Origin of the sequence: Pseudomonas sp. URMO17WK12:I7, assembly GCF_003269045.1 — a bacterium.
GTDB lineage: Bacteria > Pseudomonadota > Gammaproteobacteria > Pseudomonadales > Pseudomonadaceae > Aquipseudomonas > Aquipseudomonas putida_J.
Map to the genome: position 1 here is coordinate 221,559 of NZ_QLTL01000001.1, position 50,888 is coordinate 272,446.

At 64.3% G+C, this 50,888-nt stretch carries 38 protein-coding genes (1 of these 38 only partly in view); 24 read left to right on the plus strand and 14 right to left on the minus strand.

The window, feature by feature from the left end:
- Both nudC and H040_RS01210 read right to left on the minus strand, forming a co-directional pair.
- A protein-coding gene (nudC, locus tag H040_RS01205; protein ID WP_027919711.1) for an NAD(+) diphosphatase crosses the window boundary here: on the minus strand, positions 1 to 195 show its 5' portion. 636 nt of this gene lie to the left of the window's left edge; 195 of the gene's 831 nt are visible here — the first part of the coding sequence; the start codon lies at positions 193 to 195; its stop codon lies off the left edge, out of view.
- Positions 196 to 231: 36 nt separating this feature from the next.
- The gene (locus tag H040_RS01210) at positions 232 to 1,044 is read right to left on the minus strand and encodes a crotonase/enoyl-CoA hydratase family protein (protein ID WP_027919710.1); all 813 of its coding nucleotides are present in this window, start codon (positions 1,042 to 1,044) and stop codon (positions 232 to 234) included.
- Between the two features lie 161 nt (positions 1,045 to 1,205).
- Between H040_RS01210 and H040_RS01215 the strand changes: the two genes are divergently transcribed.
- The 3 genes from H040_RS01215 (at position 1,206) to H040_RS01225 (ending at position 3,785) form a co-directional block, all read left to right on the plus strand.
- Positions 1,206 to 1,841, plus strand: coding sequence for a dihydrofolate reductase family protein (locus H040_RS01215; protein WP_027919709.1), 636 nt, complete (start codon positions 1,206 to 1,208; stop codon positions 1,839 to 1,841).
- 357 nt (positions 1,842 to 2,198) lie between these two features.
- Positions 2,199 to 2,762 carry a lipocalin family protein gene (locus H040_RS01220; RefSeq protein ID WP_027919708.1) on the plus strand — a complete coding sequence of 188 codons (564 nt, stop codon included), beginning with the start codon at positions 2,199 to 2,201 and terminating at the stop codon, positions 2,760 to 2,762.
- A 60-nt stretch (positions 2,763 to 2,822) separates the two neighbouring features.
- Positions 2,823 to 3,785: an MBL fold metallo-hydrolase gene (locus tag H040_RS01225; protein WP_027919707.1), complete on the plus strand. Its 963-nt coding sequence runs from the start codon at positions 2,823 to 2,825 to the stop codon at positions 3,783 to 3,785.
- A gap of 168 nt (positions 3,786 to 3,953) precedes the next feature.
- Here the strand turns inward: H040_RS01225 and H040_RS01230 are convergent, their stop codons facing one another.
- Together H040_RS01230 and H040_RS01235 are read right to left on the minus strand one after the other, a co-directional pair.
- Positions 3,954 to 5,237 (minus strand): Zn-dependent hydrolase, encoded by a 1,284-nt coding sequence (locus H040_RS01230; protein ID WP_027919706.1) that lies wholly within the window; start codon positions 5,235 to 5,237, stop codon positions 3,954 to 3,956.
- 11 nt (positions 5,238 to 5,248) lie between these two features.
- Positions 5,249 to 6,748, minus strand: a complete 1,500-nt coding sequence (locus tag H040_RS01235; RefSeq protein ID WP_027919705.1) for an NCS1 family nucleobase:cation symporter-1 — start codon at positions 6,746 to 6,748, stop codon at positions 5,249 to 5,251.
- A 618-nt stretch (positions 6,749 to 7,366) separates the two neighbouring features.
- Between H040_RS01235 and hydA the strand changes: the two genes are divergently transcribed.
- The 3 genes from hydA to preA all read left to right on the plus strand — a co-directional run bounded on the left by hydA (position 7,367) and on the right by preA (position 11,542).
- The gene (gene hydA / locus H040_RS01240; protein ID WP_027919704.1) at positions 7,367 to 8,806 is read left to right on the plus strand and encodes a dihydropyrimidinase; all 1,440 of its coding nucleotides are present in this window, start codon (positions 7,367 to 7,369) and stop codon (positions 8,804 to 8,806) included.
- Positions 8,807 to 8,899: 93 nt separating this feature from the next.
- Positions 8,900 to 10,267: an NAD(P)-dependent oxidoreductase gene (locus tag H040_RS01245; protein ID WP_027919703.1), complete on the plus strand. Its 1,368-nt coding sequence runs from the start codon at positions 8,900 to 8,902 to the stop codon at positions 10,265 to 10,267.
- On the plus strand, positions 10,268 to 11,542 hold the full coding sequence (gene preA, locus H040_RS01250) for an NAD-dependent dihydropyrimidine dehydrogenase subunit PreA (protein WP_027919702.1): 1,275 nt from the start codon (positions 10,268 to 10,270) through the stop codon (positions 11,540 to 11,542).
- Between the two features lie 58 nt (positions 11,543 to 11,600).
- Here the strand turns inward: preA and H040_RS01255 are convergent, their stop codons facing one another.
- The 5 genes from H040_RS01255 to gnd all read right to left on the minus strand — a co-directional run bounded on the left by H040_RS01255 (position 11,601) and on the right by gnd (position 17,129).
- Entirely contained in the window at positions 11,601 to 12,221 is a 621-nt protein-coding gene (locus H040_RS01255; protein ID WP_027919701.1) for a TetR/AcrR family transcriptional regulator, read from the minus strand.
- The gene (locus H040_RS01260) at positions 12,221 to 12,577 is read right to left on the minus strand and encodes a VOC family protein (protein ID WP_027919700.1); all 357 of its coding nucleotides are present in this window, start codon (positions 12,575 to 12,577) and stop codon (positions 12,221 to 12,223) included. Before H040_RS01260 ends, H040_RS01255 begins: the two co-directional genes overlap by 1 nt.
- A 75-nt stretch (positions 12,578 to 12,652) precedes the next feature.
- Positions 12,653 to 14,449 carry a glycoside hydrolase family 15 protein gene (locus H040_RS01265; protein ID WP_027919699.1) on the minus strand — a complete coding sequence of 599 codons (1,797 nt, stop codon included), beginning with the start codon at positions 14,447 to 14,449 and terminating at the stop codon, positions 12,653 to 12,655.
- A gap of 194 nt (positions 14,450 to 14,643) precedes the next feature.
- Complete coding sequence (gene zwf / locus H040_RS01270; RefSeq protein ID WP_027919698.1) at positions 14,644 to 16,149, minus strand: glucose-6-phosphate dehydrogenase; 1,506 nt, start codon at positions 16,147 to 16,149, stop codon at positions 14,644 to 14,646.
- Positions 16,149 to 17,129, minus strand: a complete 981-nt coding sequence (gnd, locus tag H040_RS01275; protein WP_027919697.1) for a phosphogluconate dehydrogenase (NAD(+)-dependent, decarboxylating) — start codon at positions 17,127 to 17,129, stop codon at positions 16,149 to 16,151. Before gnd ends, zwf begins: the two co-directional genes overlap by 1 nt.
- Before the next feature lie 204 nt (positions 17,130 to 17,333).
- Between gnd and H040_RS27430 the strand changes: the two genes are divergently transcribed.
- The 10 genes from H040_RS27430 to H040_RS01320 all read left to right on the plus strand — a co-directional run bounded on the left by H040_RS27430 (position 17,334) and on the right by H040_RS01320 (position 31,656).
- Positions 17,334 to 17,501, plus strand: a complete 168-nt coding sequence (locus H040_RS27430; RefSeq protein ID WP_178092352.1) for a DUF6026 family protein — start codon at positions 17,334 to 17,336, stop codon at positions 17,499 to 17,501.
- 169 nt (positions 17,502 to 17,670) lie between these two features.
- Positions 17,671 to 18,129: an SgcJ/EcaC family oxidoreductase gene (locus H040_RS01280; protein ID WP_027919696.1), complete on the plus strand. Its 459-nt coding sequence runs from the start codon at positions 17,671 to 17,673 to the stop codon at positions 18,127 to 18,129.
- A gap of 490 nt (positions 18,130 to 18,619) precedes the next feature.
- The gene (glgA, locus tag H040_RS01285) at positions 18,620 to 20,176 is read left to right on the plus strand and encodes a glycogen synthase GlgA (RefSeq protein ID WP_027919695.1); all 1,557 of its coding nucleotides are present in this window, start codon (positions 18,620 to 18,622) and stop codon (positions 20,174 to 20,176) included.
- A 14-nt stretch (positions 20,177 to 20,190) separates the two neighbouring features.
- The gene (gene treZ / locus H040_RS01290) at positions 20,191 to 21,933 is read left to right on the plus strand and encodes a malto-oligosyltrehalose trehalohydrolase (protein ID WP_027919694.1); all 1,743 of its coding nucleotides are present in this window, start codon (positions 20,191 to 20,193) and stop codon (positions 21,931 to 21,933) included.
- A complete protein-coding gene (gene malQ / locus H040_RS01295) occupies positions 21,930 to 23,999 on the plus strand; it encodes a 4-alpha-glucanotransferase (protein WP_027919693.1) in 2,070 nt (689 codons plus the stop codon). The genes treZ and malQ overlap by 4 nt, the downstream gene beginning before the upstream one ends.
- Positions 23,996 to 26,770, plus strand: a complete 2,775-nt coding sequence (locus H040_RS01300; RefSeq protein ID WP_027919692.1) for a malto-oligosyltrehalose synthase — start codon at positions 23,996 to 23,998, stop codon at positions 26,768 to 26,770. The genes malQ and H040_RS01300 overlap by 4 nt, the downstream gene beginning before the upstream one ends.
- A gap of 14 nt (positions 26,771 to 26,784) precedes the next feature.
- Positions 26,785 to 27,054 (plus strand): DUF2934 domain-containing protein, encoded by a 270-nt coding sequence (locus H040_RS01305; protein WP_027919691.1) that lies wholly within the window; start codon positions 26,785 to 26,787, stop codon positions 27,052 to 27,054.
- A 152-nt stretch (positions 27,055 to 27,206) separates the two neighbouring features.
- On the plus strand, positions 27,207 to 29,360 hold the full coding sequence (gene glgX, locus H040_RS01310) for a glycogen debranching protein GlgX (RefSeq protein ID WP_027919690.1): 2,154 nt from the start codon (positions 27,207 to 27,209) through the stop codon (positions 29,358 to 29,360).
- A 103-nt stretch (positions 29,361 to 29,463) separates the two neighbouring features.
- Entirely contained in the window at positions 29,464 to 30,273 is an 810-nt protein-coding gene (locus H040_RS01315; RefSeq protein ID WP_027919689.1) for an endonuclease/exonuclease/phosphatase family protein, read from the plus strand.
- Positions 30,274 to 30,576: 303 nt separating this feature from the next.
- On the plus strand, positions 30,577 to 31,656 hold the full coding sequence (locus H040_RS01320; protein ID WP_027919688.1) for an autotransporter domain-containing protein: 1,080 nt from the start codon (positions 30,577 to 30,579) through the stop codon (positions 31,654 to 31,656).
- Between the two features lie 99 nt (positions 31,657 to 31,755).
- On the opposite strand, the gene glgB is transcribed toward H040_RS01320, so the two are convergent.
- From glgB to H040_RS01335, 3 genes are all read right to left on the minus strand, one after another.
- Positions 31,756 to 33,966, minus strand: a complete 2,211-nt coding sequence (glgB, locus tag H040_RS01325; RefSeq protein ID WP_027919687.1) for a 1,4-alpha-glucan branching protein GlgB — start codon at positions 33,964 to 33,966, stop codon at positions 31,756 to 31,758.
- Entirely contained in the window at positions 33,967 to 37,284 is a 3,318-nt protein-coding gene (treS, locus tag H040_RS01330) for a maltose alpha-D-glucosyltransferase (protein WP_027919686.1), read from the minus strand.
- 70 nt (positions 37,285 to 37,354) lie between these two features.
- Positions 37,355 to 39,373: an alpha-1,4-glucan--maltose-1-phosphate maltosyltransferase gene (locus H040_RS01335; RefSeq protein ID WP_027919685.1), complete on the minus strand. Its 2,019-nt coding sequence runs from the start codon at positions 39,371 to 39,373 to the stop codon at positions 37,355 to 37,357.
- A 144-nt stretch (positions 39,374 to 39,517) separates the two neighbouring features.
- Between H040_RS01335 and H040_RS27435 the strand changes: the two genes are divergently transcribed.
- The gene (locus H040_RS27435; RefSeq protein WP_177326710.1) at positions 39,518 to 39,679 is read left to right on the plus strand and encodes a hypothetical protein; all 162 of its coding nucleotides are present in this window, start codon (positions 39,518 to 39,520) and stop codon (positions 39,677 to 39,679) included.
- 143 nt (positions 39,680 to 39,822) lie between these two features.
- Here the strand turns inward: H040_RS27435 and H040_RS01340 are convergent, their stop codons facing one another.
- Positions 39,823 to 41,502: an AMP-binding protein gene (locus tag H040_RS01340; RefSeq protein WP_027919684.1), complete on the minus strand. Its 1,680-nt coding sequence runs from the start codon at positions 41,500 to 41,502 to the stop codon at positions 39,823 to 39,825.
- Between the two features lie 322 nt (positions 41,503 to 41,824).
- Here H040_RS01340 and H040_RS01345 point away from each other — a divergent pair, with 322 nt between their 5' ends.
- The 4 genes from H040_RS01345 to H040_RS01360 are packed head-to-tail and all read left to right on the plus strand — an operon-like array spanning position 41,825 to position 47,383.
- Complete coding sequence (locus H040_RS01345) at positions 41,825 to 42,988, plus strand: isovaleryl-CoA dehydrogenase (protein ID WP_027919683.1); 1,164 nt, start codon at positions 41,825 to 41,827, stop codon at positions 42,986 to 42,988.
- A gap of 19 nt (positions 42,989 to 43,007) precedes the next feature.
- Positions 43,008 to 44,615 (plus strand): carboxyl transferase domain-containing protein, encoded by a 1,608-nt coding sequence (locus H040_RS01350; protein WP_027919682.1) that lies wholly within the window; start codon positions 43,008 to 43,010, stop codon positions 44,613 to 44,615.
- 3 nt (positions 44,616 to 44,618) lie between these two features.
- A complete protein-coding gene (locus H040_RS01355; protein WP_027919681.1) occupies positions 44,619 to 45,434 on the plus strand; it encodes a gamma-carboxygeranoyl-CoA hydratase in 816 nt (271 codons plus the stop codon).
- Positions 45,431 to 47,383: an acetyl/propionyl/methylcrotonyl-CoA carboxylase subunit alpha gene (locus H040_RS01360; RefSeq protein ID WP_027919680.1), complete on the plus strand. Its 1,953-nt coding sequence runs from the start codon at positions 45,431 to 45,433 to the stop codon at positions 47,381 to 47,383. The genes H040_RS01355 and H040_RS01360 overlap by 4 nt, the downstream gene beginning before the upstream one ends.
- A gap of 118 nt (positions 47,384 to 47,501) precedes the next feature.
- Here the strand turns inward: H040_RS01360 and H040_RS01365 are convergent, their stop codons facing one another.
- Positions 47,502 to 48,209, minus strand: a complete 708-nt coding sequence (locus tag H040_RS01365; RefSeq protein ID WP_033696371.1) for a LexA family transcriptional regulator — start codon at positions 48,207 to 48,209, stop codon at positions 47,502 to 47,504.
- 88 nt (positions 48,210 to 48,297) lie between these two features.
- Between H040_RS01365 and H040_RS01370 the strand changes: the two genes are divergently transcribed.
- The 3 genes from H040_RS01370 (at position 48,298) to H040_RS01380 (ending at position 50,786) form a co-directional block, all read left to right on the plus strand.
- Entirely contained in the window at positions 48,298 to 48,609 is a 312-nt protein-coding gene (locus H040_RS01370) for a DUF6124 family protein (protein WP_027919678.1), read from the plus strand.
- Positions 48,610 to 49,042: 433 nt separating this feature from the next.
- On the plus strand, positions 49,043 to 49,558 hold the full coding sequence (locus tag H040_RS01375) for a DUF4880 domain-containing protein (RefSeq protein WP_027919677.1): 516 nt from the start codon (positions 49,043 to 49,045) through the stop codon (positions 49,556 to 49,558).
- Positions 49,559 to 49,637: 79 nt separating this feature from the next.
- Entirely contained in the window at positions 49,638 to 50,786 is a 1,149-nt protein-coding gene (locus H040_RS01380) for a M14 family metallopeptidase (RefSeq protein WP_027919676.1), read from the plus strand.
- Positions 50,787 to 50,888 lie beyond the last annotated feature (102 nt).

Here is a 50,888-nt window from a genome sequence, read left to right on the forward strand (position 1 = left end):
AAGCAGGAAGACAGGCTCGCCGTCGAAGTGACCGATGCCGTGTTCACACAACACATCCAGGTCCTGGCGCTTGAGCCAGTCGCGGGGGAACAGCGCGCCGTTGGCGTCCACCAGGAACCCTTCCGGGCTGCGGGCCACTGCCAGCCCCCCGGTGATCTGCGGGTCGAGTACTGCGGTTGTCCAGCGAGCTGACATGTCGGGGGTTCCTTTACTGCGCGCCCCCCGACCGGGTCAGTCGGCGAACGACGGTTTCTGTTTGCTCATGTGCGCCGCCACGGCCACGCGCAGGTCTTCGGACTGCAGCATCGCGGCATTCCAGGTGGCGATGTAATCCAGGCCATCGTCGATGCGATGGTCACGCATGTAGCTGAGCATTTCCTTGGTGCCGGCCACGGCGATCGGCGATTTTGCGGCAATCTCGCGGGCAATGGCAAAGACCCCGTCGAGCAGCGCGGCCTGATCATCATAGACCCGGTTGACCAGGCCGATGCGCAGCGCCTCGTCGGCTTCCACATTGCGCCCGGTGAAGGCCAGCTCACGCATGATGCCGTCGCCGATGATACGTGGCAAACGTTGCAAGGTGCCGACATCGGCTGCCATGCCCATGTCGATTTCCTTGATCGAGAACTGCGCATCGCGGCTGCAGTAGCGCATGTCGCAGGCGGAGATCAGGTCGATGGCACCGCCGATGCAGTAACCCTGCACCGCCGCCAGCACCGGCTTGCGGCAATTGTCCACGGCATTGAAGGAAGCCTGCAGGCGCTGGATGGTCTTGCGCAGCAAGCGTGCATTGCGGCCGACATCCTTGCCCATCTGCCCGGCCAGCGACGCCAGCATCATCAGGTCTATACCGGCGGAAAAGTGCTTGCCAGCGCCGCTTATCACCACCGCACGCACGGCATCGGTATCGTCGATCCACTGGAAGATATCGACGATCTCCTCCCAGAAGGCCGCGTTCATCGCGTTGATCTTTTCCGGGCGGTTGATCTGCACATGGGCGATGTTGTCGGTCAGTTCGACCTTGAACGCGGTGTACTCGGTCACGGGCGGCACTCCTGTGGAGAAAGGGATCACAGCGTGGATGGTAACCCAGGCAGGTGACCGTGCTTGTGCCAAAAACGGGACTGCATGCCCTGTCGAAATCGCCGTGCGCCGTTCGACCATAGATGAATCATCAACCCCGGCCTGCCTTCAGGAGAGCACCCATGCGCAAACTCATCGTAGCCGCCTTCGTCAGCCTCGACGGCGTCATGCAGGCCCCCGGCGGCCCTCAGGAAGACACCAGCGGCGGTTTCACCTTTGGCGGCTGGCTCGTGCCCCATGCCGAGGAAGTATTCGGCCAGGCCATGCAGGCACTGTTCAGCCAGCCTTTCGAACTGCTGCTGGGTCGGCGCACCTACGATATCTTTGCTGGCTACTGGCCGAAGGTGAAGGACGACACCGAGGAATTTTCCATCGCCAATCTGTTCAACAGCGTGGCCAAGCACGTTGCCACCCATGACCCCGACAGCCTCGAATGGCATAACAGCCATGCACTGGGCGCGGATATCGTCGCGGCGGTACGTGCCCTCAAGCAGCAGAACGGCGCCGACCTGCTGACCCAAGGCAGTGCCGACCTGGTGCAACAACTGTTGGCTGCCGGCCTTGTCGATGAGCTCCAGTTGCTCATTCACCCTGTGTTACTAGGCCATGGCAAGCGCCTGTTCGGCGACGATGCTGCGCCTGGGGCCTTCCACCTGAAACATTCCCAGGTGACGCCCAAGGGCGTGATCATCGCCCGCTATGTGCGCACGGGTGAAGTTGAGACGGGATCATTCGATTTACCGCAGGAGAATGGGTGAGCCCGGTTGGCTCGCCTCGGCATGTTCAGCGCCTGTGAGACCGAGCGCCGCCCGCGCGGCGCATCGCGGATGAATCCGCTCCTACAGTTTGTTGCGACGTGGCCATGCCTGGGGGGCCATGGTTGTCAGCCTTGTGTACAATGCTCGAGTCATGCGCCCGAGCAGGCGACCATGGCGTAAGAGGTTCGGCACGTTGCAACAAACTGTAGGAGCGGATTCATCCGCGATGCGCCGCGCGGGCGGCGCTCGGTCTCACAGGCGCCAGAAAACTCAAGCCAGGAAGAGCCGATACAACTTTTGCGCCGTGCCCGCATCCAAACCAAGGTGAGCCCCACATTCGCTGACAGGAGATTTGCCATGGCGATGCGCACGGCCCTGATGCTTTCCTGCATGACCCTGGCCCTGATGGGCTGCGTCGGTTCCAACGACGACCACCACACCCCACCCACCACACAGCAGGTCGACCTGCAACGCTACCAGGGCACCTGGTACGAACTGGCGCGCCTGCCGATGTTCTTCCAGCGCAATTGCGTGCAGTCCGAGGCGCACTATGGTTTGCGCGAGGATGGCCGGATCGACGTGACCAACCGCTGCAAGGAAAAAGACGGCCAATGGAACGAAGCCCGCGGCGTTGCAGAAGCCCAGGTGCCGGGCAGGACCGACAAGCTCTGGGTGCGCTTCGACAACTGGTTCAGCCGCCTGGCGCCGGACCTGACCAAGGGTGAGTACTGGGTGCTGTACCACGACAAGGACTACCGCGTGGCGCTGGTCGGCCACCCCAACCGCGAGTACCTGTGGCTGCTGTCGCGCACACCGGCAATCACCGATCAGACGCGTGACCAGTTGCTGGCCATTGCTCAGAAGCAGGGCTACGACACCAGCAAGCTGATCTGGCGCCAGGACGACCCTGCCGCGCCCTGAGCATCGACGCGACGCGGCATTGCGTCTAAGGTGAGGCTCCACCACGCATGGAGCGAAACATTGGACCTGCAGTTTCTGGGCACCTCCTCCGGGGTGCCCACCAAAGCCCGTAACGTCAGCGCCACTGCGGTCATCGAAGCCAGCGGCAAGCACTGGTACCTGGTCGATTGCGGCGAAGGCACCCAGCATCAGTTGCTGCGCAGCTCGCTGTCGGTGCGCGACCTGCGTGCCCTTTTCATCACCCATGTGCATGGCGACCATTGCTTCGGCCTGCCGGGGTTGCTGGCCAGTGCCGGGATGGGGGGGCGCAGCGAGCCGCTCGACCTGATCCTGCCAGCCGCGCTGCAGGATTGGGTGCGCATGAGCCTGGCGGCCAGTGAAACCTACCTGCCGTTTGAACTGCGCCTGTTGCCCGTCGAGAGCCTGGGGCAATGGCAGAGCGATAACGTCCAGGTCAGTACCGTGCAACTGTCGCATCGGGTACCGAGCGTTGGCTTCGTGTTCACCGAGCTGAACCTGGAACCCCGCCTGGATGTTCAGCGGCTGGAGGTCGAAGCAATCCCGCGCGGGCCGTTGTGGGGTGACTTGGCCAAGGGGCTGGTGGTCGAGCATGACGGGCAGCAGCTTGAACCACGTGATTACCTGAAACCCTCGCGACCACCGCGGCGAGTGATCGTCTGTGGCGACAACGACAACCCGGCTTTGCTCGCCGAAATCGCCAAGGACGTGGATGTGCTGGTGCATGAGGCGACCTATACCCAGCCTATCGTCGAGCGCAGCGGCAATACGTTCGGCCACAGCACGGCGGCGGCGGTGGCGCGGTTCGCTGAAGCGGCGGGGGTGCGCAATCTGGTGCTGACGCATTTCAGTGCGCGCTACCAGGGGGATCCGCAACGCAGCCCATGCATTGATGATGTGCGGGGTGAGGCATTGGCCCATTACACCGGGCACCTGACCTTGGCGCAGGACCTGCAGCGCTACCACCTCGGGCGCGATGGGTTGCTGGTGGCCGTCTCGGCTTGAGATTGCCTTGGCCGCTTTGCGGCCCATTCGCGGGCAAGCCGGGGCGCCGAACCGCCGCTCCCACCAGTAGCGCACAGGCCTTGGGCGCGACGCGGTTCCTGTGGAAGCGGCGGTTCGGCGCCCCGACTTGCCCGCGAAGGGCTGCGCAGCAGCCCCTACAGCGCGTCGTTATGCCGCCAGGCGCCCGCTGGCGATCGCCTCCGACGCCGCCAGCATGGCCCGCAGCAACACTGCGCAACCCGCCGCCAGATCCTCCGGCGTGGCGTTCTCGATCTCGTTGTGGCTGATGCCATTTTCGCAAGGCACGAAGATCATCCCCGCCGGCCCCAGTTCGGCGAGGAAGATCGCGTCATGCCCTGCCCCGCTGACAATGTCCATGTGCGGCAGGCCCAGCGCCTGTGCCGACTCGCGCACGGCATCGACGCAACCGCGGTCGAAGTACAGCGCCGGGAAGTCCGCCGTGGGCACCAGTTCATGGCTCAGGCCATGCTTGGCGCACGTCGCCTCGATCACCGCGCGCACCTCGGCGATCATCGCCTCCAGCTGATCGCCTTCCAGGTGACGGAAGTCCAGGGTCATGCGCACCTCGCCCGGGATCACGTTGCGCGAACCGGGGTAGGCCTGCAGGCAACCGACCGTGCCACAGGCATGGGGTTGGTGCGCGTGGGCGGTGCGGTTGACCGCTTCGACCACGGCAGCGGCACCCACCAGGGCGTCCTTGCGCAGGTGCATCGGGGTCGGGCCGGCGTGGGCTTCGACACCGCGCAGGGTCAGGTCGAACCACTTCTGCCCCAGTGCACCAAGGACTACACCGATGGTCTTGGCCTGATCCTCCAGGATCGGCCCCTGTTCGATATGCGCTTCAAAATAGGCACCGACCGGGTGGCCAAGCACCGCTCGCTGCCCAGCGTAGCCGATGGCGTTCAGCGCCTCGCCAACCGACACGCCCTGGGCATCACGCTTGGCCAGGGTTTCTTCCAGGGTGAACTTGCCGGCGAATACACCTGAACCCATCATGCAGGGGGCAAAACGCGACCCTTCTTCGTTGGTCCACACCACCACTTCCAGCGGTGCCTCGGTCTCGATGCCCAGGTCATTGAGAGTACGCAGCACCTCCAGCCCGGCCATGACCCCGAAACAGCCATCGAACTTGCCGCCAGTGGGCTGGGTGTCGATATGGCTGCCGGTCATCACCGGTGGTAGTTTGGGGTTACGCCCAGGGCGACGGGCGAAGATATTGCCCACTGCATCGATGCTGACGCTGCAACCGGCAGCCTCGCACCATTCGACGAACAGGTCGCGGGCCTGGCGGTCGAGGTCGGTCAACGCCAGCCGACAGACGCCCCCTTTGGCCGTGGCGCCCAGGCGGGCAAGCTCCATCAGCGATTGCCAAAGGCGTGCGCTGTCGACGTGGCGCTCGGTGGATTTCAGCACATGCTGGGTTGGGCTCATGGTGTTTCTCCTCAGGCATTTTTATTGGTTTGTACTGGCGCGATTGCCGGCCCGCGCACCGCCACGCCACCCAGGGCGTAGTACAGCGCCCCACCCAGCAGCGACCCGGTGAACCAGCCATAGTCGTAGAACCAGCTGAAACTGCTGTTGCCGATGGCCAGCACGGTCAGCGCCACCGGCAAGGCGAAGGCGGCAAAGCCCGCCAGGTTCCACGCCGGGTACACGTCATCGCGGTACAGGCCGGCCAGGTCCAGCTGCTGGCGGCGGATCAGGAAGTAGTCCACCACCATGATCCCGGCGATCGGCCCGAGCAGGCTGGAGTAGCCCAGCAACCAGTTGGAATAGACGCTCTCCAGGCTCAGGTCGGAAACGATCCAGCCAAGCTTCTTCAGCAGTTCGTGGCCCATCAGTGCAAGGCCGATCAAACCAGTCAGCCACACCGCGCGGGTGCGCCCGATCAGGCGCGGGGCGATGTTCTGGAAGTCGTTGGTCGGCGAGACGATATTGGCCGCGGTATTGGTCGACAGCGTGGCGATCACGATCAGCGCCATGGCCAGCGCCACCCAGCCTGGGCTGTGGATCTTGCCGATCAGGCTGACCGGGTCCGACACTGTCTCGCCCACCAGCGAGGCGGAAGCTGCGGTCATGATCACGCCCAGCGAAGCGAACAGGAACATGGTCAGCGGCAGGCCGAAAACCTGCCCGAGGATCTGGTCCTTCTGGCTCTTGGCATAGCGGCTGAAGTCGGGAATGTTCAGCGACAAGGTGGCCCAGAAACCCACCATGGCCGTGAGACCTGCGCAGAAGTAACCGACCACGCTGGCACCTTCCGGGCGCTTGGGTGGCTGCGCCAGCAACTCGGTCATCGACATGTGCGGCAAGGCCCAGAACAACAGGCCGAAGCCGACCGCGACCAGCAGCGGGGCCGACAGTGTCTCCAGCCATTTGATCGACTCGGCACCGCGCAGCACCACCCACAGGTTCAGTGCCCAGAAGATCATGAAACCGATCACCTCGCCGGTCCCTCCCAGCGATTTCCAGCCCTCGAAAATCGAGCCGAGGAACAGGTGGATGGCCAGGCCGCCGAACATGGTCTGGATGCCGAACCAGCCACAGGCCACCACCGCACGGATCAGGCAGGGCACGTTGGAACCCAGGATGCCGAACGACGAGCGCAGCAGCACGGGGAACGGGATGCCGTACTTGGTGCCGGGGAAGGCGTTGAGGGTCAGCGGGATGAGCACGATGAGGTTGGCCAGCAGAATCGCCAGCAGGGCCTCACCCACGCTCAGGCCAAAGTAGGCCGTGAGCACGCCGCCCAGGGTGTAAGTGGGCACGCAGATGGACATGCCCACCCACAGCGCGGTGATGTGCCATTTGTTCCAGGTGCGCTGGTGCACTTGGGTCGGCGCGATGTCGTGGTTGTAGCGCGGGCTGTCGAGGACGTCACTGCCTGCGGACAGCTCGAACAGGCCTGCCTGCTCGATCACTTCCGATCTGCTCTGTTGCATGGGGCCTTCTCCAGATTTCTTCTAGTTGTTTGCTCATCGGGCTAACGCGATGGCCGGAGTACACACACCACCAGTACTGCTCCTCCGGTCCGGCCTGGCGGTTGTGGCCGTACTCAAAATGCGTGCCGGGTCGGCTTGCGCCCACCCGGCCGGCCGCCGCCGACCGGAGGTAATCAACTGATCTGCAAAGCATTGTTGCGCGGCAGGCGCGGGCACGGTTATTCCCTCGCCTGCCGCTTGCGCCACCTTGGGCCGGCCCTGGCCCCTGCAACAGGTTTCAAACTGGTGCAGCCTGGTTTTTCATCGGCGCGGCCTGCGCCTCGAAGCCAGGAATCAAGCAGCTGATTTTGCATGGAAAATCTTGACCAATTTGGCTTCTTGTCAAGTGCGTCAAAATGGTGAAAGGCCTCACCATTTTGGTGATCACGTCAATTATTCGTTATATATCAACAATTTAGTAAACGAATAAACCTGTAAATTATTTTCTTGAACAATCCCGAATCTGCATCTAGATTCCATTCTTGTCAGGTCTGACAGGATTAACACCCGTCCTCCAGCCACTGGCACATAACAATTTCAAGAACCGGCGCAGACCGGTCAGCCTGCGAGGAAGACGGCATGTCCCTGTTGATCCGTGGCGCCACCGTGGTTACCCATGAAGAGAGCTATCCCGCCGATGTCCTGTGTGTCGATGGCCAGATCCGCGCCATCGGCAAAGACCTCGAAGCCCCTACCGATTGCCAGATCCTCGATGGTAGCGGCCAGTACCTGATGCCCGGCGGCATCGACCCACACACCCACATGCAGCTGCCCTTCATGGGCACGGTCGCCAGCGAAGACTTCTTCAGCGGCACTGCAGCAGGACTGGCCGGTGGCACTACCTCGATCATCGACTTCGTCATCCCCAACCCGCAGCAGTCGCTGCTGGACGCCTTCCACACCTGGCGCGGCTGGGCACAGAAGAGCGCGTCCGACTACGGCTTCCACGTCGCCATCACCTGGTGGAGCGAACAGGTCGCCGAGGAAATGGGCGAGCTGGTGAACCAGCATGGGGTCAACAGCTTCAAGCACTTCATGGCCTACAAGAACGCCATCATGGCGGCCGACGACACCTTGGTGGCCAGCTTCGAGCGCTGCCTGCAACTGGGTGCGGTGCCCACCGTGCATGCCGAGAACGGCGAGCTGGTCTACCACCTGCAACAGAAACTGTTGGCCCAGGGCCTGACAGGGCCGGAGGCGCACCCGCTGTCGCGCCCGTCACAAGTCGAAGGCGAAGCCGCCAGCCGCGCCATCCGCATTGCCGAAACCATCGGCACCCCGCTGTACGTGGTGCATATCTCCAGCCGTGAGGCGCTGGACGAAATCACCTACGCCCGGGCCAAGGGCCAGCCGGTGTATGGCGAAGTGCTGCCGGGCCATCTGCTGATCGACGACAGCGTCTACCGCAACCCGGACTGGGCGACTGCCGCGGGCTACGTGATGAGCCCGCCGTTCCGCCCGCGCGAGCACCAGGAAGCACTGTGGCGCGGCCTGCAATCGGGCAACCTGCACACCACCGCCACCGACCACTGCTGCTTCTGCGCCGAGCAGAAAGCCATGGGCCGTAACGACTTCAGCCGCATCCCCAACGGCACCGCAGGCATCGAGGACCGCATGGCGGTGCTGTGGGACGCCGGGGTCAACAGCGGGCGCCTGTCGATGCACGAGTTCGTTGCGCTGACCTCGACCAACACCGCGAAGATCTTCAACCTGTTCCCGCGCAAAGGCGCCATCCGCGTCGGCGCCGATGCCGACCTGGTGCTGTGGGACCCGCAGGGCACACGCACCATTTCCGCCCAGACCCACCACCAGCGGGTCGACTTCAACATCTTCGAAGGCCGCACCGTGCGCGGCATCCCCAGCCACACCATCAGCCAGGGCAAGGTGCTCTGGGCCGATGGCGACCTACGTGCCGAGCCTGGCGCCGGTCGTTACGTGGAGCGGCCAGCCTACCCCTCGGTGTACGAGGTATTGGGCCGGCGCGCCGAGCAACAGCGCCCGACACCCGTTCAGCGCTGACCTGTCCCGCATTGCCGTACCGGCCCTCAGAGGCCGGGCGGCGCCGTATTGCCGTTGACTGCCACAACCAAAAAGAAAAGAGAGGCTACAACCGTGATCGATGCCCTGAACCATTTGCCGCGCCCTCGCGCCGGCAGCGACCAATTGGCCGAGCGTTTCACCGACCTGGCCCCGCCGCTCACCGCCCGCCAGGCCGCCGTCGAAAGCGCCCGCTGCCTGTATTGCTACGACGCCCCGTGCGTGAATGCCTGCCCGAGCGAAATCGACATTCCGTCGTTCATCCACCGCATCAGCGACGAGAACCTGCAAGGCGCCGCCGAGCGCATTCTGTCGGCCAACATCCTCGGCGGCAGCTGCGCCCGAGTGTGCCCTACCGAGATTCTCTGCCAGCAAGCGTGCGTGCGTAACAACGCCCAGGAATGCGCCCCCGTGCTGATCGGTCAGCTGCAGCGCTACGCCCTGGACAATGCCGATTTCAGCGAGCACCCGTTCAAGCGCTCGCCCGCCACCGGCAAGCGCATCGCCGTGGTCGGCGCCGGCCCGGCCGGGCTGTCCTGTGCCCATCGTCTGGCCATGCACGGCCATGATGTGGTGGTGTTCGAAGCCTGCGACAAAGCTGGCGGCCTCAACGAGTACGGTATCGCCCGCTACAAGCTGGTGGACGACTATGCCCAGCGCGAAGTGCAATTCCTGCTCGGCATCGGTGGCATCGAGATACGTCATGGCCAGCGCCTGGGCACCAACCTGAGCCTGGGCGAGTTGCGCGACCAGTACGACGCAGTGTTCCTCGGCCTGGGCCTGAACGCCGTGCGCCAACTCGGCCTGGCCGATGAAGAAGCCCCTGGCCTGCTCGCCGCCACCGCGTACATCCGCGAACTGCGCCAGGCCGATGACCTTGCGCAACTGCCCCTGGCCGACCGCTGCCTGGTGATCGGCGCTGGCAACACCGCCATCGACATGGCCGTGCAGATGAGCCGCCTGGGCGCCCGCGACGTCAACCTGGTGTATCGCCGCGGCCATGCCGACATGGGAGCCACCGGCCACGAGCAGGACATCGCCAAGGCCAACCAGGTGCGCCTGCACACCTGGGCCCGCCCCGACGCCGTGCTGCTCGATGACGACGGCCGCGTACGTGGCATGCGCTTCATGCGTACGGAACTGGCCGACGGCCGCCTGCGTGACACCGGTGAAACCTACGAGCTGGCCGCCGACGCCATTTTCAAAGCCATCGGCCAACGCTTCGACGACACCAGCCTCGGCGACCCAGTCGCCGCGCAACTGGCGCGCGACGGCGAACGTATCCGCGTCGACGACAACATGCGCACCAGCCTGGCGGGCGTCTATGCCGGCGGCGACTGCACCGCGCTGGGCCAGGACCTCACCGTCCAGGCCGTGCAACATGGCAAGCTGGCCGCCGAAGCCATCCATGCCCAACTCATGCTCAATGTGGAGGCAGCATAAATGGCCGACCTGTCCATCGAATTTGCCGGCATCAAGGCACCCAACCCCTTCTGGCTGGCCTCTGCGCCACCGACCGACAAGGCCTACAACGTGGTCCGCGCCTTCGAGGCCGGCTGGGGCGGTGTGGTCTGGAAGACCCTGGGCGAGGACCCGGCGGCGGTCAACGTGTCTTCACGTTACTCCGCGCACTTTGGCCCCAACCGCCAGGTACAGGGCATCAACAACATCGAGCTGATCACTGACCGTTCGCTGGAGATCAACCTGCGGGAAATCACCCAGGTGAAGAAGGACTGGCCGGACCGCGCACTGATCGTGTCGCTGATGGTGCCGTGCGTGGAGGCGTCGTGGAAGTTCATCCTGCCGCTGGTGGAAGCCACCGGGGCTGATGGCATCGAACTGAACTTCGGCTGCCCGCACGGCATGCCCGAGCGCGGCATGGGCGCGGCGGTTGGCCAGGTGCCGGAATACGTGGAGATGGTTACCCGCTGGTGCAAGACGCATTGCTCGCTGCCGGTGATCGTCAAGCTCACACCGAACATCACCGACATCCGCCAGTCGGCCCGTGCGGCCCATCGCGGCGGAGCGGATGCGGTGTCGCTGATCAATACCATCAACTCGATCACCAGCGTCGACCTGGACCGCATGGTCGCCCATCCTATCGTTGGCGATCAGAGCACCCACGGGGGTTACTGCGGCTCAGCGGTCAAGCCGATTGCCTTGAACATGGTCGCCGAAATCGCCCGCGACCCGGAAACCCGCGGGCTGCCGATCTGCGGCATTGGCGGTATCGGCAACTGGCGCGATGCCGCCGAGTTCATCGCGCTGGGCAGCGGTGCGGTGCAGGTTTGCACGGCGGCGATGTTGCATGGCTTCCGCATCGTCGAGGACATGAAGGATGGCCTGGCGCGCTGGATGGACCAGCACGGGCAACGCAACCTCGAGGCGTTCCGCGGGCAAGCGGTGGGGCACACGACCGACTGGAAGTACCTGGATATCAACTACAAGTCGGTGGCGCATATCGACCAGGAGGCGTGCATTGGTTGTGGGCGTTGCCACATTGCCTGCGAAGACACCTCGCACCAGGCGATTGCCAGCACGCTGAAAGCTGACGGGACGCATGCCTACAGCGTGATCGAGGACGAATGCGTGGGCTGCAACCTGTGCCAGATCACCTGCCCGGTGGAGAACTGCATCGAGATGGTCGCGCAGGATACCGGCAAGCCTTACCTGAACTGGACCCAGGACCCTCGCAACCCCTACCGCGAGGCCAGCTGAAGCACCTGGCCCGCCTGACGCGGCCCCTTGTAGGAGCGCGTCAACCTGCGACGCCGCTTCATGGCTCCAGCCCGATCCCGCGCAGGATCACACTGGTCACTGTCTGCACGGCGCTCTCGAACGCCCTGTCGGACAGTGGCTGACCTTCGTTCAGTAACGTTACCTGGTAGCCAAAGTCGGCATAGTGCTGTGTCGACGCCCAGATCATGTAAAGCAGTGCCGAAGGCTCCACCGGCAGAATGCGCCCCTGCGCCACCCAGCGGCGGATCTTGTCTTCCTTGAGCTTTGCCCAGGGCACCAGGCTCTCGGCCAGGTTCACGCCCAGCACCGGCGCCCCATGCAGCATTTCCTCGGCCCAGATCTTCGAGCCCAGCGGCCGTGAACGCGAGTGGCCCATCTTGGCGCGGATGTAGCTGGTCAGCACCACCCGCGGGTCGTCGAAGTTTTCGAAGCACAGCGCGTCCTGCTTCCACACATCCAGCAGGTCCTGCAACACGGCGCGGAACAGTTCGTCCTTGGTGCTGAAGTAGTAATGAAGGTTGGAACGTGGCAGTTCGGCCTGTTCGGCGATGTCGCCCATGGACGTGGCGCCATAGCCCTTTTCGGCAAAGACCTTTTCGGCGGCGACCAGGATCTTCTCGATATTGCGACGGCGGATTTCGATCTTGTGGTTGGCCATCAGGCTTGGGCCGTCCATACAGCCAGCTCATACCCGTCCGGGTCGATGAATTGGAAGCGCCGGCCACCCGGGAAGGCAAAAGTCGCCCGGCTGATTGTTGCCCCGGCCGCTTCGAGCCGCTGTTGCGTGCCCTCCAGGTCGTCGGCATACAGGATGACCAATGGCCCACCCGGCCGTACCGCCTCGCCGGTGGTGAAGCCGCCGGTCAAGCGATCATCGCTGAACTCGGTGTAGGTCGGCCCGTAGTCGGTGAAGCGCCAGCCGAACACGCTGCCGTAGAACGCCTTGCTCCGTGCGATGTCGCTGACGTTGAACTCGATATTGTCGATCTGCCGATCATGGCCACGAACGCTCATGCGTGCTCCTTGCCGAATGGGATTGAGCTAGTCTACTCCGACAATGTCGGCGAAAGGGCCGTCTCGGTTGGAGGCTCACCCACACCTTGCCCTGTCGCGCACCGGGCACTGTGCCCGGTGCAGGTTCAGCGCGGTATTGATGATGCCGATATGGCTGAACGCCTGGGGGAAATTGCCGAGCATGCGCTTGCCGGCAGGGTCGTACTGCTCGGCCAGCAGGCCGACGTCATTGCACAGGCCGGTGAGCTGTTGGTACAGCGCCTGCGCCTCGGCCTCGCGCCCCAGCAGCACATACACATCAGCCAGCCAGAACGAGCACACCAGGAAGGTGCCCTCCCCCGGCGTCAGCCCGTCGCTGCAGCTGTCGCTGTCGTAGCGCATCAGCAGGCCGTTCTTCAGCAGGCGTTGCTCGATCTGTGCCAGGGTGCGCTGAAAACGCGGATCCTCTGCCGGCAGGAAGCCGGTCAGGGCGATCTGCAACAGGCTGGCGTCCATCTCGGCCGAGCCATAGGCCTGGACGAAGTGTTGGCCGCTGGCATCGAGCCCGCGCGCACAGACCTCCCGATGAATCTCGTCGGCGACCTGCCGATAGTGGCGGCCATGCTCGCGGCCTTCCTCTGTGGTGTCAGCCAGCCCCGCCGCGCGGTCGAAGGCGACCCAGGCCATGACCTTGGAATGGACGAAATGCTGACGGCCCCCGCGCACTTCCCACAGCCCTTCGTCAGGCTCGCGCCAGATACGCTCGACGTAGGGCAGGATCAACCGGGAGATCGCCGCACTGCGCGGGTGGCGCGGCAGGCCGCCCTTGATCGCCTGGCTCATGGCGTCAGCCAGTTCGCCGTAGATATCCAGCTGCACTTGTCCGGCAGCCGCATTGCCGACCCGCACTGGCTGCGAGTGTTCGTAGCCGGCCAGCCACGGCAAGGTGTATTCCTGCAAGTCACGCTCGCCGGCCAGGCCGTACATGATCTGCATCTGTTCGGGGTTGCCGGCCACCGAGCGCAATAGCCATTCACGCCAGGCCTGGGCTTCATCGAAGTAGCCGAGGTTCATGAAGGCCAGCAAGGTCATGGTGGCGTCGCGCAGCCAGCAGAAGCGGTAATCCCAGTTGCGTTCGTGGCCAATGCGTTCGGGCAGCGAGGTGGTGACCGCTGCGACGATGCCACCCGTGGGCGCGTAGGTCATGGCCTTGAGGGTGAGCAGCGAGCGGCGCACCAGGCCGGTATTAGGGCCGACGTCCGGGCAACGGTCGGCAAACGCCTGCCAGTGCGTGAGTGTGTGTTGCAGTGCCTGGTCGATATCGCAGTCGGGCTGCACCGGCACGTGCGAGGGCTGGTGTCGCAAGCTGAAGATCTGCCGCTCGCCGGCACCCACGCGAAAACGTGCGACGGTGTGGTGGTCGAGGCCGTGAGGCTCCACGCTGCTGCACAGGATCAGGCGGTCAGGGCCGGCGACCGCGCTGAGCGTCAACGGGTCGATCATCTCGACCCAGGGGACGCTGCGACCGTAGTCGAAGCGCAGCACCAGGTCCATTTCGAAGTGAGTCTCGCCGGACAACCCCTCGACGATGCGCACCACCGAGTTGACCTCGTCCAGCGGCATGAAGTCGAGCACGCGGGCGCGGCCACTGACAGTGACCCAGGTGGTTTCCAGCACCAGGGTGTCGCCCAGGTACTGGCGGCGGGTGTGCTCGACGGGGTCGCTGGGCGCCAGGCGCCAGCGGCCGTTCTCTTCGTTGCCCAGCAGCGCGGCGAACACCGCCGGGGCGTCGAAACGCGGCATGCACAACCAGTCGATCGAGCCGTCGCGGCTGACCAGGGCGGCGCTGCGGCAGTTGCCGAGCAGCGCGTAGTCTTCGATGTGGGCGGGCATTGCACCTCCTTTTCAAAGGCTGCCTGCTCGGGCCTCTTCGCGGGTAAACCCGCTCCCACAGGGATATCACTTTCTCAGGTCAGTGATGTACCTGTGGAACCCGCTCCCACAGGGATATCACTTTCTCAGGTCAGTGATGTACCTGTGGGAGCGGGTTTACCCGCGAAGAGGCCCGAGCAGGCAACACAGCACTGTCATCCAAGCTTGTGCCACTCGCGCTTGTCGCGGGTCAGCAATTCATTGCCCGCTTCAGGGCCATCCTCGCCCGCCGGGTACTCATGCACCTCGCCCCCCTGGGCCCAGGCATCGAGAAACGGCTGCACCGCGCGCCAGCCGTTCTCGATGTTGTCGGCCCGTTGGAACAGGGTCTGGTCGCCGGTCAGGCAGTCATAGATCAGCGTTTCGTAGCCGGTGGCCGGGGTCATCTTGAAGAAGTCCTTGTAGGCAAAGCCCAGCTCGACGTTCTCCATCACCAGCTCCGGCCCCGGCCGCTTGGCCTGCAGGTCGAACCACATGCCTTCGTTTGGCTGGATCTGGATCTTCAGGTAGTTGGGCTTGGGCCGCTCCAGCTCCGATTCGCGAAACTGCGCGTACGGCGCCGGCTTGAAGCAGATGGCGATCTCGGTATCGCGCACGCTCATGCGCTTGCCGGTACGCAGGTAGAACGGCACCCCGGCCCAGCGCCAGTTGTCGATCATCACCTTGAGCGCCACATAGGTTTCGGTCTGGCTGTCGGCTGCGACGTTGTTTTCCTGGCGATACCCCGGCAGGCGCTTGCGGCCCTGATGGCCAGCCGTGTACTGGCCACGCACGGAATTCTTCAGGGCCATTTTCGCCGACCAGGGGCGGATGGCACCGATCACCTTGGCCTTCTCGCCCCGCACGGCATCGGCGCCGAACGCCGCCGGCGGCTCCATGGCGACCATCGCCAGCAGCTGGAACAAGTGGTTGGGCACCATGTCGCGCAGCGCGCCGGTGTTGTCGTAGAACGCACCGCGGGTTTCCACGCCAACCGTCTCGGCGGCAGTGATCTGCACATGGTCGATGTAGTGGTTGTTCCAGAACGACTCGAACAGACCGTTGGAGAAGCGGCTGACCAGAATGTTCTGCACCGTTTCCTTACCCAGGTAATGGTCGATGCGGTAGATCTGCCGTTCGCTCATCACTTTGAGCAGGCAGGCGTTGAGCGCCTCGGCACTGGCCAGGTCGGTGCCGAAGGGCTTTTCCACCACCACCCGGCGAAAGCCACCGGCAGACTCGTCGAGCAGGCCGGCCTCGCCCAGGCGCTGGGCCACTTCCGGGAAGAAGCGTGGTGAGGTGGCCAGGTAGAAGATGGCGTTACCGTGGCTCGTCTTGTCGATACGCTTGGCCAGCGCCGCATAGGTGGCAGGGTCGAGGAAGTCGCCAGTCTGGTAGTCCAGGCGTTTGGCCAGACGCGCCCAGAGCTTTTCATCCAGGCACTTGGCAGCGCCCTCACCGCCCTTGTCACGTTCCTGCATGAAGTCATGCAGGCGCTCGGCAAATTCATCGGCCGTGGCCGCGTTGTGGTCGACGCCGACGATGCGCAGGTTGCGGTCCAGCAAGCCGTCGCGGCTGAGGTTGTAAAGCGCCGGCATCAGCAGGCGCTTGACCAGGTCACCGTTGGCGCCAAACAGGAACAGCGTGCAGGGCGGAGCAGCAGGAATGGTCTGTTTGCTCATCAGTCTTTTTTCTCGACGTGACCACCGAAGCCCAGGCGCATGGCCGAAAGGATCTTGTCGCCGTAGGTGCCCTGCTGCTGACGCGAGCGGAAGCGGGCGAACAGTGCGCTGGACAGCACAGGTACCGGCACTGCCTGCTCGACAGCGGCATCGATGGTCCAGCGGCCTTCGCCACTGTCGGACACCGAGCCACTGAACTGCGCCAGCTGTGGGTCAGCCACCAGCGCATCGGCAGTGAGGTCGAGCAGCCACGAGGTGACCACGCTGCCGCGGCGCCACACTTCGGCAATCTCGGCGACGTTGAGGTCGAAGCGCTGGTCTTCCGGCAGCTCGTTGCCACCTTTGCTGCGCAGCAGGTCGAAGCCTTCGGCATAGGCCTGCATCAGGCCGTATTCGATGCCGTTGTGCACCATTTTCACGTAGTGCCCGGCGCCAGGTGGGCCGGCATGGATATAACCGTGCTCGGCGCGCTCATGCTCACCGCTGCGGCCGTGGGTGCGCGGAATCTCGCCCACGCCCGGCGCCAGTGCCTTGAACAGCGGCTCCAGGCGCTCGAACACATCCTTCTCGCCGCCGATCATCATGCAGTAGCCACGGTCCAGGCCCCAGACACCACCAGAGGTGCCGACATCCAGGTAATGCAGCCCGCGCCTGGCCAGTTCGGCGGCGCGGCGCATGTCGTCCTTGTAGAAGGTATTGCCGCCATCGATGATCGCATCACCCGGCTCCAGCAGCTCGGCCAGCTGGGCGATGGTCTGCTCGGTAGGCTCGCCGGCTGGCAGCATCACCCACACCGCGCGCGGCGCCTTGAGCTTCTGCACCAGCGCGCCGAGGTCGTGGGCACCTTGGGCGCCCTCGCCCTCCAGCCCAACGATGGCATCACGGTTACGGTCATGGACCACGGTGCGGTGGCCGGCGCGCATCAGCCGCCTTGCGATATTGCCGCCCATGCGGCCCAGCCCGACGATTCCCAATTGCATGAGCCGATGCTCCCCTTTCGAAATGGATGACAAACACAGTTCAACTTTTCAGATTAGTCCAGCACGACGCACGAGGGTTCAGCGACGAACGGCGCGACAACGTTAAACAAAAAAGTTCCCATGGGCGGCGAAAGAATTCAGAATGCGCGCCGCGTGAAGCGTCTACGCTTTAACTGTCACCAGCCAAAACCGCGAGGTGTGCTCATGGGTACCTTGATGCCTGCTACTCCAACCCAGACCCTCTATGTCTCCGTGCGCCGCGATGAACTGCGCAAGTTGAAAGACGAACGTGACCAGTTGCGCCAACAGGTCGCACAGTTGCACATGCTGCTGGAACAGGCACGTAGCGACGGTAAAAACGTCAGCCTCTGATTCATCCCTCCCTCGGTGGGAGCTTCATGGCTCCCACGCGGCCCGTCAGCCGATCTCTCGAATTTCACCGGGCAACATAAAGCATTTCCTATGGTTCAGCGCCTGGGTGCCTTATAGGGTGCACAACGCCACGGCCTCATCCTGGGGCCTGCCTGCCGCGGACCTCAGCATGAAAATCGCGTATTACTGCCTGCCTCTGGCCCTCTTCAGCATTACTACCCTGCCCCTGCAAGCCGCTGCGCAAAGTTGCCAGCAAGCCACCAAGCAACAGGCACTTGACCTGTTCGAACAGTGGAACGACAGCCTCAAGAGCGGCGACCCTCAACAGGTTGCCCGCCTCTACCAGGAAGATGCCCTGCTTCTGCCCACCGTTTCGAAAAAGCCGCGCCTCACCGAACAAGAGCGCGTCGACTATTTCAGCCAGTTCCTCGCCGACAAGCCGAGCGGCAAGCTCGATACCCATTACTTCGACGCCGCCTGCAATACGGCGACACTGGCCGGTCTCTACACGTTTGACTTTGCCGCTACCGGCAAGCAGGTGGCCGCACGCTACAGCTTTACCTACCGCTGGGACGGCCAGCAATGGCTGATCAGCCATCATCACTCCTCACTACTGCCTTCAGGTTGAGTTCAACACCGTGGGGCACGCGCCCCACAACGGTGCACAAAGGCCCATCCCATGCTGCACATTGATGCCCACCAGCGCCTTCCGATTCATCTCTACGATGCCCCAACACATTCAGTGACACTCGCCAACGTTTGCGTCTAGCTCAGGTCATAACGAAAGTGACCAGCGGGTCACCTTTTTATCGCCGGCTCTCCTACACTCAGGTTTCGGCCCGCCATTTGCTCAGAGGAAGAGCAACGTAAAAAAGTCGAACTTTTGGAAATGGTGGCGGGTCATCAAGTAAGTAGGCCAGACGCAAAAGGACTTCCTTCGCACGGCCGCCTACCCCAACCAGTCCAATCGCCTTCGGCCGGAATGCTGATCGCATTGTGCCTGTGCGCACGACTTCGGGGCATGGATAGCTTCACGCAACTAAAGAAACAGAGAGAACCAGCACGAGATATAGCAACGGGTGCCAGCACCCGGCCAACACATAGGGACGGAAAGAAGTATGATCAGTGCCGCTGTCGAGCCTCACGTAGATTCATTCAAACCGGACAACCGCGAGCCGCTCACCCCGGACTTCGCCAAGACAGGCACGGCACCCGGCGCCCAGCGCCAGCACAACCCGAACAAGCGCAAGATCCTGTTCGTCACATCCGAGATAGCCGACCTGGTCAAGACCGGTGGCCTGGGTGACGTTTCGGCGGCACTCCCACGCGCCTTGGCGCACCTGCACGATGTACGGGTGCTGATCCCTGGCTACCGCCAGGTCATGGAAAGCGACAACCCCATTCATATCGTCGGCGAGCTCGGCGGCCATGCCGCCCTGCCACCGTGCAAGATCGGCCGCATGGACATGGTCGATGGCCTGGTCATCTATGTACTGATCTGCCCGGAGCTGTACCAGCGCGACGGCACTCCCTATGGTGCCAACAACGGTCGCGACTGGCCGGACAACCACATTCGTTTCGCCCGCCTGGGCCTGGCCGCAGCCGAGATCGCTGCTGGCGAAGGCAAGATCCACTGGCAGCCCGAAGTGGTGCACGCCCACGACTGGCCCGCAGGCCTGGCACCGGCCTACATGCACTGGCGCGGGCTGAACACGCCGACCCTGTTCACCATCCACAACCTGGCCTATCAGGGCGTCTACAGCCGCGGCTGCAGCCCAGAGTTGGCGATTCCCGACCATGCCATGCAACAGGAAGGCATGGAGTTCTACGGCAAACTGTCGTTCCTCAAGGCAGGCCTTGCCTACTCCAGCCACATCACCACCGTCAGCGCCACCTACGCCCAGGAAATCACCACCCCTGAGTTCGGCTGCGGACTCGACGGCTTCCTTGCCAGCAAGGCCCAGCAGGGCCTGCTCGGCGGCATCCCCAACGGCATCGACGAGAGCTGGGACTCGGCCACCGACAAGCACCTGCAGCACAATTTCAGCATCAACGACTGGGACGGCAAGGCACGCAATACCGCCGAAGTGCGCAAACTGTTCGAACTGGAGCCGTCCGAAGGGCCGCTGTTCGCTGTGGTCTCGCGGCTGGTCTATCAGAAGGGCCTGGACCTGACCTTGGGCGTTGCCGACTACATCGTCGAACAAGGTGGGCAAATCGCGATCATCGGCCGCGGCGAGCCAGAAGAAGAGCAGGCCATGCGCGAGCTGGCGTTGCGTCACCCGGGGCAGATCGGGGTGCGTATCGGCTTCAACGAAACCGACGCCCGGCGCATGTTCGCTGGCAGCGACTTCCTGCTGATGCCCTCGCGCTACGAGCCTTGCGGCCTGAGCCAGATGTACGCGCAGCGCTTCGGCTCGCTGCCGGTGGCGCGCAATACAGGCGGCTTGGCCGACACCATCGAGAACGGCGTCACCGGCTTCCTGTTCGATGAGTCGACCGTCGAGAGCTACAGCGAAGCGCTGAGCCGTGCTTTCTATATCTACCGCAAGAAGGACCTGCTCAATGCCATGCGCTGCCTGTCGATGACCCAGCCGTTCAACTGGTGCCAGGCGGTGGAACCCTATGCGCGCCTCTATGAGGACCTGGTCAAGCAGGCACAACTGAGCTACTGAACGGGGGTTTGAAGATGCACAGGCATGGCGCACACCTTCTGGACGCCACGTCGGCGCGCTTCGCCCTGTGGGCGCCCGATGCGCGCAGCGTGAGCGTGGAACTGGAGCAGCAGCCCGCCATCGAGCTGCTCCCCGAGGACGACGGCTGGTACACGGGGGTTGCCCCGTGCCAGGCCGGCGACCGCTATCACTACCGCATCGACGGCAAGCTGCAGGTCGCCGACCCGGCGTCGCGGTACCAGCCCGAGGGCGTGCACGGGCCGAGCCAGGTGGTGGATACCGGCGCCTACGCCTGGCAGCATCCCTGGCAAGGCCGGCCTTGGCACGAAGCTGTGATCCAGGAGCTGCATGTCGGGGTGCTCGATGGCTACCAGGGCGTAGCCCGGCATCTGCCGAGGCTGGCGGAGCTTGGCATCAGTGCCATCGAGCTGATGCCGCTGGGCCAGTTCCCCGGCGAACGCAACTGGGGCTACGACGGCGTACTGCCCTATGCGCCGCAGCATAGCTACGGCAGCCCCGAGCAGCTTTGCGCCCTGGTCGACCACGCCCACGGCCACGGCCTGATGGTGATGATCGATGTGGTCTACAACCACTTCGGCCCGGACGGTAATTACCTGCATCAATACGCCAGCCCGTTCTTCCGCCAGGACCGCCAGACGCCCTGGGGTGCGGCCATCGATTTTCGCCGCAGCGAGGTACGCGAGTACTTCATCCAGAACGCCCTGATGTGGCTGTGCGACTACCGCTGCGATGGCCTGCGCCTGGATGCCGTGCACGCTATCGACCAGCCCGACTTCCTCGTCGAGCTGGCGCAACGGGTACGCGCCGCTGTCGAGCCTGGCCGGCATGTATGGCTGGTGCTGGAGAACGAGCATAACCAGGCTTCGTTGCTCGAACAGGGCTTCGATGCCCAGTGGAACGACGATGGCCACAACGCCTTGCACGTGCTGCTGACCGGGGAAACCGAGGGCTACTACGCCGACTACCAGGAAAAACCCATCGCCAAGCTGGCACGCTGCCTGGCCGAAGGTTTCGTGTTCCAGGGCCAGGCCAACCGCCACGGCACGCCACGCGGCGAAGCCAGCGGGCACCTGGAGCCCAGCGCGTTCGTGCTGTTCCTGCAGAACCATGACCAGATCGGCAACCGCGCCCTGGGCGAGCGGCTGACCCGCCTGTGCCCGCCGGCAGCCTTGCGTGCGGCCACCGGCCTGTTGTTGCTGGCACCGATGATCCCGTTGCTGTTCATGGGCGATGACGATGGCAGCTGCCGGCCGTTCCTGTTCTTCACCGATTTCCATGACCAACTGGCCGATGCCGTGCGCGAGGGCCGGCGCGGCGAGTTCGCCCACTTCAAGGCATTCGCCGACCCCGAGCAGCGCGAACACATACCCGACCCCAATGCCGAACAGACCTTCGAGGCTTCGCGGCCGCAGAACAAGGAGGTCATCGCCGGCTGGCACGGGCTTTATCACCAACTGCTCGACCTGCGCCAACGCCACGTCATCCCCAACCTGCCCGGCAGCCGTGCACTGGGCGCCGAGGTGCTGGGCGACCACGCTCTGACGGCGCGCTGGCGCCTGGGTGACGGCAGCACCCTGCGCATCGACCTGAACCTGGGCACCACGCCCCAGGCGGTCGAACTGCCCGCCGCCGAACAGCGCCTGTTCGACAGCAGCGACACCACCCACCCCGATACCGCGCTGGCCGCCCACAGCTGTGTGGTCAGCCTGCTAGCCCCCGGCCAGGAGAGCCCATGAGCGAAACCGCTTTGCACCGACTGGCCGCCCGTGTGGGGCTGGCCCGCGACTGGATCGACGCCAACAACAGGCCGCAGCAAGTGAGCGACGAGGTACTGCGCAAGGTCCTCGACGGCCTGGGCCACCCCGCCAGCGACGAGCCGGCCATCCAGGCCAGCCTGCGCGCCGTGGAAGCCGCCGAAGACGCTGAGCACCTGCCCCCGCTGATCACCGCCGACCTTGACCAGCCGCTGCCCCTGAAGCGCTACTTCCCGCCCGGCAGTGCAGTGCGCTGCACCCTGGAAAGCAACCGCCTGCAATACCTGACCCTCGATGCCCAAGGCAACCTGCCCGGCGGCCTGCCGGTCGGCTATCACCTGCTGCAGATCAACGACCGCAGTTTCACCCTGGCCGTGGCTCCGCCGCGTTGCCACAGCCTGACTGACGCCGTCGATGAACCCCCGCCACGCTGCTGGGGCCTGGCCGTGCAGCTCTACAGCCTGCGCCGCCCCGGTGATGGCGGTTTTGGCGACTGCCTGGCGCTGGAACAGCTGGCACGCAACGCCGCCGAACGCGGCGCCGATGCCCTGGCGATCAGCCCGATCCATGCCCTGTCTGCCATCGACCAGCAACACTACAGCCCTTACTCACCGTCCAGCCGCCTGCTGCTCAACACCCTGTACGCCAGCCCCGCCGCGCTGCTCGGCGAGCGCGCCGTGCGCCTGGCGATCGAGGCGTGTGGCCTGGAGCAGGTGCTCGAAGACCTTGAGCAGTGCCCGCTGGTGGACTGGCCCCGCGCCGCCGACGCCCGCCTGCGCCTGCTCGAAGCGCTGTACCAGGATTTCAGCCAGGCCGACCACCCGCTGCGCAAGGACTTCGACAGCTTCCGTGAGGCCCGCGGCCAGGCCCTGGAACATCACTGCCGCTTTGAAGTACTACAGGCACAAGCCGTCGAACATGGCTTGGGCGCCGACTGGCGCAACTGGCCCAGCGCCTGGCACGACCCGTACCACCCGGAAGTCGAGGCCTTCGCCAACGCCTACCCGGCCAAGGTCGAGTTCCACGCGTTCTGCCAGTGGCTGGCCGAACGCAGCCTGCAACGTGCCCAGCACGCCGCGCGCAGCAACGGCATGGCGGTCGGCCTGATCGCCGACCTGGCAGTGGGCGCCGATGGCGCCGGTAGCCAGGCCTGGAGCCGCCAGGACGAGCTGCTGGCCAACCTCAAGGTCGGCGCACCGCCCGACATCCTCAACCGCTCGGGGCAGGACTGGGGCATCTGCGCCTTTTCCCCCGAGGGGCTCAAGCGCAACGGCTACCGTGCCTTCATCGAGATGCTGCGGGCCAACCTGGCCCATGCCGGCGGCCTGCGCATCGACCATGTGATGGGCCTGCGCCGCTTGTGGCTGATCCCGCGGGGCTGCACGCCCGCCGAAGGCGCCTATCTGAACTACCCGCTCGAGGACCTGCTGCGCCTGCTGGCCCTGGAGTCGGTGCGCCACCAGGCGATCATCCTCGGCGAAGACCTCGGCACCGTACCCGAAGGCCTGCGCGAGCAGCTGGCTGCCAAGGCCGTGCTGGGCATGCGCGTGCTGCCCTTCGAGCAAACCCAGCCCGGCCACTTCACACCGATCCTCGACTGGCCTGACAACGCCTTGGCTACCACCGGCACCCACGACCTGGCGCCTTTGGCCGGCTGGCTGCAAAGCCGCGACATCGACTGGAGCCACCGCCTGCAACTGCTCGACACCGCCACCGAACTGCACTGGCGCCACGAACGGCAGAAGGAACGCGAAGGCCTGCGCCGCACCCTGGAAGCCAACTATGGTGCACAAGCAGACGACGACGCGCTGATCGATGCCGCCATCCGCTACGTTGGCCATACCCGCGCCCCCTTGGTGCTGATCCCGCTGGAAGACCTGCTCGGCAGCGACGAACAACCCAACCTGCCTGGCACCACCAGCGGTCACCCCAACTGGCGCCGGCGCTTCGCCGCGCCGGTGCGCGAGCTGCTGGATGACGAAGACGCCGCACGGCGCCTTGAACTGCTGGCGCAGGCCCGCGAACAAGCCTGGGAGCGTGACCGATGAAGCCGTTAACCGCGACACTGCGCCTGCAGTTTCACCACGAGTTCAGCCTCGATGACGCCGTACCGCTGGTGCCGTATTTCGCCCAACTGGGCATCAGCCACCTGTATGCCTCGCCGATCCTCAAGGCCCGCGCCGGCTCGCGACATGGTTACGACGTGGTCGATCCGACCTGCGTCAATCCCGAGCTGGGCGGCGAGGCGGCACTGCAGCGGCTGGTGGCCGCGCTGCGCCAGCATGGCATGGGCCTGATTCTCGACACCGTGTCCAACCACATGGCTGTGGGCGGCGCCGACAACCCCTGGTGGCAGAGCCTGCTGGCCTGGGGCCGGCGCAGCCCGTATGCGGAGTTCTTCGACATCCAGTGGCACTCCAGCGACCCGTTGCTGGCCGGCCAGTTGCTGTTGCCGTTCCTCGGCAGCGACTATGGCGCGGCGCTGAAGCATGGCGAAGTCCCGCTGCAATTCGACCAGCAATCGGGTTTGCTGCAAGTCGCCCACCATGAGCACCGCTTCCCGATCTGCCCGCTGGACTATGGCTGGATTCTTGCGCAAAGCCCCGAGCCTGCACTCAAGGCCCTGGCGGAGCATTTCACCGCCTTGCGCGACGCCGCCGAGCCCTTGGCCGATGCCCTGCCCCTGCACGCTGAACTGGCGCGCCTGGTGCGTGAAGGCGCGGACCTGCAATCGGCACTGGCCGCCTTCGACAGCCGCAGCGAAAGCGGCTTCAAGCGCCTGCACCTGCTGCTGGAACGCCAGACCTACCGCCTGGCCAGCTGGCGCACCGCCGCCGATGACATCAACTGGCGGCGCTTCTTCGACATCAACGAACTCGGCGGCCTGCGGGTGGAGCGTGCCGTGGTGTTCGAGGCGACCCACGCCAAGCTGTTCGAGCTGATCGAACGCGGCCTGGTGGACGGCCTGCGCATCGACCATATCGATGGGCTGGCCGACCCGCGCGGCTACTGCCGCAAGCTGCGTCGCCGGGTCGACAGCCTGCTTGCCAAGCGCCCGTTGCATGCAGCCCTGGAACACTTCCCGATCTATGTGGAAAAGATCCTCGGCGCCGACGAACACCTGCACCGCGACTGGCTGACCGACGGCACCACCGGCTACGAATTCATGAACCAGGTCTCGCTGCTGCAGCACGACCCGGCTGGCGAAGCACCTTTGACCGAGTTGTGGGCGATGGTCAGCGAGCGCCCCGACTTCCCCGAGGAAGTGCGCCTGGCGCGCCACCTGGTGCTCAACGCCAGCCTGGCCGGCGACTGCGAATCGGTGGCCCAGGCGCTGTTGCAGGTGGCCCGCGACGACCTGATGACCCGCGACCTGACCCTGGGCGCGATCCGCCGCGCATTGCAGGCACTGGTCGCGCATTACCCGGTGTACCGCACCTACTTCAACGCCTGCGGGCGCCCGGCCGAGGATGAGCAGTTCTTCCAACAGGCCCTGGCCCATGCCCGCCAGGACCTGGGCGAAGCCGACTGGCCGCTGCTCGACCAGCTCGAGCGATGGCTCGGTGGCAAGCCCTGGCGGCAGTTGCCCCCGGGCCGGCCACGCAGGCACCTGCGCCATGCCTGCGTGCGCTTCCAGCAGCTCACCGCCCCCAGCGCCGCCAAGGCCGTGGAGGACACCGCGTTCTACCGGTCGGCACGGCTGCTGTCGCGCAATGACGTCGGCTTCGAGGCCGAGCGGTTCAGCGCCGACACCGAACATTTCCACAACGAAGCCCAGCGCCGCCTGCGCGACTTCCCCGACAACCTGCTGGCCACCGCCACCCACGACCACAAGCGTGGCGAAGACAGCCGCGCACGCCTGGCCGTGTTGAGTGAACGCGGGCCGTGGTTTGCCAGCCGTGTGGAGCACTGGCGCGAGCTGGCTGCACCGCTGCGCAAACAGCTGGACGACGGGGTGGCACCAAGCCCTGGCGACGAGCTGCTGCTGCTGCAGACGCTGCTGGGCAGCTGGCCACTGACCCTCGACCTGCACGACGACAATGCGCTGCGCCAGTACGCCGAACGCATCCGCCAATGGCAGCAGAAGGCCCTGCGCGAAGCCAAGTTGCGCAGCAGCTGGAGCGCGCCGAACGAAGCCTATGAAGCAGCCTGCGCGGCCTATGTCGACGGCCTGCTGCTGCAGCGGGAAAACCAGCAGCTGCGCCAGTCGCTGGCCGATGCCGCGCAGTTGATCGCCTGCCCCGGCGCCCTCAACGGGTTGGTCCAGAGCCTGCTGCGCATGACCGTGCCTGGCGTGCCCGACCTGTACCAGGGTAACGAATACTGGGACTTCAGCCTGGTCGACCCGGACAACCGCCGCGCCGTGGACTACGCTTGCAGGCGCCGCACCCTGGACGATGCCAGCGCGCCCGGCGAGCTGCTGGCGCACTGGCGCGACGGCCGCATCAAGCAGGCCCTGATCGCACGGGTGCTGGACTGCCGCCAGGCCCACGCTGAGCTGTTTCGCCGGGGTGCCTACCTGCCATTGAACGTGCAGGGTCGGCATGCCGATCAGGTCATCGCCTTCGCCCGCCTGGGTGACGGCGAACGCGCCATTGTCGTCGCCCCGCGCCTGGCCAGCGGCCTGCTCGGCGGCGCCACTACACCGTTGATCCCGGCGCAGAACTGGGACGACACCCGGGTGATCCTGCCGTTTGCCTTGTCGCCTGCCAACTCGACTGGACTTTTCTCCAGCGCTGCGGTCAGCCCTTCTAGGGAGCTCCTGTTGAGCGCTTTGCTGGCGGAGTTTCCGGTCAACCTGCTGATACAACAATCTTGAGCATCAGGAGCGTCATGATGAGTGTCGATGAAAAACGAATCCGCGAATTCGCTTACCAGATCTGGGAATCCGAAGGAAAGCCCGCCGGCCAGGAAGACCGCCACTGGGAGATGGCCCGCAAGCTCGCCGAAGCCGAGGCGCTGGCACCCAAGGCGGCACCTCGCAAACGGGCGCCGGCCAAGCCCAAGGCAGCGGCCGAGCCGAAGGCGGCTGCCTTGCCTGGGGCCAGCAAGCCGGTAGCTGCCAAGAAGCCTCGGGCAGTGAAAAAGCCTACGGCTGGGTAAGCCTGCACCGGCCCCTTCGCGGGTAAACCCGCTCCTACAAGGATCGCACCCACCTCACCACAGGAGCAGTGCCTGTGGGAGCGGGTTTACCCGCCAAGAGGCTGGTGCAGGTCCCACGATTTCCCCCCGCAACGGCCATTTCGAGGATAGCCATGAGTCCGCGCACGCCCAAGAAAACCCGCTCCGTCGCCCCGTCGCGCATTCGCGAGGGCATGCCCTTCCCCCTGGGTGCCACCTGGGACGGCCTGGGGGTCAATTTCGCCCTGTTCTCGGCCAACGCCACCAAGGTCGAACTGTGCCTGTTCGACTCTACTGGCGAGCAGGAAATCGAACGCATCGAACTGCCCGAGTACACCGATGAGATCTACCACGGCTACCTGCCCGATGCTCATCCCGGGCTGGTCTATGGCTACCGTGTATATGGGCCATACGAGCCGGAAAACGGGCACCGCTTCAACCCCAACAAACTGCTGATCGACCCCTATGCCAAGCAGCTGGTCGGCAGCTTGAAATGGTCCGAGGCGCTGTTCGGCTACACCATCGGCCACCCCGACGGCGACCTGTCGTTCGATGAGCGCGACAGCGCGCCCTTCGTGCCCAAATGCAAGGTCATCGACCCGGCCTTCACCTGGGGCCGCGACCAGCGTGTGCTGATCCCCTGGGAACGCACGATCATCTACGAAGCCCACACCCGCGGCATCAGCATGCGCCACCCGGCGGTGCCGGAAGCGCTGCGCGGCACCTTCGCCGGCCTTGCCAACGACGAGCTGCTCAAGCACATCAAGGACCTGGGTGTATCGAGCATCGAGCTGTTGCCCATCCATGCCTTCGTCAACGACCAGCACCTGCTGGACAAGGGTTTGAACAACTACTGGGGCTACAACAGCATCGCCTTCTTCGCGCCGCACCCGCGCTACCTCGCCAGCGGCAAGATCGCCGAGTTCAAGGAAATGGTCGCGCACCTGCACGACGCAGGCCTTGAGGTGATCCTCGACGTGGTCTACAACCACACCGCCGAAGGCAATGAGCGCGGCCCAACCCTGTCGATGCGCGGCATCGACAACGCCTCGTACTACCGCCTCATGCCCGATGACAAACGCTACTACATCAACGATTCCGGCACCGGCAACACCCTCGACCTCAGCCACCCGTGCGTGCTGCAGCTGGTCACCGACTCGCTGCGCTACTGGGCCGGCGAAATGCACGTCGATGGCTTCCGCTTCGACCTGGCGACCATCCTGGGGCGTTACCACGACGGCTACAGCGAGCGCCACGGCTTCCTCGTCGCCTGCCGCCAGGACCCGATGCTCAGCCAGGTCAAGCTGATTGCCGAGCCCTGGGACTGCGGCCCAGGCGGCTACCAGGTGGGCAACTTCGCGCCAGGCTGGGCCGAGTGGAACGACCGCTTCCGCGATACCGCACGGGCCTTCTGGAAAGGCGACGAGGGCCAGTTGGCCGACTTTGCCGCACGCATGACCGCCTCAGGCGACATGTTCAACAACCGCGGGCGCCGGCCGTATTCCTCGGTCAATTTCATCACCGCCCACGATGGCTTCACCCTGCGCGACCTGGTTTCGTACAACAGCAAGCACAACGAAGACAACGACGAGAACAACCAGGACGGCACCGACAACAACCTGTCGTGGAACTGCGGCGTGGAAGGCCCTACGGACGACCCGCAGATCAACGCCCTGCGCATGCGCCAGATGCGCAACTATTTCGCCACGCTGCTGCTGGCCCAGGGCACACCGATGATCGTTGCCGGTGACGAATTCAGCCGCACCCAGCATGGCAACAACAACGCCTACTGCCAGGACAGCGAGATCGGCTGGGTCAACTGGGACCTGGACCAGGACGGCAAAGACCTGCTGGCGTTCGTCAAGCGCCTGACCCGCCTGCGCCTGGCCTACCCGGTGCTGCGCCGTTCGCGTTTTCTGGTCGGCGACTATAACGAGGCGATCGGCGTCAAGGACGTGACCTGGTTGGCGCCAGATGGCAACGAGATGAGCGTCGAGCAGTGGGAAGACCCGCATGGGCGCTGCCTGGGCATGCTGATCGATGGCCGCGCCCAGGTCAGTGGCATCGCGCGGCCGGGTTCAGAGGCCACGGTGCTGCTGATCGTCAATGCTCACCATGACATTGTGCCGTTCAAATTGCCGACCGTACCTGAAGGCGAGTACTGGAGTTGCCTGGTCGACACCGACCGACCGGAGCTGCGCAAAGGGCAGCATCTGCAATTTGACACGACCTTCGAGGTGAAGGGGCGCTCGATGCTGTTGATGGTGCTACAGCACGAGGAAGAGTGAACCCGGTTGGCCATGCTCTGTCCCAACAGATAGCGCTTGCCTGGGCTTGCCGGCGATGTGGCCAGCCTAGGCAATACACGTTCAGCACCCATGAGGAGCCACCGTGAACCCCGAAGCCGGCAGTCCGGGTTTCGCCAGCACCGGTCACGCCCTAGCTGTGAAACGCCTGCGGGTACTGACGGTAAACACCCACAAAGGTTTCACTGCCTTCAACCGGCGCTTCATCCTGCCTGAGCTGCGCGAAGCGGTGCGCAGCACCCAGGCCGATATCGTCTTCCTCCAGGAAGTGCTCGGCAGCCATGACCGCCATGCCGCGCGCTACCCGGGCTGGCCGCAGACCTCGCAATACGAATTTCTTGCCGACAGCATGTGGAGCGATTTTGCCTACGGCCGCAATGCGGTCTACCCCGACGGCCACCACGGCAATGCGCTGCTGTCCAAATACCCGATCATCGAGCACCGCAACCTGGACGTGTCGATCACCGGCCCCGAGCGGCGCGGCCTGTTGCACTGCATCCTCGACGTCCCCGGCCAGCACAAGGTGCATGCGATCTGCGTGCATCTGTCGCTGCTGGAAAGCCACCGGCAGAAACAGCTGCTACTGCTGCGCCAGCTGCTCGATGCGCTGCCTGCCGATGCGCCAGTGATCATTGCCGGCGACTTCAATGACTGGCAACAGCATGGCAACCGTACCTTGCACCTGCAGCGCGACCTGCACGAGGCCTTCGAGCGCCACCACGGTCTGCTCGCCCGCACCTACCCGGGCCGCCTGCCCCTGCTGCGCCTGGACCGCATCTACCTGCGCAATGCCGACAGCCATGCGCCGCAGATTCTGGGGCACAAACCTTGGACGCACCTTTCCGACCACTTGCCACTGGCTGTAGAGGTACGCTTTAACAATGATTCGGCATAGCCCGTGCCGCAGAAATAGCGATCCTCGCTATGCCCGACCAAATAGCTCGGTTAAACAAAGGGTTAACCCCTGTCACGGCATTTGAACGCAGGTTTCACGCTTTCTTGACGCAAGCGCCGGTCTCTCCTTAGCTGAACAATATCACTAGACGTAAAAACTCGCGCCGGGCCTCTAGCTCGCGCCTTTGTGCGCGCTTGCGAAAGCTGGCGTGCTGGTTTGGGTCGCCCTCTGTTTTTGCCGTACAGCTCGTGACAACAGGCCAGGTCCTTGGGCTTTACAACAATAAAACAGAGGAGATCCGCCATGAAAAGAACCTCGAACCCCTTGCGCTTCGATCATATTTTCTGCGCGGTTTCCACGTCGATGCTTCTGGCAACCCCGGTGGAAACGTTCGCGTTCGAAATGCAGGAAGACCCAATCTCCCCCCGCTACCTGCAGCAAACGACGGTGCCGACGTTGTCGCTCGACCCGGTCAGCGCCAGCGGCCTGAACCTGGGTACGTTGAGCGCCTTCAGCGAGAAGATGGGCGAACGGCACAACTCCATAGCGCCCGACCTGGCGGGCAACCAATGGGCACAGTTCTTCCCTGGCGTCACACCCCAGCCTGGCACACGCGCACCAGACCAGCTGGAAGCCCCCAGCCAGCAGCTGATGATCGGCCCGGACCTGTTCGTGCGTGAAACCGCCGGTGGCAACGTGCACCGGGCGGGGATCTTCGTAGGGCACAACAACCTGCAGAGCAGCTTCAACGGCGTGCGGCCGTTGCTGGGGGACAAGCAGCGCAACGCGGTAAACCTCAGCGGCGAGAGCCTGGGGGTGTACTGGAGCATGACCCATGAACAAGGCTGGCACCTGGATGCCGTGGCCATGGGTTCGCGCATCGAGGTGATGGGCCGTGGCGACAGTGGCCAGCGCCTGGATGACAGTGGCCATGCGATGACCTTTTCGCTGGAGGGCGGTTACCCGATTGGGCTGGGCGGGGGCTGGGTGATCGAACCCCAGGCGCAGTTGATCAACCAGCAGTTCTTCCCGGGCAGCCAGGTGCAGGAGGAGACCTTGCAGGCCTTTGACAGCCAGCCCAGCTGGAGCGGCCGGGTCGGTGCCAAGTTGTCCGGGCGCTATGAGGTGAAAGGCATGCCGATCGAGCCCTATGTGCGGACCAACGTGTGGTACGACTTCAACGACAGCAGCGAGGTGAAGCTGGACCAGGTCGACAAGATTTCCAGCTCGCGCTATTCGACCACGGTGGAGTTGGGCTTGGGGTTGGTGGCGCGGGTGACACCTTCGGTGGCGCTGTTTGTCAGTGCCGATTACAGCAGCGATGTGGATGGCAACGACATCAACGGACTGATTGGCAGCCTTGGGGTGCGGATGCGGTGGTAGGCAGGTCTGGCCCTATCGCGGATAAATCCGCTCCTACAAGGGGCATGCGATCCCTGTAGGAGCGGATGTATCCGCGAAGAGGCCCGCACAGGCGATGAATCAGGCCGGTTTCATTACCAGAACCCCAAGCGGCGGCAGGTTCAGCGCCAGTGACAGTGGCTGCCCATGGCTGGCCACCTCATCACTCTCCACCGCCCCCAGGTTGCCCACGTTCGAGCCGGCATACAGCTCGGCATCGCTGTTCAGCAGCTCCTGCCAACGCTCACCGAACGGCACGCCAATCCGGTAGCCCTCACGTGGCACCGGGGTGAAGTTGGCCACCACCAGCAGCGGCTCGCCCTGGCTGCTCCAGCGCAACCAGGCGTACACGCTGTTGTGCGCGTCATCGCCGATCAGCCACTGGAAGCCCTGGGGCTGGCAGTCCTGTTCGTGCAGCGCCGGTAGTTCGCGGTACAGGCGGTTGAGGTCGCCCACCAGGCGCTGCACACCCTGGTGCTCGGGGTACTGCAGCAGGTACCAGTCCAGCTGGTGGTCGTGGTTCCACTCGCGCCACTGGCCGAACTCGCAGCCCATGAACAACAACTTCTTGCCCGGGTGGGTCCACATGAAGGTCAGGTAGGCGCGCAGGTTGGCGAACTTCTGCCAGCGGTCGCCGGGCATCTTGTCGATCAACGAATGCTTGCCGTGCACCACCTCATCATGGGAGATCGGCAGGATGAAATGCTCGGAGTAGGCGTAGATCAGGCCGAAGCTCATCTCGTTGTGATGATAGGTGCGGTGCACCGGATCGTTCTGGATGTAATGCAGGGTGTCGTGCATCCAGCCCATGTTCCACTTGTAGGCAAAGCCCAGGCCGCCTTGCTGGGTCGGCTGGCTGACCCCCGGCCAGGCCGTCGACTCCTCGGCGATGATCAGTGCACCCGGCGCCTCGTGGGCGGCAATGCCGTTGAGGTGGCGGATGAAATCGATGGACTCGAGGTTCTCGCGCCCGCCATGGCGGTTGGGCACCCACTCGCCGGCTTTGCGCGAGTAATCGCGGTACAGCATCGAAGCAACCGCATCGACGCGCAGGCCGTCGACATGGAAGTGCTTGAGCCAGTGCAACGCCGAGGCCAGCATGAAACCGCGCACCTCGTTGCGCCCGAGGTTGTAGATCAGCGTGTTCCAGTCCTGGTGGAAGCCTTCCAGCGGGTTGTCGTACTCGTAAAGCGCGGTGCCGTCGAAACGCGCCAGGCCATGTTCGTCAGTGGGGAAATGCGCTGGCACCCAGTCGAGGATCACACCGATACCGCCCTGGTGGCAGGCATCGACGAAGAACGCGAAGTCCTCGGCGCTGCCATAGCGCGACGTTGGGGCGAACAACGACAGCGGCTGATAGCCCCAGGAGCCGCCAAACGGGTGCTCCATGATCGGCAGCAGCTCGATGTGGGTGAAGCCCAGTTGCTGCACATAAGGCACCAGGCGCTCGGCCAGCTCGCGCCAGTTGTAGTAGCGCGACACTTCGCCCAGCTCGTCGAGCTCACATTGCCATGAACCCGGGTGCAGCTCGTAGATCGACAAGGGTGCGCTGTAGGCATGGCGCTGGGCGCGATGCTCCATCCAGTCATGGTCCTGCCAGTCGTGGCTCAGCTCACCGGCGACCTTCGACGCGGTACTCGGCGGCAATTCGGTGGCACGGGCCAGCGGGTCAGCCTTCAGTGGCAGGATGCCGTCCTTGCCAAGCACTTCGAACTTGTAGGTTTCGCCCACGCCCAGGCGCGGTACGAACAGTTCCCAGACCCCGGCACTGTGGCGCAGGCGCATGGGGTGGCGGCGGCCGTCCCAGTTGTTGAAGTCACCCACCACCGACACCCGGCGCGCATTCGGCGCCCATACCGAGAAGCACACGCCATCGACACCGTCGACCTGGGTCGGCTGGGCGCCGAAACGCCCGGACAGGTCCCGGTGGTTGCCTTCGGCGAACAGGTAGAGGTCCATGTCACCCAGTTGCGGGCCGAAGCTGTAGGGGTCTTCGGTCACCTGCTCGCCACCGGCCCAGCCGACCTGCAGCAGGTAGGGCTGCGCCTGATCGAGGTGCGCGCTGAACAGGCCAGGCAGGCTGCCCTGCACCATTTCGGCGAGGACGCGCCCATCATGGCGCGCCAGCACCCGCACGCTCAGTGCATTGGGCAGGTAGGCACGCACCAGCACACCGCCCTGCCCGTCTGCATGCGGGCCCAGCACGGCAAATGGATCGGCGTGCTCGGCGCGGGCCAGGGCATCCAGGTCCCGTTGCCGAAGGCCGCCGTTTTCACGCGTGGTTGCATTCATCTATGACTCTCCCCAGGTACTGATCAGTCCATGCAAGCCATGCAAGGGCACGGCCAGCCAACTCGGACGGTTCTCGGCTTCGTATGTGATTTCGTAGGCGGCTTTTTCCAGGCAGAACAACTCCAGTGCAGCGCGCTCGCCTTCGGCCTGTTGCCAGGCGTGAGGCATGGCGGCGGTGGCCAGGCCATAGGCTTCGACGAAGGCATGCCGCGACTGGTGCAGGTACTGCCGGGCAACACGTTGCCGGGCTTGGCGCGCCGGGCCGGAAAGGTCGACCGCAGACGCGCTGCGCAGGATCATCGCAGCAGCATAGTCGAAGGATCGCAACACGCCGCTGACATCCTTGTACGGGCTGTGTTTGGCCCGGCGTTCATCCAGTGGACGGGATGGCTCGCCCTCGAAATCGATCAGGTAGGCATCGCCCTGCACCACCAGGATCTGCCCCAGATGCAAGTCGCCATGCACACGCATCAGCAGGCCACCCTGGGCCTGTTCGGCGAGCCTGGCGATGTGCTGGGCAAGGCCGTCACGCTGCTGTTGCAGGTCGTCTACCAAGGCCTGGCTGTCAGGGTCGAGGTGTTCGCGGTGCTGTGCCAGCAGGTCCAGGGCGTGGTTCAGTTCGGCACTGATCTGCGCGCTCCAGCGTTGGCTGTCATTGGCGTCGCTGGGGCGTGGCTGGAAGGCTTCATCGTTGCTCGGTGCCGCCAGCAGCAGGTGCATCTCGCCCAGGCGCTGGCCGAGCAAGGCCGCGAAGCCGTTGAGTTCGGCCAGCGCGTCGGTGTGCGCTTCGGCGTCTATGTGGGTCGGCTCCATCTCGTCACGAATGGCCCGCTCCAGGGTGTTCTGGGTCCAGGCCCAGGCATCGCCCTGGTTGCTCAGGTAACCCTGGGCGATCATCAGCAGGTGCGGCGCGCCCCGCTCGTCTACGCGGCTGACCCAGGCCAGCAACGGCGAGATGTTGGCGAACCCGGCGGCAGTGAGGTACGCACTCATTTCCAGCTCTGGGTGTATGCCCGGGTTGACCCGGCGAATGAGTTTGAGCACTACGCGGTCGCCAATGACTACCGAGCTGTTCGACTGTTCGGCGCTGAGGTAGCGCACTTCGCTTTCCTCGTTCAGTTCAAGGCCGGCCAGTTGGGCTGTGCAGGCAAAATGCAGCTCGCCCTGGCCATTGCCGCAAGGCAGATGCCTATCTTCCTGGCAGGCGCGCAGCACCGCACGGATGAACGGTTCGAGGACGAAGGCATCGGTGATCAGCCCCACCTGACTGCCACGACGTACCCGTGACAGCGCCAGTTGCTGCGGCAGTGCGGTATTGATCTGATCTTCCGGCAGCAGGCCGAACGGCAGCTGGTACTGGTTGGCCACGCCGTCGCTGAGCACTTCGATTTCGCTGAGCAGCACCGGTGTAGTGGCGGTGCCGAAGCGCACGCCATAACGCAGCCGCACCTGGTCGATCGGGCTTTCCTTGCCGGCGAACCAGCGGCGCTTGGGCAGGTACTGCGGCAGGATGGTGCCGTGCAGGGTGTCGCTGGAGGGGGACTCGAGCAGTTCTTCCATGCGTTTGCGCAGCACTAAAGTAGTCAATTCCGGCAACCCCTCGGTAGCTTGGATGTGCCAGCTGGGCATGCGGTCGTGGGCAGCCAGCAGGAACCAGTAGAAGGCATAGGGTGGCAAGGTCAGCATGAATGGCAGCTGCCCGATCGGTGGGAAGGCGCTGCCACCGAGCATCTCCACCGGCACTTTGTCAGCGTATTGCGACAGTTCGAGCTCGGCGGCCTGGGCGGCGCGGGAAACGTTGGCGACGCACAGGATCACCTCGGTATTGCCGTCGGCGTCGGTGTACTCGCGGATATACGCCAGGATGCGCCGGTTGCTCGGCGTCAGCGTGCGCAGGCTGCCGCGGCCGAAAGCCTTCTGCTGCTTGCGCACCGCCAGCAGGCGGCGGTTCCAGTTCAGCAGCGAATGCGGGTCGTGGGCCTGGGCTTCGACGTTGATGGTCTGGTAGCCATACAGCGGGTCCATGATCGGCGGCAGCACCAGGCGTTGCGGGTCAGCCCTGGAAAAACCGCCGTTGCGGTCCGGCGACCATTGCATCGGTGTGCGCACGCCGTCGCGGTCGCCGAGGTAGATGTTGTCGCCCATGCCCAGTTCGTCGCCGTAGTACAGGGTGGGTGTGCCGGGCATGGACAGCAGCAGGCTGGTGAGCAGCTCGATGCGCCGGCGGTCACGTTGCAGCAAGGGCGCCAGGCGCCGGCGGATGCCGAGGTTGATGCGGGCGCGGCGGTCTTCGGCGTAGTAGTTCCACAGGTAGTCGCGCTCGCGGTCGGTGACCATTTCCAGGGTCAGCTCATCGTGATTGCGCAAAAAGATCGCCCACTGGCAGTTGGCCGGGATTTCCGGGGTCTGGCGCAGGATGTCGGTGATCGGGAAGCGGTCTTCCATGGCCAGGGCCATGTACATACGCGGCATCAGCGGGAAGTGGAAGGCCATGTGGCATTCGTCGCCATCGCCTTCGCCAAAGTACGGGCGAGTGTCCTCGGGCCACTGGTTGGCCTCGGCCAGCAGCATGCGGTCGGGGTAGTTGGCATCGATCTCGGCGCGGATCGCCTTGAGTACCTTATGGGTCTCGGGCAGGTTCTCGTTGTTGGTGCCGTCACGCTCGATCAGGTACGGGATGGCGTCCAGGCGCAGGCCGTCGACGCCCAGGTCGAGCCAGAAGCGCATCACACCGATCACCGCCTTCATCACCTGCGGGTTGTCGAAGTTGAGGTCTGGCTGGTGCGAATAGAAGCGGTGCCAGAAGTACTGACCGGCGACCGCGTCCCAGGTCCAGTTGGACTTTTCGGTGTCGAGGAAGATGATCCGCGTGCCGTCGTACTTCTGGTCACTGTCCGACCACACGTAGAAGTCTCGCGCCTTGCTGCCGCGCTTGGCGTGGCGGGCGCGCTGGAACCACGGGTGCTGGTCGCTGGTGTGGTTGATGACAAGCTCGGTGATCACCCGCAGGCCACGCTTGTGCGCCTCGGCGATAAAGCGACGAGCGTCGGCCATGCTGCCGTAGTCTGGGTGCACGGCCTTGTAGTCGGCGATGTCGTAGCCGTCGTCTCGGCGTGGCGAGGGGTAGAACGGCAGAAGCCAGAGGGTGTTGACGCCGAGCTCGGCGATATAGTCGAGCTTGCTGATCAGGCCGGCGAAATCGCCGATGCCGTCGTTGTTCGCATCAAAGAACGACTTGATGTGCAGCTGGTAGATCACGGCGTCCTTGTACCACAGCGGGTCATCGATGAAGGCTGCCGGGCGGGAACGCTTGGCCATGGGTGACTCCTTTCAAAGCATTCTTGAGCTTGGAGCTTGCGCGATCGCCTGTGGGAGCGGGCTTGCCGTGCTAGCGGGCCCTTTCTATGCGCCAGATACCGAACGGCTGGTGCCACGGCTCGATACGCATCCACTGGGTCTTGCCATGCCAGGTCCAGCGGTGGCCGGTCATCAGGTCCTCGCCCTGGGTGTCGGCATTGTCGTCCAGCCCCAGTTCCCACAAGGGCAGCTCGAAGCTGGCCTCCTGGGCGTTGTGCGGGTCGAGGCTGATCGCCACCAGGATGTAGTTGTCGCGCTCGGGCGTGCGCTTGGCGAAATACAGGATGTTGTCGTTCCAGCAATTGAAGAAGGCCACGCCAAGGTGGGTTTGCAGGGCGCGGTTCTGCCGGCGGATGCGGTTGAGCTGGGCGATCTCGGCGATGATGTTGCCGGGCTGGGTGAAGTCGCGCGGGCGGATTTCGTACTTCTCCGAATCCAGGTACTCCTCCTTTCCCGGCAGCGGCGTGCCTTCGCACAGTTCAAAGCCCGAATACATGCCCCACAGCCCCGAACCCATGGTCGCCAGTGCGGCGCGGATGAGGAACCCGGCGCGGCCCGAGTTCTGCAGGAAATAGGGGTTGATGTCCGGCGTGTTGACAAAGAAGTTCGGCCGGTAGCACTGGCTCCACGGTGGCTGGTTGAGTTCTTCGAAATACTCGCGCAGCTCCTGCTTGGTGTTGCGCCAGGTGAAGTAGGTGTAACTCTGCGCATAACCGACTTTGCCCAGGCGCGCCATCATTGCTGGCTTGGTGAACGCCTCGGCGAGGAAGATCACCTCGGGATGCTGGCTGCGCACATTGGCGATCAGCCATTGCCAGAACGGCAGTGGCTTGGTGTGCGGGTTGTCGACGCGGAAAGTCTTCACGCCCTCCTCGACCCAACCCACCACCACGTCGCGCAGGGCCAGCCAAAGCGACGGCACAGCCTCGGCGGCATAGAAGTCGACGTTGACGATGTCCTGATACTTTTTCGGCGGGTTCTCGGCATAGCGGATGGTGCCGTCGGGCCGCCAGCTGAACCAGCCGGGGTGCTCCTGCAGCCATGGGTGGTCCTGTGAGCACTGGATGGCGAAGTCCAGGGCGATTTCCAGGCCGTGCTCGGCGGCGGCGGCCACCAGCCGACGGAAGTCTTCACGGGTACCCAGCGCTGGGTGAATGGCGTCATGCCCGCCTTCCGGGCTGCCGATGGCGTAGGGGCTGCCTGGGTCATTGGGCTCTGCCTGCAAGGCGTTGTTGCGGCCCTTGCGGTGCTTTTTGCCGATCGGGTGTATGGGCGGGAAATAGAGCACATCGAAGCCCATGTCGCGGATCATCGGCAGGCGCCCGTGCACGTCATTGAAGGTGCCGTGGCGCTCGGGGCTGTCGGTGATCGAGCGCGGGAACAACTCGTACCAACTGGCAAACAGCGCGGCCGGGCGGTCGACGTCGAGGGGGAATTCGATGCTGCGGGTAAGGTAGCTGCGGTGCTCGGCCTCAGCCATCAACCGGGTGGCTTCAGGGCCCAGCAGCAGGGCCACCTGGTCATCCTGGGAAAGCTCCGGCAGGCGGGCCTGCAAGCTCTCTATCTGCTCGCGCAAGGCGCCCTCGCTACGTTCTGCGCCTTTGCCCAGGAGCAAGCGGCCTTCCTCCAGCTCCAGCTGGACCTCGACGCCCGCATGGTACTTGCGCTCCAGGTCGTGGCAGTAGGTGGCAAACGGGTCGATCCAGGCCTCGATACTGAACAGGTGCAGGCCCAGCTCAGTCGGGGTGAATTCGGCCAGCCACAGGTCATTGCCGGGCGAATGCATCGGCACACAGTGCCAGCGCCGGCTGGTGGCCTGGCGCCAGTTGAGCATCACCGCCAAGCGGTCGTGGCCATCGCTGTAGACCTTGCTGCTGACCGCAACCCGTTGCCCGCTGACGGCCTTGGCGGCGAACGTGCCGGCTTCGAGCACAGGTTGGGTGTCTTCGATCACGATGCGCGGCGCCAGTAGCGCCTGTGACAGGCTGATGGCCTGGTCCGGGTGATCGTTCGCCGTGGGCACGCTTTCAAAGGGCTCGTTTCGTGTCATCGACCTTGCTCCCTCAGGCTGTTGGCGGTAAGGGTTCAGAGCCGGACACCGGCATGGGGTTCAAAAAAAATTGAGCGAACGGCAGCTGCCAGCGGTCAGAGCCTGCAGCACCTGTTCAATAATCCACCCGTGCGAGGTCAGGCCATGAACATCCCCACTCCACCGGAAACACCCGATCCCAATATCGACGACCCGAGCCTGCCGCCACCCGTGCCGGAACAAGAGCCGGACGAACTGCCGATCAAGCCGACCATGCCGCCGACGGTGGGTGACCCGCCGAGTGAAGAATCACCGGTGAAGGCTTAAGGGTAGACCCAATGTCGAAACAGGGATTGGGGGGCGACGCGGTGGGTTCGCCGTGAAATGTATAGCGCCTGTGAAATCGAGCGCCGCGCGGGCGGCGCTCGATCTCGGCCCCAGCAAACATCCCACGACAAGCCCTACCAGCCTCACGCAGTCACACCTGCAATCTCCGCCACACTGATCTCCCTCATCCGAAACTTCTGCACCTTCCCCGTCACCGTCATCGGAAACTCGTCGACGAAACGGAAATGCCGCGGCACCTTGAAGTGGGCAATGCGCGCCTTGCACCAGGCCTGAAGCTCTTCAACCGTGGCACTGTGCCCTGGGTGCAGCTTGATCCAGGCAACGATTTCCTCGCCATAACGGCTGCATGGAATACCGACCACCTGCGCATCGGCTACCGCCGGATGGGTGTAGAAAAACTCCTCCAGTTCCCGCGGGTAGATGTTCTCGCCACCGCGAATGATCATGTCCTTGTTGCGCCCGACGATGCGCACATGGCCGTGCTCATCCATCACCGCCAGGTCGCCCGAATGCATCCACCCCGCCGGGTCGATGGCGTCCGCCGTGGCCTGGGGGTTGTCCCAGTAGCCGAGCATCACGCTGTAGCCGCGGGTGCAGAGTTCGCCGATCTCGCCGCGAGGAACGATGCAGCCATCGGCGTCCACCAGCTTGGTCTCCAGCTGTGGCTGGGTGCGGCCGACCGTGGTCACGCGCAGTTCCAGTGCGTCATCCGGGCCGGTCTGCAGGGATACCGGGCTGGTTTCGGTCATGCCGTAAGCGATCTGCACCTGGGCCATGTGCATCTGGTCGATGACCCGGCGCATCACCTCGATCGGGCAGGTGGCGCCGGCCATGATGCCGCTGCGCAAAGTGGAAAGATCCAGCTGCTGCCGTGACGGGTGATCGAGCATGGCGATGAACATGGTCGGCACGCCATAGAGAATGCTGGCGCGCTCCTCGGCCACGGCGCGCAGGGTGAGTTCGGCGTCGAAGGCGTCGTTGGGGTAGACCATGGTGCTGCCGTGGGTGATGCAGCCGAGGTTGGCCATGACCATGCCGAAACAGTGGTACAGCGGCACTGGGATCACCATGCGGTCGCGCTCGGTCAGGCCCAGGCTTTCGCCGACCATGAAGCCGTTGTTGAGGATGTTGTAGTGGCTGAGTGTGGCGCCCTTGGGTGCGCCGGTGGTGCCGGAGGTGTACTGGATGTTAACCGGCTGGTCGAACTGCAGGGCCTGCTGGCGTGCAATGTAGGCTTGTGCCGCAGTTTGCCCTGCCCTTTCGGCCAGTGTGTGCCAAGGCAGGAAGCCGGCAGGCGGCTTGGCCGCCAGGCTGATCACCCCGCGCAGGTCCGGCAGACGCTCGCAGTCAAGTTCACCAGGCGCAACGTGGGCCAGTTCTGGCGCCAGTTCCTGAACCATGGCGTGGTAGTCGGAGGTCTTGAAGGCATCGGCACACACCAGCCACCGGCAGCCGGACTGGCGTAGTACGTACTCCAGTTCACCCACGCGGTAGCCCGGGTTGATGTTGACCAGGATCGCACCGACCTTGGCGCTGGCCACTTGCAGAATGCACCACTGGGCACAGTTGGGTGACCAGATGCCGACCCGGTCGCCCGTGTTCACGCCCAGGGCCATCAGGGCGCGGGCGTGCAGGTCGACCTGTTCGGCCAGCTGCCGCCAGCTGTAGCGCAGGCCCTGGTGGCGCACCACCAGCGCTTCGCCGTCGGTGCAGCGGGCCACGGTGGCATCGAAGGCCTGGCCGATGGTCTGGGTCAGCAGCGGTTGGTCCTGGCGACCGCGGGTGTAGCTTGGTTGACTCATGGGTGTCCCTTCTTGTGGTTGTTCTGGGCACGGCTGAAGCGAGCTGGGAATACTCTGGCGCAGATTTACGTTTACGTAAAGGTGATGAGTGGATTGACAGTGACGGATGGCAGGTTTACGTTAACGTAAAGGTGATGAACGACACCTGGTTTGCCGGCGCACCGCCGACCCTGTGGGAGCGGGTTCACCCGCGAATGCGATCATTCAGGCAATGACGGTGGTCCTGCTGAAGCATTCGCGGGTGAACCCGCTCCCACAGGGCCGGCGCAGAGCCCTTGAGCTACGGTGTAACCCAATTTCAAGAACAAGAAGGTGCTCCCCCATGCATTACCCCTCTCTGAACTTCGCCCTGGGCGAAACCATCGACATGCTCCGTGACCAGGTGCGCACCTTCGTCGCCGCCGAGCTGGCCCCACGCGCCGCGCAAATCGACCACGACAACCTGTTCCCCGCCGACATGTGGCGCAAGTTCGGTGACATGGGCCTGCTGGGTATCACCGTGCCCGAAGAGTACGGCGGCGCCGGCCTGGGCTACCTGGCCCACGTGGTGTCGATGGAAGAAATCAGCCGCGGCTCGGCCTCGGTCGCCCTGTCCTACGGCGCGCACTCCAACCTCTGCGTCAACCAGATCAACCGCAATGGCACTCACGAGCAAAAGCTCAAGTACTTGCCAAAGCTGATCAGCGGCGAGCACATTGGTGCCCTGGCCATGAGCGAGCCCAACGCCGGTTCCGACGTGGTATCGATGAAGCTGCGCGCCGAAAAGCGCGGCGACCGCTACGTGCTCAACGGCAGCAAGACCTGGATCACCAACGGCCCCGACGCCAATACCTACGTGATCTACGCCAAGACCGACCTGGACAAGGGCGCGCACGGCATCACTGCGTTCATCGTCGAGCGTGACTGGAAAGGCTTCAGCCGCAGCAACAAGTTCGACAAGCTAGGCATGCGCGGCTCCAACACCTGCGAGCTGTTCTTCGACGACGTCGAAGTGCCGGCAGAAAACATTCTCGGCCAGCTCAACGGCGGCGTACGGGTGCTGATGAGCGGCCTGGACTACGAGCGCGTGGTGCTCTCCGGTGGCCCCACCGGCATCATGCAAAGCTGCATGGACCTGGTGGTGCCTTATATCCACGACCGCAAACAGTTCGGCCAGAGCATCGGCGAGTTTCAGCTGATCCAGGGCAAGATCGCCGACATGTACACCCAGCTCAACGCCAGCCGCGCCTACCTGTATGCCGTGGCCCAGGCCTGCGACCGTGGCGAGACCACCCGCAAGGACGCCGCCGGGGTGATTCTGTACACCGCCGAACGCGCCACGCAAATGGCCCTGGAAGCGATCCAGATTCTCGGCGGCAACGGCTACATCAACGAATTCCCGGCTGGCCGCCTGCTGCGCGACGCCAAGCTGTACGAGATCGGTGCCGGCACCAGCGAAATCCGCCGGATGCTGATCGGTCGCGAACTGTTCAACGAAACCCGCTGAGCACAGGGGACGGGCGCACATGGCTACCTTGCACACCCAGATCAACCCGCGTTCGGCGGAGTTCGCCGGCAACAGCGCGGCCATGCTCGAACAGGTCCAGGCCCTGCGCGGCCTGCTCGCCCAGGTGGCCCAGGGCGGCGGGCCCAAGGCCCAGGAACGGCACACCTCGCGTGGCAAACTGCTGCCACGCGAGCGCATCGACCGCCTGCTCGACCCAGGCTCGCCGTTCCTGGAGATTGGCCAACTGGCCGCCCATGACGTGTACGGCGAAGAGGTACCGGCCGCGGGCGTGATCGCCGGCATCGGCCGCGTCGAAGGCGTGGAATGCATGATCGTGGCCAACGACGCCACAGTCAAAGGCGGCTCCTATTACCCGCTGACGGTGAAGAAACACCTGCGCGCGCAAACCATCGCCTTGCAGAACCGCCTGCCGTGCATTTACCTGGTGGACTCCGGTGGCGCCAACCTGCCGCGCCAGGACGAAGTATTCCCCGATCGCGAGCACTTCGGGCGGATCTTCTTCAACCAGGCCAACATGAGCGCACTGGGCATCCCGCAGATCGCCGTGGTGATGGGCTCGTGCACCGCTGGCGGTGCCTACGTGCCGGCCATGGCCGACGAAGCGATCATGGTGCGCCAGCAGGCGACCATCTTCCTTGCCGGGCCGCCGCTGGTGAAAGCGGCAACCGGTGAAGTGGTGAGTGCCGAGGACCTGGGCGGTGCCGATGTGCACTGCCGCACCAGCGGCGTCGCCGACCACTACGCCGACAACGACGAACACGCCCTGGCCATCGCCCGGCGCAGCGTCGCCAACCTCAACTGGCACAAGCTCGGCAAGCTGCAGCGCCAGGCCCCTGTGGCGCCGCTTTACCCTGCCGACGAGCTGTACGGCGTGGTCCCGGCCGATGCCAAGCAGCCATTCGACGTACGCGAGGTGATCGCGCGTCTGGTAGACGGCTCGGCGTTCGACGAGTTCAAGGCGCTGTTCGGCACTACCCTGGTCTGTGGCTTCGCCCACCTGCACGGCTACCCGGTGGCGATCCTGGCCAACAACGGCATCCTCTTCGCCGAAGCCGCGCAAAAAGGCGCGCACTTCATCGAACTGGCCTGCCAGCGCGGTATCCCGCTGCTGTTCCTGCAGAACATCACCGGCTTCATGGTCGGCAAGAAGTACGAAGAAGGCGGCATCGCCAAGCATGGCGCCAAGCTGGTCACCGCCGTGGCCTGTGCCCAGGTGCCGAAATTCACGGTGATCATCGGCGGCAGCTTCGGCGCCGGCAACTACGGCATGTGTGGCCGTGCCTACGACCCGCGATTCCTGTGGATGTGGCCCAACGCGCGCATTGGCGTGATGGGCGCCGAGCAGGCCGCCGGGGTGCTGGCCCAGGTCAAGCGCGAGCAGAGCGAGCGCAGCGGCCAGGCCTTCAGCGCCGAGGACGAGGCCAGGCTCAAGCAGCCGATCCTCGACCAGTACGAGCATCAGGGTCACCCTTACTATTCCAGCGCCCGCCTGTGGGACGACGGTGTCATCGACCCGGCGCAGACCCGCGACGTGCTCGGCCTGGCGTTGTCCGCCGCGCTGAATGCGCCGATCGAACAGAGCCGCTTCGGCATTTTCCGGATGTGACCCATGAGCGATTTCAGCACCCTCGAAGTGACCCGCGACCCGCGCGGCTTCGCCACCCTGTGGCTGAGCCGCGAGGACAAGAACAACGCCTTCAACGCGCTGATGATCCGCGAGCTGATCGTGGCCCTCAACCAGCTGGCCGAAGACACCAGCCTGCGCTTTTTGCTGCTGCGCGGCCGTGGCCGGCACTTCAGCGCCGGCGCCGACCTGGCCTGGATGCAGCAATCGGCACAGCTGGACTTCAACACCAACCTCGATGACGCCCGCGAACTCGGCGAGCTGATGTATGCCCTGCACCGCCTCAAGGCCCCGACCCTGGCCGTGGTGCAAGGCGCCGCCTTCGGTGGCGCGCTGGGCCTGATCAGCTGCTGCGACATGGCCATCGGCGCCGAAGACGCTCAGCTGTGCCTGTCGGAAGTGCGCATCGGCCTGGCCCCGGCGGTGATCAGCCCGTTCGTGGTCAAAGCCATCGGCGAACGCGCCGCGCGCCGCTATGCCCTGACCGCCGAGCGTTTCAGCGGCGTGCGTGCCCGCGAGCTGGGCCTGCTGGCCGAGGTGTACCCGGCCGCTGAACTGGACGCACAGGTGCAAGCCTGGGTAAGCAACATGCTGCAGAACAGCCCGCAAGCGCTACGCGCCACCAAGGACCTGTTGCGCGAAGTGGACGACGGCGAACTCAGCCCGGCCCTGCGCCGCTACTGTGAAAACACCATCGCCCGCATCCGCGTCAGCGCCGAAGGCCAGGAGGGCCTGCGCGCCTTCCTGGAAAAACGCCGCCCCGCCTGGCAAATCGACGACAAGAAGGAGCCGCGCCCATGAGCCGCCCCGCTTTGACCACCCTGCTGGTCGCCAACCGTGGCGAAATCGCCTGCCGGGTGATGCGCACCGCCAAGGCCATGGGCCTGACCACTGTCGCGGTGCACAGCGCCACCGACCGTGACGCCCGCCACAGCCGCGAAGCCGACATTCGTGTCGACCTGGGCGGCAGCAAGGCTGCCGACAGCTATCTGGTGGTCGACAAGATCCTCGCCGCGGCTAAAGCCAGCGGCGCCCAGGCCATCCACCCAGGCTATGGGTTCCTCTCCGAAAACGCAGGCTTTGCCCGCGCCATCGAAGCAGCCGGGCTGATTTTCCTCGGCCCACCGGCCAGCGCCATCGATGCCATGGGCAGCAAGTCGGCAGCCAAGGCGCTGATGGAAGACGCCGGCGTGCCGCTGGTGCCCGGCTACCACGGCGAAGCGCAAGACCTGGACACCTTCCGCGCCGCCGCCGAACGCATTGGCTACCCGGTGCTGCTCAAGGCCAGCGCCGGTGGTGGTGGCAAAGGCATGAAAGTGGTCGAGGAGGAGAGCCAGCTGGCCGACGCCCTGGCCTCGGCTCAGCGTGAGGCCCAGTCGTCGTTCGGCGATGCGCGCATGCTGGTGGAAAAGTACGTGCTCAAGCCACGCCACGTGGAAATCCAGGTGTTCGCCGACCAGCACGGTAACTGCCTGTACCTCAACGAGCGCGACTGCTCGATCCAGCGCCGCCACCAGAAGGTGGTGGAAGAAGCGCCAGCGCCAGGCCTGTCGGCCGAGCTGCGCCGGGCCATGGGTGAGGCGGCGGTACGCGCGGCCCAGGCCATCGGCTATGTCGGTGCAGGCACCGTCGAGTTTCTGCTCGACGCCCGTGGCGAGTTCTTCTTCATGGAGATGAACACTCGCCTGCAGGTCGAACACCCGGTCACCGAAGCCATCACCGGCCTCGACCTGGTGGCCTGGCAGATTCGCGTGGCCTGCGGCGAGCCACTGCCGATCACTCAGGAACAGGTGCCGCTGATCGGCCATGCCATCGAGGTGCGGCTGTATGCCGAAGACCCGGCCAATGAATTCCTGCCGGCCACTGGCAAGCTGGTGCTGTACCGTGAGTCGGCACCGGGTGAAGGCCGCCGGGTGGACAGCGGGGTCAGCGAAGGTGACGAGGTATCGTCGTTCTACGACCCGATGCTGGGCAAGCTGATTGCCTGGGGCCAGGACCGCGAGCAGGCACGCCTGCGCCTGCTGGCGATGCTCGACGAATTCGCCATTGGCGGGTTGAAGACCAACATCGCCTTCCTGCGCCGGATTCTCGCGCACCCGGCCTTCGCCGCGGCCGAGCTGGATACCGGGTTCATTCCACGCCATCAGGCCACGCTGTTGCCGCCACCACAGGCTTTGCCTGCGGGCTTCTGGGAAGCAGCGGCTGAGGCCTGGCTGCAAGGCGAGGCGCAGCACCAACGGGCCGACGATAGCCGCTCGCCGTGGGCCGAGCGCAACGGCCTGCGCCTGGGGTTGCCGGCACGCAGCAGTCTGCATCTGGTGAGTGGTGGCGAACGCCAGGCGGTCGCCCTTGAGCGCAGTGCTGCTTCGACCTGGCAGCTGCACGGCGAACAGCTGGGCCACGACCAGGGGGGTATGCGTCGCCGTCATCTGGCGGTGCGCCGCGGTGGCACGCTGTTCCTGCGTTGGGATGGCGAGATGCATGCAGTCGAAACCTTCGACCCGATCGCCGAGGCGGAGGCCAGCCACAGCCATCAGGGCGGGCTGGGTGCGCCCATGAACGGCAGCATCGTGCGGGTGATGGTGGCGCCTGGGCAGGTCGTGGAGGCTGGCACTGCACTGGTGGTGCTGGAAGCGATGAAGATGGAGCACAGCATTCGTGCGCCCCATGCCGGGACAGTGAAGGCCTTGTTTTGCCAGGAAGGGGATATGGTCAGCGAGGGTGCCGTGCTGGTTGACCTGGCCGAGTGAGGCATACAGGGGCCGCTTTGCGGCCCTTTCGCGACACAAGGCCGCTCCTACAAGAGACCGCATTTTCCTGTAGGAGCGGCCTTGTGTCGCGAAAGGGCTGCGCAGCAGCCCCTGCAATCTAGAAGGCCCCGTGCACCCGCACGACTACCCCGAGAAACTCGCAACCCGCTTCACATACCAGCGTCGGATAACTGCCGTTCAGCGCCTTCAGGTACTGTTGCCCACCCTCCTCGGCCAGCTCACGCAGAATCGCCGTCTTGCCCGGCTGCCGGGCAATCACCAGCCGCCCCGGCTCTACCTCCAGCCCTGGGTCCACCAAGATCCGCATGCCCTGCGGCACACTGCGGCCACTGGCCGAGCTCATCGCATCATTTTCCACGGTCAGCCAGAACGCCTTGCCCTGGGCCAGGTAGTCGGTCTGCTCGAATACGCCAGGCGCGGCAATTTCTGCAGCGCTCAGCTCATCCCAGGCCAGCACAGGGTAGCGGAAGCACACGATGTATTGCATGAGGTCCAGGTCGTCATCGCTGTCACCCACTTCGTAGAGGCCACGTTCCTCGCCAACCTCACCGTGAATGCGCAGCTGCAGGCTGACGCTGTAGTGGGGCATACCAATCTCGACAAACGTGCGATTCATCGACTCGATCTTCGGCTGCCGCCGCTTGTTCACCCAATGGCCCACGCTGCCTTGAGACACACCAACGCGCTCGGCAAGCTGCTCTTGAGTGAGGCCTAACTCCTCCATCCGGTCACGGACGAGGGCAATCCATTTATCCATATTCATCGCTGGCACGATACGGACTGGCTTCTGGCGCTCAATAAACATTCTGTATTATTTATTAAAGTTCACAAAAATACTTCAGGTATTACCATCAGGCAGAACCCTTTCCCTACAGGCTCTAGCAGGTATCAGGATGAAACCACCGAAAGACGACGTAACAGATTTAGACAGCGAAGCGGCCCGTCGCGCCCTCGACTACTACCTGAACCCCAACCCCACGCGCCCCAGCGCGCACACTCAGATCTGGACCTTGCACGCCGGCGTCACCGCCGAGCAGGCCCAGGACCACGCCATCGAGCTGCTGCGCTGTGCTGCCGCCACCGCCCACGAAACCGCCACCCACCAAGAGGGCAGTACCCGCGAGCTGACGTTCGCGCTGATGCACATGATCGATATGGCCAGAGCCCTGCTGGAGCACAGGCGCGCCCTGCAGAACGGGCTGTAGGTAAAAGCAGAAGGGAGAACGTGATGGCCGGCTACCGGCGAAGGGCCCCGATTGCCGGGACAAGGAAGCGCACCGGTAAAACGTTTTTACCGGATAAATGAAAATTCATTTGACTGGCAAATGATAACGATTATTATTGCACTCAGCTGATCGCGAGATCTGCTGGATAACCCGGAGCTTAGGTCGCTCCAGATTATCTCCTCATCAGGCTAATCACGGTTTTTGACCCGGCTTTTTGCCGGGTCTTTTTTTTGGCTCTTCAGGCTAATGAAGATCGATGATGGCGCGGATGATAGCAAAAGTGTTTCAGAGCGTGAACGCTCATTACAAATCTTTGCGGAATCAGCACTTGAGAATCAATCTCGTTTTGACTACGCTGTTTCTGCATCAAGGACGATGCCCCCACCCCTACCCCGAGAGCAAGGAGCTGTCCATGAGCCGTCTGCTGCTGCCCCTTGAGCACCCCACGCCTGCCAGCGAGCATGCTGCCGAGAATGAGCTGCTGTACGCTCTCAAGCGCCTGCCCCGGCGCGTACAGCAAGTGTTCCTGCTCAACCGCCTCGATCAGCTGGACTTTGCCGGCATCGCCAAGCGCCTCGACCTCCCGCTGCTCAGCATCGAACGCAACATGAACCAGGCCCTGCAAGTGGCGCAACCACGCGGGGATGCACTGGCCAGTGTGGCCGGGCAATGGTATGTGCGGTTGCAAAGCCCCGACGTGACGTCGTGCGAGCGCATCGATTTTCGCCGTTGGCTGGATGCGGCACCTGCGCACTTGCAGGCGTTTCATGCTACCGAGCTGCGCTGGCGCAGCCTGCTCGCCCCGGCACGAGAGCTGGGCCACGATGGCTGGTATAGGCAAGGGCGTGCGGCCATTTCGGTGGGTGGGTGTTCGGTGGCAGTCGGGCTGGGTGTGGCTGCAGTGCTGCTGTTTGGCTACTGGGTGTGACTTGATACCCAATGGAGACGCAGCAACCTTGCCAAGCGGTGTACAGTAGCAGTCACAACAATGCCTAAGGAGTCTGGCAATGACCGTGACGCTGTCCCCCCTGAAAATCGACTGCGATTTCGATTCCGGCAACATCCAGGTACTGGATGCCAGCAACCCGGCCCAGGTGCGCCTGGCCATTCGCCCGGACACAAATAGCGGCCACTTCCAGTGGTTCCACTTCAAGGTCAGCGGCCTCACGCCGGGTCAGGTCCATCGCTTCAGCCTGGACAACGCCAGCGAGTCTTCCTACAAGAACGCCTGGAGCGGCTACAACGCCGTGGCCTCCTACGATCAGCAAACCTGGTTCCGTGTGCCGAGCCGGTTCGATGGCAAGGCGCTGTCGTTCGAGATCAAGGCCGAGCAGGCGCAGGTCTGGTTCGCCTACTTCGAGCCCTACCCGCGTGCACGCCACAACCAGCTGATCGAGCGCGCCCAGCAAATACCGGGCGTCGAGCTGCTGGCCCACGGACGCAGCGTGCAAGGCCGGGATATCCCGCTGCTGCGTGCCGGTGATGGCGCTGAAGGCAAACGCAAGCTGTGGCTGATAGCCCAGCAGCACCCTGGCGAGCACATGGCCGAATGGTTCATGGAGGGGGTGATCGACCGGCTGCAAGCCAATGACCCGACGGTTCGCAAACTGCTGGAAAAGGCCGACCTGTACCTGATCCCGAACATGAACCCGGACGGTGCCTTCCTTGGCCACCTGCGCACCAACTTCAAGGGCAAGGACCTGAACCGGGCCTGGCAAGATGCCAGTGTCGAGTTGACCCCGGAGGTGTTCTTCGCCCAGGCGCAGATGAAGCAGTACGGGGTGGATGCGTTCATCGATGTGCACGGGGACGAGGAAATTCCCCATGTGTTTACGGCGGCCTGTGAGGGCAACCCGGGATACACGCCGCGGCTGGCCAAGCTGGAGGAGCAGTTCCGCTCGACCTTGTGCAGTGTGACCAAGGACTTCCAGGCAGTGCATGGTTATACCCGGGACGAACCGGGGCAGGCCAATACCACGCTGGCGTGCAATGCGGTGGGGATGGCGTATGACTGCCTGTCGCTGACGCTGGAGATGCCCTTCAAGGACCATGACGATGCGCCGGAGCCGGTGGCCGAATGGTCGGGCGCGCGGTCCAAGGCGTTGGCCGGGGCGGTGCTGGAGACCTTGCTGAAGATGGTTGGCGATCTGCGCTGAGCAGGCCCGGCCTCTTCGCGGGTAAACCCGCTCCCACAGGATCACCACAGTCTCGGACATTGTGCAGTTCCTGTGGGAGCGGGATCACCACAGTCTCGGACA

Bases quoted from the DNA above. Each gene is read 5' to 3' on its own strand.
- H040_RS01365 (WP_033696371.1), bottom strand. From the start codon at position 48,209: ATGTTTATTGAGCGCCAGAAGCCAGTCCGTATCGTGCCAGCGATGAAT.
- H040_RS01335 (WP_027919685.1), bottom strand. From the start codon at position 39,373: ATGACACGAAACGAGCCCTTTGAAAGCGTGCCCACGGCGAACGATCAC.
- H040_RS01320 (WP_027919688.1), top strand. From the start codon at position 30,577: ATGAAAAGAACCTCGAACCCCTTGCGCTTCGATCATATTTTCTGCGCG.
- hydA (WP_027919704.1), top strand. From the start codon at position 7,367: ATGTCCCTGTTGATCCGTGGCGCCACCGTGGTTACCCATGAAGAGAGC.
- glgX (WP_027919690.1), top strand. From the start codon at position 27,207: ATGAGTCCGCGCACGCCCAAGAAAACCCGCTCCGTCGCCCCGTCGCGC.
- malQ (WP_027919693.1), top strand. From the start codon at position 21,930: ATGAGCGAAACCGCTTTGCACCGACTGGCCGCCCGTGTGGGGCTGGCC.
- H040_RS01255 (WP_027919701.1), bottom strand. From the start codon at position 12,221: ATGGCCAACCACAAGATCGAAATCCGCCGTCGCAATATCGAGAAGATC.
- zwf (WP_027919698.1), bottom strand. From the start codon at position 16,149: ATGAGCAAACAGACCATTCCTGCTGCTCCGCCCTGCACGCTGTTCCTG.
- treS (WP_027919686.1), bottom strand. From the start codon at position 37,284: ATGGCCAAGCGTTCCCGCCCGGCAGCCTTCATCGATGACCCGCTGTGG.
- H040_RS01300 (WP_027919692.1), top strand. From the start codon at position 23,996: ATGAAGCCGTTAACCGCGACACTGCGCCTGCAGTTTCACCACGAGTTC.
- H040_RS01345 (WP_027919683.1), top strand. From the start codon at position 41,825: ATGCATTACCCCTCTCTGAACTTCGCCCTGGGCGAAACCATCGACATG.
- glgA (WP_027919695.1), top strand. From the start codon at position 18,620: ATGATCAGTGCCGCTGTCGAGCCTCACGTAGATTCATTCAAACCGGAC.
- H040_RS01305 (WP_027919691.1), top strand. From the start codon at position 26,785: ATGATGAGTGTCGATGAAAAACGAATCCGCGAATTCGCTTACCAGATC.
- H040_RS27435 (WP_177326710.1), top strand. From the start codon at position 39,518: ATGAACATCCCCACTCCACCGGAAACACCCGATCCCAATATCGACGAC.
- H040_RS01380 (WP_027919676.1), top strand. From the start codon at position 49,638: ATGACCGTGACGCTGTCCCCCCTGAAAATCGACTGCGATTTCGATTCC.
- H040_RS01350 (WP_027919682.1), top strand. From the start codon at position 43,008: ATGGCTACCTTGCACACCCAGATCAACCCGCGTTCGGCGGAGTTCGCC.
- H040_RS27430 (WP_178092352.1), top strand. From the start codon at position 17,334: ATGGGTACCTTGATGCCTGCTACTCCAACCCAGACCCTCTATGTCTCC.
- H040_RS01265 (WP_027919699.1), bottom strand. From the start codon at position 14,449: ATGCCCGCCCACATCGAAGACTACGCGCTGCTCGGCAACTGCCGCAGC.
- H040_RS01215 (WP_027919709.1), top strand. From the start codon at position 1,206: ATGCGCAAACTCATCGTAGCCGCCTTCGTCAGCCTCGACGGCGTCATG.
- treZ (WP_027919694.1), top strand. From the start codon at position 20,191: ATGCACAGGCATGGCGCACACCTTCTGGACGCCACGTCGGCGCGCTTC.
- H040_RS01230 (WP_027919706.1), bottom strand. From the start codon at position 5,237: ATGAGCCCAACCCAGCATGTGCTGAAATCCACCGAGCGCCACGTCGAC.
- H040_RS01220 (WP_027919708.1), top strand. From the start codon at position 2,199: ATGGCGATGCGCACGGCCCTGATGCTTTCCTGCATGACCCTGGCCCTG.
- glgB (WP_027919687.1), bottom strand. From the start codon at position 33,966: ATGAATGCAACCACGCGTGAAAACGGCGGCCTTCGGCAACGGGACCTG.
- H040_RS01375 (WP_027919677.1), top strand. From the start codon at position 49,043: ATGAGCCGTCTGCTGCTGCCCCTTGAGCACCCCACGCCTGCCAGCGAG.
- H040_RS01260 (WP_027919700.1), bottom strand. From the start codon at position 12,577: ATGAGCGTTCGTGGCCATGATCGGCAGATCGACAATATCGAGTTCAAC.
- H040_RS01360 (WP_027919680.1), top strand. From the start codon at position 45,431: ATGAGCCGCCCCGCTTTGACCACCCTGCTGGTCGCCAACCGTGGCGAA.
- H040_RS01235 (WP_027919705.1), bottom strand. From the start codon at position 6,748: ATGCAACAGAGCAGATCGGAAGTGATCGAGCAGGCAGGCCTGTTCGAG.
- gnd (WP_027919697.1), bottom strand. From the start codon at position 17,129: ATGCAATTGGGAATCGTCGGGCTGGGCCGCATGGGCGGCAATATCGCA.
- H040_RS01355 (WP_027919681.1), top strand. From the start codon at position 44,619: ATGAGCGATTTCAGCACCCTCGAAGTGACCCGCGACCCGCGCGGCTTC.
- preA (WP_027919702.1), top strand. From the start codon at position 10,268: ATGGCCGACCTGTCCATCGAATTTGCCGGCATCAAGGCACCCAACCCC.
- H040_RS01370 (WP_027919678.1), top strand. From the start codon at position 48,298: ATGAAACCACCGAAAGACGACGTAACAGATTTAGACAGCGAAGCGGCC.
- H040_RS01280 (WP_027919696.1), top strand. From the start codon at position 17,671: ATGAAAATCGCGTATTACTGCCTGCCTCTGGCCCTCTTCAGCATTACT.
- H040_RS01340 (WP_027919684.1), bottom strand. From the start codon at position 41,502: ATGAGTCAACCAAGCTACACCCGCGGTCGCCAGGACCAACCGCTGCTG.